This is a genomic window from Methylobacterium haplocladii (genome assembly GCF_007992175.1).
In the GTDB taxonomy this organism is placed as follows: domain Bacteria; phylum Pseudomonadota; class Alphaproteobacteria; order Rhizobiales; family Beijerinckiaceae; genus Methylobacterium; species Methylobacterium haplocladii.
On sequence record NZ_BJZT01000006.1, the window covers coordinates 1 to 55,299 of the forward strand.

A 55,299-nucleotide genomic window follows, 5' to 3' on the forward strand; every position below is an offset into this window, starting at 1 on the left:
GCCGAGCCGAGCGGGATCGTCAGGCTCTTGCCGCGCACAGCACCGGCGACGGCGTTGAGCGCGTAGTCGGAGGCGTTGCGCACGAGCCGCTCGACGAGCGTCGTCGTCACGAGGAACCGCAGCGGACCGGCCATCCGCGCCGCGGCGGCGGCGGCCGCGGTGACGGCAAGCGGGATCAGCACGGTGCTGAGCGTCTGCGCCCCGGCGACGACGGCGTCGCCCCATTGCACCACGACGTCGCTGGCGGCGGCCTGGACGGGGATGCAGGCCGTGACGAACACCGCGGGCAGGACCGCGGCGATGAGGCTGAGGGAGCGGAACGAGTTCGTTGCGGACATGACATTCTCCTCAAGAAAGGGTGTTCGGCCTTGAAGGCTCAAGCGCGTAGGCCATCGCTGATGCGCTGCCAGAGCCGGGCGAGCGTGCCGGGCCGGTCGGGCAGCGCCGGATGCGCGCTGTCCGGTGGTTTCGGCACGGCGACGGGGCGCCCGTCGCCGCGGCGGGCACGCGGCGGGGCGACGGCGTAGGGCGTGCGGAACTGGTCGTATTCGGCGAGGCGGCGCGAAACGATTTCGGGCGGCTTGCGCCATGCCAGGATCGCCTCCGCGGCCCCTGCCCGGTCGCCGGCATTGAGCCGCCGCAGGAAGCCGGACCGCCGGAAGGCGCCGACACCGATGTTGAAGGCGATCGAGATCAGCGCGTCGCGCTCGTGTTCGGCCACCGGCACCGTGAGGGAGGACAAGATCGGCAGGGCGTGACGCGCCAGATCCTCCAGGAACAGAGCGTCCGCCTGCCCTTGCGTGATCCGCTGCCCGAGCCGGACGCCCTTGGTGTGGCCGTAGCCGATCGTCGGTACGCCGACGCTGTCGCAATAGGCCGTCAGCCGCACGCCCTCGCGCGCCTTCAATGCCGCGATGCCGAGCGGCGTCATGATCGCGGATGCGGTCATGGTGGTCTCCATGCTGTCGGGCGTCGGGAGCGGACGGCCGTAACCTGCGGAAAAGGGTCGGAAATCTTCGGGCAACACGGCCGCGCTAGTCAGGCAGCCCGATCGGGAGGGCTGCCGATGACGCCGGAAGACAAGCAATGGGACCGGGCGGTCTGGACGCTCGATGCGGCGGCGACCGTGATCGTGGCCAGCCTCGCCCTGATGCTGTGTCTGTTGATGGGCTGGCGCTGGTTCGTGTGATCAGGCCATCTGCCGGCCACCGAACAGGGAATCGCTCGCGGCGACGTAGCCGTCCGCGCCGCTGAAGCGCACGAAGACCTCGACCGTGTCGCCGGCCGCGAGCTTCAGGGCGGTAGAAAGGTCGATCGCTGTGACCCCGTCGACGAGGATGCCAGTCGCGGAGGCGCGACCGCGTCCAGCCGGAGCGCCGTTCCTGTAGAACTGTACTTCAAGAGCAGTCGGCGCATTGCTGCCGTTCTTCTTGAAGACCAAGGCGGTATCGAAACCGTAGAGGCTGGCTTCCGGCGCGACGAAGCGGTTGCTCGCAGCGATGAAGGCACCCTGGTCGTTGCTGTCGGCGGTGTTGAACTGCACCTTCGTCCAAGTCGCAGCCGCAACGTAGTTGTCGAAGCTCGTGCTGCTGGCGAACTTGGCGAAGTTGCTGATCCGCGCCCAGGCGGTACCGGTATGCCACTTGAGGGCCGCGGCTGTGCTGTTGGCGTAGAGCTGCCCCTGTCCAACGCCGACTGTCGGGTCGGAGGCCATCGGCAGCAGTCGGATGGAGCCGTTGGATTCGGCCGAGAAGACTTCCACGATGCCGGCTGCGCCGGTGGGGGTCGTGCGAAACACCACGCGCGCACCTTGCGCAGAATCGGTCCAGGCTTCCGTCGCGACGAAGGCCACCTGCGCCCGCGCCGCGCCGCCATAGGCGGTCGCACCGTAGCCGAAGGCCGAGAATTGGCCGATCGTCGCTCCGGTCTGGAGTGCCGTAGGCATTGCGGCCGTGCCGGCCGCCGCACGGAAGATGAAGTTGCCGGGAGTGTTGCTGCCGAAGCCGTCGAAGACCAGCCGCGCCTGCAGCCCGTCGGCGCCCGACACCCGCAAAACCGTTTGTGAGAGGCTGTCGGGCAGCGCGCCGGCATTGGCGCTGATCTCCAGCGGGCCGGCGATCCGCCCGAGCGTGAGACGTCCGGTAGCGGCCGAGGCAGTCAGCGGCGTGAAGAAGGCGGCCCCGTCCGGGCTGACCTTCAGGGCAAAATCGTCGGAGCCGAGCGTGCCGAACAACGCCCGGGTCGAGAACCCGGTCTGGACGGTCAGGGCGGCATCCCGGGCCGAAGCCTGCTTGTTCAGCGTCACGCGCAGGTTGCCGGAGCCCGGCGTGACGTCGTCCCAGGAGAGAAGGGCGGCGTCGGATTTCAGGGCGAAACGGTTGGTGGCGTCGGCCGCGGTGCCGATGCCGAGGCGGGTGAGATTCTGGAGTGCCGTCAGGCTCCCGCGGAAACTCGCCCAGGCCGTGCCGGTGAACACATAGAGGTCGGCCTCGTCGATGACGTAGGCGAACCAGCCGGGCCGGGGCACGGCGCCGACCCAGACCCCGTCGGCGAAGCGCACCACCTGCCCCGACAAGCCGGCCCAGGCGCCGGTGGGGCTCGGGACCGTGACGAGATAGCGGTCGCCGTCCATCGGGTTCACCGGCGGAGCGGCGAGATCCTTGTCGAGGCAGGCGAGCTGCACCAGCGCGTCGAGGGCGGCCAGCGCCTCGTTGTGGGTGACGTGCTTCTGCGCCTGGGCCGCCGCGAGCAGCGGCAGACCGAGGTTGCGCGTGGTGTCCGCCATGGGGATCTCCGTGGTGTCGGTCAGGCCCTGCGGACCGGCAGGCGCGCCCGGGTCGCGGGTGAGCGGCCGGCGAGCGTGCCGACCTGGGCAACCGCCGCCTCGATCGCGGTCTGAGGGCCGCCGAAATCGGCCGTCTCGTCGGCGGCCGCGTAGAGCGCGCTCGGCTGCGTCGCGTTCAGGGAGCGGGCGAGGCTGCCGTCGTTCCGAAGGATGTCGAGGACGTAGACCTCCGACGTCTCGTCGAAGGGGATCTCGGCGGCCTCCCAGGCGTCGGCGTCGCGCCGTGCCCGGCGGACCCAGCTGAAGCGCACGCCGCCGCTCTCCCGCCGCGCCCGCAGATGGACCGGGCGAAGCGGCATGAATGCGCCGAGCCCGGCGCTCGCCGTGAAGCCGATGGCCGTCGGGTCGGCCGGATCGCGGTCGGCCGGACCGACACGGTAGGCGAAGGCGCGGCCGGCGTCGTCGAGGCGCTCGACCAGGGGCACCACGGCGCCGTCGTCGAGGCGCACGATCGGCGCTCCGGCCGGAACCGTTCGCGATGCCGCCGCCTCGCTGCCGGCGAGCCCGCGCAGGAGGTTCCGGAGACGATAGGTGCCCTCGCCGATCAGCTCCGCGCCGGCAGCCGACAGGATCTCGACGACGCCACCTGCGCCGACGATTGCGAAGAGGTTCGCGCCGGCCAAGGCCGTCGTCTCCTCCACCGAGGCGAGACCCTCGGCATGGCGCAGGGTGACGTCGAGCGTCGCGGCCCGGTCGAAGCGCCAGACCGGGCCAGGGGGCAGCAGCGACAGCGTGCGTCCGAGGCAGGCCGGATGGTCGACGATGCGCTGCACGGCCAGCGCCGTGCCCGCACCGGCCGAGCGCCATACGGCCACCGCGCCCGGCCAGGGATCGGCCGCCACGGCAAGGTATTGCAGCGGCACCGGATCGCCGCGGGTCACCGGCAGGTCGAGGGCCAGCGCGAAGACCGGGCCCGGAAGCGCCGGGGGGCTGCGGTACCGCCGCGCGTCGGACGCCGCCGGACCCGCGCCCTCATCCGTCACGACCGGCACGCCGCCGGTCTCGATCCGCCGCCCGGCCGGCCCGTCGCCGATGCGCAGGATCCGGTGGAGGCTGCCGTCGGGCAGGATCACCCGGTCGCCCGGCTCCAGGTCGATGCGGCGGGGACTGATCGCGAAGCTACCTGTGTCGCGGGCGGCAAGCGCCACATCGAGAGCGGCTTCCGCAAGCCCTTGCGCGTATCCGCGCCGTGTGACGACAGCGGTCTCGATCCGGCTCTCGCGCCGCCGTGCGCCGGCCGGCCGCAGGGCGGCGGCGGTGGCACGGCGATACGCCTCGCTCTCGCCGTCGCTGAAGCCGATTTCCAACGTGCGAGGCAGAGCACTCTCTTCGGCGCGCACGAGGCTGAGCGGGACCGATCCATCGCGCGGGACGACGAGATCGGCCTCGGCCAAGGCGACGGGCGCGGCCTTCTGCGGGCCGCTGATCCGCAGGCGTCCTGCCGTCGCGGAGACGTCGAGGCCGAAGAGCTGACACAGCGGTTCGAGCACGCCGCGCGCCGCGAGCGGCCGGTCGATGACGAAGCCGTCGAGGACTCCGTCCGCCTCGATGGCGAGGGGTGCCGCGATGCCGAAATCCGACAGGATCGCAGCGAGCAGCCGGTCGAGTTCCTGGCCCTCGACCCGTCCTGTGATCCAGTGACCGAGCGCCCAGTTGCCGGCGTCGGACCAGACCGTGCCGAAATCCGGAAAGGCCGGGAACGGCCGCGCGTCCCAGCACCAAATGAATACGCTGGCCGGATCGACCATGCGCAGGCCCGTGCCCGGCCAGACCGGATTGTGAGCCGGCTCGAAACCGGCAAGGGCAGGATCGAATCGCGCAAGGATCGCTTCGAGGCCACGGGCCTGGATCAGCTCGTCCCGGCCGCCGCGGGAGAAGGGCGGCAACGCGTTCTCCGCGGATTTCGGGTCGGGAAACACGTTGGGGCCGTTGGTGGCGCGGTCGCTCGCCGGGATGCCGATCTCGGTGAGCCAGATCGGCTTCGAGCCCGGCGCCCAGGCGGTGGCTACCGTCTCGATCCCGCCGTCGCGCTCGACATGCCGGTTCGACCACCAGGCGACCAGATCTTTTGGCCGGTAGATCCAGGGCTTGTCGTAGGCGCCATCGGTGATGGGCATGCGGACCTGCGCGGCGCGGTCGGCCTCGTTCGCATAGTACCAGTCGAAGGCCTCGCCCGCGCCGAGGCAGCTCTTCAGGTAGGCGCGGTCGTGGATCGTGGGGCTGAACGCGGCATCGGCATGCGTGTCGCCGTCGCGCCAGTCGGAGAGCGGCGGATAGTAGTCGATGCCCACGGCGTCGATCGCCGCGTCGGCGAACAGCGCGTCGAGGGGGAAGCGGATGGTCGCGCCGCCGTCGCGGACATGGGCGCCGTACTCGGTCCAGTCGGCCGCGTAGACGAGCTTTTCGCCATTTGCGAGGACCGCGCGAACCTCGTGTGCAAGGCTGCGCAGGGCCTCGACCGCCGGATAGGTGCCCCCGGCCCCGCGCACCCGGGTGAGTCCCAAAAACTCGCTGCCGAGGACGAAGCCCGCGAGCTCCTTGCCGGCCAGCAGGCTGGCGTAGTGCAGCACGAACCGGCGAAGGCCCTCCTCGCGCGTAAAGAGCGACGCGACTTGGCTCGCGGCTGCGGCCGTCCCGTCGGGGCTTCCGACGACGCCCGGAGCCGGGTCGCAGGTGATGCGCCCGCGCCAGGGATAAGCCGGCTGGGTCTGCCCGGGGCGGCGTGGATCGGGCAGGGCGTTGCCCGCAGGCACGTCCATCATCAGGAACGGGTAGAGCACCACGCCGAGTCCGCGCCGCCTCAGCTCCGCGACGAGCCGCAGCAGGCCGGCATCGGAGGGCGTGCCGCCATAGGCCGGGCTGCCGTCGCGCATGGAAACCACGCCCGCATTCGCGCGAGTGAGGCCGGCGACGCTCCAGACGTCGCCGGTGGTCACTTTCGCCGCGTTGTCGACGCGCGGGGCGACGGTGCATTGACCGGCGCGCAGATCGCTCCCGAACCAGGCCACCACCACCGAGACCTTCGCGAGGTTCGGGCAGAGCGCCTGCAGCGCGTCGAGGGAGGCCAGCACGTCGCCGGCGCCTTGCAGCTGGAAACGGTTGGCCGGCCGCGTCGTGCCGAGACCGGCATCCTCGCTAACCGGCACCGGATCGAGACCGAACTCGGTGGAGCCGGGGATCAAGCAGACCGCCCGGATCTTCGAGGCGATGCCGCCGACCGGGCGGATCACCTCGAAGGCGAATTGCGGGATGCGGTTGCCGAACTCCGCCAGCGCCAGCCGCTCGAACACCACGTAGGCGAGCCCGCGATAGGCCGGCGCGTTGCCCGTGGCTTCCTTGGCGACGATGAGCGGGTCGGGCTCCTGATCCGCGCGTCCGGTATGGACGCGCAGGGTCAGCTTGGTCAGGTCGATCTCGGCGCCGTCCGCCCAGATCCGGCGCACGAAGGCGATCTCTCCGGCGCAGAGCCCGACCGCGAGGTTGGCATAGTAGCTATAGGCCGTGCGGACGGTTTTCTGGCCGCCGCCGCCCTTGGAGCCCGAGGACGAGCGCTCCACCATGGTGTTGGCCACTTCCAGCGGCCGCGTCGCCCAGATCAGGGTGCCCCCGATGCGGGCGCGGCCGTAGACGCGTGGGATCGGCTCGCCCTCCGTCGAGGTCAGCCCGGCGACGTCGGTCAGCCGCGGCCCCTCGACGAAGCGCGGGCTCGTACCGCCGAACAACGCACCGTCGAGCGCCGAGCCGCCGGCCGCGCCAAGCGCCCGGCCTACCACCGATCCGATCGGACCGCCGACGGCCGACCCGACCGCACCGCCCACCGTCTCCAGTATCAGGGTCGCCATGGAGCATCCTCCGGAAACCTGAACACGTGCGCGAGGTGCCGCCGCCACCACGACGTGACAACCACCTCGGTGACGACAGCGCCGTCATGGGCGTGGACCATCGTGCCCGCGCCCGTGGCGATGGCGCAGTGCTTCGCAGGGAGATGCGCACGGAAGGCGAAGAGCAGGACGTCGCCGGGCTGCGGCCGTGTTTCGAGGCCGGCGGGGCGGAGATGCCGCCGTGCAGCCTCGACCAGCGGATCCACGCCATCCGCCGCCTCGGCCCAGCCGGCCGCATAGGGCGGAGGCGTCTCCGGCTCGTCTCCGACGACCTCGCGCCAGACACCGCGCAACAGCCCGAGACAATCGCAGCCGACACCCTTCAGGGAGGCCTGGTGACGGTAGGGCGTGCCGATCCAGGTACGGGCCTCACTGACGATGGCTTGGGTGAGATCGAGCGGCACGGGGAACAGCATGCTCACACCTCGAAGGAACGGCGCGAAAACCCTCTCCCCTCTGCGGGAGAGGGCGGCCCCTGCGTGAGCAGGGGTCGGGAGAGGGGAGCGGGTTTGAGCGCCTCACCGAAACAGGCTCCCGCCATCGAGCGCGGTGCTCGATCCGGGCGCGGGGCGCACCACGAAGTCGTTACCCGGCATGTGCGGAAAACCCTGAAAGTTCAGGCTGTTCGCGAACTTTCCGCGGCAGGTCGAGAAACGCTTGTCGCAGCCGGCCGTGAGGATGAAAGCGTCGCCCGGCGCGACGTTGCGCGCCGGCGGCTGCCAGAGGTCGAGGGCCACGGTCGCGTCGGTGCGCGTCTGACTGCGGATGTCCGCGTCGAGGCCGGCATTGGCGCCGCCCGTCCAGCGCAGGCGCCCGCCCGTGAACCAGCCGGTCGCGAAGGAGCCCGCGAGCGCGACGGCGAGGCGGGCCGGTCCGGGTGCGGCGAACACCGTCCCGCTGCTGCGCCAGCGCATGTCCGAGAGGTCGATGCCGCAGCGGGGCTCGCCGAGCTCGGCGTCGCAGGTGGCGCGGTAGAGGCGACCCTGCTCGACGTCGAGGCGGTGCATCAGGCCGCGCAGTTCGGCAACGAAGGCGGTGCCCGCGCGGCGGATCTCACCGATGGTGGCCACGTCGAGGAGCAGCCGCGCCTCGGGCGCGCTCCAATCGACCAGCCAGGTCTCGACGCTCGCGCCATCGAACAAGCCCGCGGACACGTCGTCCGGTGCGATTCCCGCCGAGGTCAGCGCCCCGGCGACGTCACCGCCCCCGACCGCGAAGCCGAGCTCGGCGCTCGCCTCGGCCGCCTCGAGCCCGGTGCGGGCGGCGTAGGTCAGGCGGTCGAGGGTCAGGTCGCGATCGTGGTCGGTGAAGCCGAAGGCCAGCCCGTCCGGCCGCGTCAGCGACCAGCAATGGCACAAGGTCGTCGCCCCGCCGGACAGGCGCGCGGCGAGGGCGGCGGGGATGGCGCGCATGGGAAATCCTCGGTCTCCGGCGCTACGGCACGATTTCGATCAGCGGCACCTTCGGGATCTCACCGGCGGTGAAGGCGGCGAGGTCGATCACGAGGTCGTCGGTATCGAAGCGCACAGGCACGTCGAACTCATAGCCGGCGGTGACGCGCGCACCCGCCGCCGGCACCGCGTTGGCCACGAAGGTGACGAGCCCGGTCGTCGCGTCGCAGGCGAATTTCGCGGCCGGCACCTCGATGCCGTTCACGGCGAGCCGCACGCTGCCGGCGACCGGTTTCTGGATTGCGCGGCGGTAGGGCGCCGGCCCGCTGCCGTAGGTCTTTGCGAGCGCGAAGACGGCGTTGCCGCCCGTGCCGGTGCCGAGCGGCTGGTCGGTCGGGGCGGGCACGGCGCTTGGTGGGCCGGAGCGGTGGTCGACCCGGTCGCGGTAGCGAAACCCGTAGAGGCGCCCGCGCCGCTCCTCGAAGAAGCCGAGCACCGCGTGCAGCGCGTCGAGGGTACGGATGCCGAAGCCGGCATCGTAGCGCCGCCGCGAATCCGCCCACCGGCTGTTGCGGTGCTCACGCCCCGAGGCCAGCGTGACGATCTCCGTCAGCCGGCTTGGGCCCCCGCTGCCGCGTAGAGCCACGTCGAGGGGGAAGCGGACTTCGTGGAAGTCGGTGGGCATGACCTCTCCTCCGAGCGGTGGCGCTGATCGGTCCCGGTGCTCACAAAGCCCGCCGTCCCCGCGCAACCGCCCGCGCAAGGCTCGCCGCCACCTGCGCCTCGGATCTGCGAAAACTCTCGGCATCCGGAGTGGCGATGGTGATGCTGACGCTCACCGGGCGCTCAGTGGCCGAGGCGACGCCGAGGCGGCCGTCGCTGCCGCGTTTCAGCGGGAGAATCGCCTCCGGGCCGGCCTCGCCCATCAGGCCGGTACCGCCCTGCATCGGGAAGTATGTCGGCGCGGCCACGATGCCGCCGCTGGCGAACGGCCGGACCCGGCCGGCGGCGATGACGCCGCCGCGGGCGAAGGCGCTGGTTTCGGCGCTGTCCGAAGCGCCGAGCAGGCTCTTGACGAGACTCGTGATTCCCTTGCGCACCGGGCCCAGAGCTGCCTTCAGCGCCAGGCCCGACAGCTTGGTGGCGAGCGTGCCGAGCACTCCATCGAGCTGGCGCCCGGCATTGAGGTTGGCGGTGAGCGCGCTCGACAGGCTCTGCCCGAATTTCTTGGCGAGCAGGTCGAGGGTTTCGAGCTGTTTGGCGCGGTCGGCGATCGTACGGTCGGGATCGGTCGTCGCCATAGGGGCCTCACAAATCCGGGAATGCGGCGAGCAGGCGGTCGAGATCGCTGCGACCGGCGGCGGGAGCGGCTCTCAGCCCGGCCGCAGCGGCGAGTTCGCGCGGTGTCGCGGCCCAGAAGGTGGCGGGCGTCCAGCGGAGCGCATGAAGCCCCAGGGCCAGCGCATCGTCCCACGGAAAGGCGAAGGTCTTGGCCTCCGCGCTCAAGCCCTCCGTGGCACCCGAGGGTCCGGTGGCGGTTCCGCCTCGCCGAAGGCCGCGACGAGGGCCTCGCCCACGGCCGCGGCCACGGCAGCGAAATCGCCGGCCAGCGGCAGGCGCGCCACCGCCGCGTCGTCGAGATCGTGACCGCCGCCGCGCAGCGCCGCACCGAGCAGCACGATGACGTCGCGGGCCGACGGCCGACCGCCCGAAAACCGCTCGGCGAGGCCGACGACGTCGCCGGCCCTCAGCGTGTCCTCGAGTTCGGCCAGCGCACCGAGGGTAAGGCAGAGCGTATAGTGCTCGCCCCCGAAGCTGAGCGGCACCTCGCCGCGTCTGCGGTTGGCCATGGTGTCGGGTCTCCGGATGGGAGGTCAGGGTACAGTCGCCGAGATCAGAGCGCCGTGAAGCCGAGCGGACCGGCGGAATCCAGCGCCATGTCGTAGGTGACCTCGCCGGCATGGTCGCCGCGGTATTCGAGGCTCGTGATCTGAAACAGGCCTTCGATGATGCCGAAGGACGGCACCACGATTTGGTAGCTGTCGATCACCCCGTCGAAGAAGCTTTGGCGCAATCGCGCGTCGGAGGCCTCGTCGCGGAAAACCCCGGCCCCGGAGACCGAGGCGCGCCGCACGCCGGCTCCGGCCAGCAGCTCGCGCCAGCGCCCGGCGGAATCGGCGTTGGTGACGTCCACCGCCTCCGCATTGAAGGCGATCTGCCGGGCGCGGAGCCCGGCCACCGCCGTGAATCCGCCGGCACCGTTGCCGGCCCGGACGAGCAAGTCCTTGCCTTTCTGGGCGGTCATGATGAAGGCTCCAGGATCTCATAGTATGGATCGGCAGATATATTGACGTTTTACGTTTCTTCATTGCGGTCTCAGCGAGACAACCCAGTAAAATATCCAGACTATACCCTGGTTTGCTTCGCTGCGCTCGCAATGACGGAGGTGGGCTCAGCCCCCGACGACTTCGGTAACCGCCTTCAACGTGAGCGTCGCCTGCGTCTCGCCGCTGCGCGCGTCGCGATGCGCGGCGATCGACTCGACGCGCAGCGTGATCAGGGCGTGGCCGCTGAGCGTCAGGGCGGCATCGTCGAGGAGGGCGGCGATCCGCTCCGTGGCGTCGAGGGCGCTGCGGGTCGAGCGGGGTCTTCCGAAGATGACGAGCGCGAGCGTGTGGAGATGACGCCGCGCGCCGTCGACGGAATCGTCGCGGGCCTCGCCGTTGCCAAAGACGGCGTAGACCGGGACAGCGGTAGCCGGCGGTTCGTCGTAGAGCCGCACGGCGCCGCCCATCGATGCGGCGAGGCCGGCATCGCCACGGAGCCGGCCGAGGATGGCGGCGCGCATCGCCAGGAGGGGGCTCATGCGACATCCTCCGACAGGAGTTCCTCGACCGCGCAGACGAGCTCGCGGCAGCGTCCGTCAGGGTCGCCGGCCGAGCGGATCGCGAAGCGGCGCGGGCCGGCCGACAGAAGCATCTCGGACGTGACACCCGGTCGCCAGCGCAGACTGACGCGGTGCGTGGCGATCGCCTCACTCCGGCCGTTCCGCACGCGCTCGGCGGTGCCGGCGCGCGCCATCACCCCCCAGACCACGGGCCCGGCGACGTAGCGGCGGAGTTGCCCGCCGAAGCCGTCGGGCTCGTCTACCGGTGTTTCGAGCACGAAGCGGCGCCGCCGCGCGCCGATGGGCGCATGGGTCATCGCAGGTCTCCGATTTTTCAAGAGTTGGGCGTTCAGAGCCGCATCAGGCGATGTGGCGCGAGCAGACCGGCTACGGCGGGCGGCGACGCGAGGAGACCAGCCGGCACGCCGTCGCCCCGGTTCTCGAACCAGTCGGCCACGATCATGCGGATCGCCTGGGCGAGCGGGGCCGGCACCGGCGGGCCGTCGCCGCCGCAACCGGTCGTGACCTCGATCAGCGCGGCCTTGCGCATCAGCAGCGGCACGCCCGGATCGACCAGCAGGCAGGGCGCCTCCCACGGGTCGGGGCCGGGCCGCAGCAAGGCGGTGTCGATCTCCGCCACGATCCCGTCGGCACCGACGAGGCCCACCCGCGTCACCGCGACGAGGGGGCTCAGCGGCAGCGGCACGACACCATCCGACGGCCAAGCCGTGAGCATCAGCCGGAAGCGGGCCGGTCTCACGAAACGGCGCGTCGCCGCCTCGACGCTCGCGCGGGCCGCCGCGACGAGCCCTTCGATCAGGGCATCCTCCCCGTGCTCGTCCCCGTCGAGCCGCAGGTAGCCGCGCATCTCCGAGAGGCTCACCGGCTCGACGCCGAGATCCGCGACGCGTATCGGGGTCATGCTTCACCTCTCGCTCGGGTTTTTCGGATGTTGCGCAGGCCGCGGGACGGCGCTTCGACCCTCTCGCGCCCTCATCCTGAGGTCCCGGAGCGCAGCGGAGGCCTCGAAGGAGGGCTCCAGGGTTCGCGCGGCCGGCTGGAGACTTCCGTCGAGGCTCCGCTTCGCCGCGCACTTCGAGACGAAGCCGTGGGTCGGCGGCTCCGGCTCGGCGGCCTCGCCCTGTGTGCTGTCGTCGCGTCAGCCGTCCCCGCCTCGGCCATCGTCGGCGGCCGTGAGGCACCCGACTCCGCCGAGGCACGCTCGGCCGTGATGGTTCTGACCTCGAAGGGCGGGGCCTGCTCGGGCGTCGTGGTGGCGCGCGATGTCGTGCTCACCGCCGGACATTGCGTGGCGGGCGTTCCGGAGAACCGCATCCATTTCCAAGACGAGACCGGCAAGCTCGTTCTGATGGAGGTCGCGGCCCGGGCGGTGCATCCCGGGTACGAGGCCGATGCGATCCGGGCGCGCACCCGCTCCATCGACCTCGCCCTGCTGCGCTCCGCCGAGCCGCTGCCGTCCCGGTTCGAGATCGCCACGCTGAGCGAGGCCATGCCGGGCGCCGGTACGGCTCTGACGCTCGGCGGCTACGGCGCGGCACGGAGCAACGACTACCGCTCGGCCGGCCGCTTCCGGATCGCGAGCCTGCCGGTGGTCGAACCCCACGGCCCCAGCCGCATCCTGGTCTGGCTGCAGGCGGCCAAGGCCGGCGGCTGCAACGGCGATTCCGGCGGACCGATTTCGGACGACACCGGCGTGCTGGCCCTCGCCGCCTGGGTGAAGAGCGTCTGCGGCGGCCTCACCCAGGGCATCCTGCTCGGACCCCAGCGCAGCTGGATCGACAGGACACTCGGCGGCTGGGGCACCGCCGCACGCTGGACCCGCTGAACCGCGACGCCCCGCTGGCTATGGAACCACAGCTTGGCCGGGGCATTGGCATCAGTTAGCTTGGGGCTCGACAGATTCGAGGCGCACCGGGCGCTGGAGACATGACCATGGTCGCAGGTCCCGTCCGTGCCGCGCTGGCTGGCGCCCTTTTCGGATTCGTTCCCCTCTCAGCCCAAGCTGTCGTGCAGGGGCAGGTCAGCCGTGATCCCGATGGCCTGCGCGCCTCGGTGGTGCGCATCGAGAGCACCTCCGGCGAGATCTGCTCCGGGACCCTGATCGCCCAGGACCTGGTGCTCACCGCCGCCCACTGCGTCCAGCACAATGCCGGCTACAGCGTCGTGGTGGTCGATCCCTCGTTCCGGCAGCGGCGGATCTCGGCGGTGGCGGCCTCGACCCATCCCGATTTCGTGCCCGGCACCTCGCCGGAAGACCAGCCCGGCATCGACTTGGCGATGCTCAAGCTCGCCCAGCCCGTCGGCCCGGGCTTCCGTCCGCTGAACCCGAGTGGCGGTGGCAGCATCGACACCGGCGAGGGCGTCGACATCGCCGGCTTCGGCGTGGTGGCCGAGAACAGGCGCACCACCGCACGGACCCTGCGCACGGCACGGCTCGTCTCGATCGGTTCCCTGCAGGTCGCCAACCGCGTCACCGTGGTCACCGACGCGCAGCGTCTGGCCGAAACCGCCGGCGCCGGCGCCTGCCTCGGCGATTCCGGCGGCCCGATCCTGCGCAACGGCCAAATGGTCGGCGTGGTGAGCTGGTCGAGCGGGGCCATGCGCCAGGACAAGCGCGCCCGCACCGCCTGCGGCGGCTTTACGGCCGTGACGCCCACGGGGGAGCACGCGAGCTGGATCACCTCGCGCGCCTCCCAGCTCGAGGCGATGAGCGCCGGTCAGGCGATGAGCCAGACCGGCGCCCGTCCGGTCGAGTGGGTGGCCAAGCCCGGCCGCCGCCGCACGCGCTGACCCGTCTTGGGTCAGGCGAACTTCAACAGCTTGATCGCGTCGAAGTCCTGCACGCCGCCGCCGACGCGCTTGGTGGTGTAGAACAGCACGTAGGGTTTGGCGGAATAGGGGTCGCGCAGCGTGCGCAGCCCCATGCGGTCGACCACGAGATAGCCGCGCTTGAAGTCGCCGAAGGCGATGGAGAGGCTGCCCGAGCCGATATCGGGCATCGCCTCCGCCTCGGCGACCGGAAATCCCATCAACGTTGCGGCGCCACCGGCGCTGGCGGGCGGCTGCCAGAGGTAATTGCCGTCGGCGTCCTTGAACTTGCGGATCGTGCTCTGCACGCGCCGGTTCATGACGAAGGTCGCATTCTGGCGATAGCCGGCACGCAGCCCGTAGATCAGGTCGAACAGAATGTCGGCCGGGTTGCTGACCGGAAAGGCCGAGGCCGTGCCGGTGGCCACGATCCCGATCTTGCCGGGCGCCCAGGCCGAGTTGGCCACCGTGTCGTAGGCCAGAAACCCCTTGGGCCGGCCGATACCGTTGCCGGTGACGAAGGCGACGCTCTCCTGCTCGGCAAAGACGTCCTCGACCTCCGCCGAAAGCCAGGCGTCGATGTCGACCACCGCATCGTCGAGCAGCGTCTGCGTCGCCGCCGGCATGGCGTAGAGCTCCATCGCCGGAAAGCTCAGTTCGAGCAGTGCCGGCGCATCGGTCTGCGGCCGCGCCGCGGTCTCGGCGACCCAGCCCGAGGCGGGCCCCGTAGGCGAGAACGCCCGCTTGTACAGCCCCCCGGAGATCGCCTGGACGGTCGCCAGCGCGCGGATCGGCGAGATCTGGGCGAGGCGGCGCAGCACCTCCCGCTCGATGTTCGTCGGTACGAGATAGCCACCATCCGGCCCGGATCCGGCCGACAGCGCCTTTTCCTCCAGCCGTTTCAGGCCGGCGCTCTCGCCGGCGCGAACGTAGAGATTGAACGCCGCCTTGTGCTCGGCGCCGACACCATCACGCGGACCGCTCTCGAAGCCGGCCATCGGCGGACGGGCACGGTCGAGGCTGATCCGGTCTAGCCGGGTGCGCGCCTGATCGAGCGCCGCGTCGATGCGCGCCAGCTTCTCCTCCGTCACCACGTCTGTGGTGAGCCGGCTCTCGATCTGCCCGAGCCGTGTGTCGTTGGTCTCCTTGAAGGCCTCGAAGGCCCGCGAAAAATCGTCGAGTGCCGCATCGACCGCGCCGCTGGCGGCCTTGTTCTCGGTGACGGGGAAGGCGGATTTGGTCTCGATGGCGGTGTGTGCGGTCATGGCTGTCCTCGGGTGTTGAAGGAAAAGATCGACGAAGGCGCGCATCCCCTCGCCCTGCTTGCGGGGAAAGGGGATCGCATCGCGGGGCACCGCATCCGCCGCGCCTGGGCGTGGAGGTTCGCGGCGAGGCTCGCCGATGCCCGGGCCAGCACCCGCGCGCCGGGCTGCAGCGGAAAGGTCACCAGCGAGACCTCCCAGAGGTCGACGGCGACGAGCCGGCGGCCACCGCGTGCCGGCACGGCCTTGACCACGCGAAACCCGATGGAGAGTCCGTCGAGCCCTCCCTCGCGCATCAGCGCCTCGACCTCGCGGGCCCGTTGCACCGCGAGGTTCAGCCGCCCCTCGACACGCAAGCCACGAGAATCCTCGGCAAGCGCGTGCCAGCGCCCGATCGGCTCGGCCGGATCGTGCTGCCACAGCATCCGCACGCCCCCTGCGCCGCGACGGGCGAGGCTGGCCGCGAAGGCACCCGGCAGAACCGTGTCGCGCCCGAGATCGGGCACGCCGAAGACGCTGGCGTAGCCGGCAAAATGGCCATCCATTCGGACACCTCTGATGAAGGAATTGCGGGCTCCGCCCCGCATCCGCGATGCGCCCTCGCGCAGCCTCAGGCCCCCGGCACCTCCGCCGGATAACCGACCGCCTCGCGCTTCTCGGACACCGCCAGAAACTCCGCAGCCTGGACCCGGCGCCACAGCGACTCGCGCTCCAGGGCCAGCGCTTCGATGGCGTCGAGATCCGGCTCCAGCCGGGCCGGGCCGAAGACTGGTTCCAGCCAGGCGGCGAGGGAGTCGGCGGTGCGGCGCACCAGCGGCACGATGGTCTGGCGGTAGAAGGCGCGGTTGGCCTCGGCGTAGTTGGCGTGGGTGTTGTCGCCCGGCAGCCCCAGCAGCAGCGGGGGCACCCCGAAGGCCAGGGCGATCTCGCGGGCGGCGGACGCCTTGGCCTCCACGAAATCCATTTCCTTCGGCGAAAGCGCGAGGGGCCGCCAGTCGAGGCCGCCGTCGAGCACGAGCGGCCGGCCGGCATTGCCCGCGCCTTGGTAGTTCGTCTCCAGTTCGCTCTTGAGGCGGGCAAACTGCGCGTCGCTCAAGGCGGCGCCCGTCGATGGCGCGAAAACCAGCGCGCCGGAGGGGCGGGCGGCGTTGTCGAGCAGCGCCTTGTGCCAGGCGCCGGCGGCGTTGTGGATGTCGAGGGAGATGGCAGCCGCCTCCATCGGCGAGAGGCCGTAATGGTCGTCGACCGGATTGAACTGGGCGAGGTGCAGGATCGGGGGCACCGTCCCCGTCTGCTCGTAGCGGATCGTACGGCCGCCGGCGGTGTAGTCGTAGGCGCCGACCCAGCCATCCGGGCCGGCCACGGCCCGCATCCGGTCGGGACGCAGGCAGAACAGCTCGCGAGGCATGCCGTCGAGGCTGACCGCTTCGACGTAGGCATTCCCCGAGACCATCAGGTGCCCGTAGACCCCTTCGAGAAACCGCGTGCCGCCCTCGCGCAGGTTCGGCCGGGTGAGCAAAGCGATCAGCGGATGGTCGTCGTCGGCCCCGGCCAGCGTCAACGGCAGCGCGGCCGCCGCCTCGGCGACGAGGCGCACGCTGCGGTGGGCGACGGCGTTGCGGGCATAGCCCTCGCGGGCGAAGGCCACGGGTTCCCGCGCCGACCAGACCGGCCGGCCCTCGCCGTAAAAGGTCACCGTTGTGGGCGCGGCCTTCGTCGCCGGGGCATAGCCGGCGGCGCGGGCGAGGCGGGTGATGAGGTTGGGCATGGGGGCTCCGATAGGTTCCCTCCTCCCCGCTTGCGGGGAGAGGGCCGCGACGAGCTCGTCGGCGGCGCGGCGAGGCGGGGGAAGGCCTGCGTCACAGCACCCGCACCCGCGGCTCCGCCCGGGGCGTCAGCAGCAGGTGCGTCAGGGCCCAGACGAGGGCATCGAGGCGGTCCGGCGAGGCTCCCGTCGAGAGCCCCCCGGGGCCGAAATCGCAGAGTTCGTCTTCCAGCGCCGGCAGGGCGCCGACATGGTGGACACGGCCCTGCGCGTAGAGCAGCGAGACCGGCTCGGCCCTGAGATATTTTCCGCGCGTGGCCCTGACGGACGTCACGGGCACCGACGAATCCATCTCGGCGAGAACCGTCGAGACCATCTCGCCACCCTGGTTCACCTCGACGACGAGGGCGTCGGCGCGGAGCTGGTGGTAGAGCGTGAGCGCGATGCGGGCCCAGCGCTCCGGGGGCGCCTGTTCCACCGTCGCGTCGGCGACGACGTAGGCGGCCCCGTCGCTACCGATCCCGGCAGCGACGATCCCGCAGGCATCGGCGCCGGCGCGGGAGGAAACCGGCGGGTCGACCGCCACCACCACGCGCATCAGGATCGGTGCCGCCGTGACGCGGGCCGCTTCGATGACGTCGCGGGTCCAGAGGGCGTCGGGCCGATCCTCGATCAGCTCACCGTCGAGTTCCTGCCGGCCAAGCCGGGTGCCGGCGTAGCGCCCGACGACGGTGTCGAGAAAATCCGGCGCCAGATTTGGCGCGTTGTCCGCGGTGCGCGCCCGCGTCACGACGGTCCGCGGATCCGAGAACAGCCGGCGCAGCAGCGGGATCGGCCGCGGCGTCGTGGTGACGAGGCCACGGGGGCGGGTGCCGAGGCGAAGGCCGAACTGGATCATGTCGAAGGCCGCATCGGCATGGCGCCACTTCGCCACCTCGTCGGACCACGCCGCTCCGAACTGGGGCCCGCGCAGGGAATCCGGCTCCTCGGCCGAGAAGGCCAGCGCCACCGCGCCGTTGGCGAATTCGAGCCGCCGCCGCGAGGGCTGCCAGAGCGGGCGCGCACCACCGAGAATCGGCAATGCGAGGAGGCCGGACGGCCCTTCGATCATCACGTCGCGGACATCCGCATAGGTCTCGCCAATCAGCGCGATGCGCCCGACCGGTCCATGAGCGAGGGCGAGGTCGCCGTGGGCCAGCGCCCGCACCCATTCCGCACCGGCGCGGGTCTTGCCCGCACCGCGCCCGCCGACGAAGGCCCAGGTCGTCCAGTCGCCCGGCGGCGGCAACTGGTCGTCGCGAGCGAGCGTCAGCCAGTCGTGCTCCAGCAGGCGCAGGAGGTCAGGATCCAGGGTTTCCAGCAGCGGGCGTGTCCGGCTGCTCGACGACAAACGCCTCAATCCGTCGCGCAAGGCGAGCGCGGAGGGCGGCGAGATCCTGTGGGGAGCCGCCATCCGCATCTCCGTCGGTATCCGGTTGGCGTGCGGCGGGCGCGAGATCGTCGAGGAGACGCTTGAGGCCGCCGAGATCGCGCAGGATCTTTGCGGTATCGATATCGGCCGTGGTGTCGGCGGCACGCAGCCTGTCGTCGAAGACGGCGATCTGGCGGGCGATGTGGACGCGGAGCGCGGCGTCGAGCGTGGCGAGATCCGGCACGTCGCCGCTTGGTCCGAGGCCGCTGCCATCCTTGACCGCCGCGAATCCGTAGGCCGACATCAGCCGCGAGACGCCACGCGACGGCCGACTTGCCTTGGCCGGTCGTCGCTTCACGCCCTCTGGTATCGCAGGTTTCTCTCGGACGGCCGCGGGGTGTCGTTCTGCGATCTGCTTGGCGCCCCGCGAACTGGGCCGGATGCAAGCCTTCCGGTTCCAGTCCCATACCGTCCCGTATGGGATGCCGTTGCGCGCTGCGATCAGGCGAAGGCTCAACCCGGTGTCGCGCAGCATTCCTTCGACGGCCGTGCGGGTCTCCGGCGGATAAGGGCTGGAAAAAGCCATTCCCGCCTCCGCCGTCTCGTCACACCTCTGGAACGTTCATGTTTTGTACCGGAGGAGCGTGCCGGTGTCAATCCTTAATTTCCTAGGACAGGCCGATCACGCGATGGAAGTCGACACCGATGCGCATGCGAGCACAGGAACTGATGCGGCACTGCAACCACGGCCTCAGTTCCCCGTTGGCTGTTCACGATTCCAGAACTAGCCTCACGACCGAACAGCGACAGAGCGGCGCGAAGCCGTCCCAAGGGTCTCGAACAAGCTCAGGAGTGAACCGTGGCGAGCGAGACGACGAATCCGGGAGACGACGATCGCCCCGTGATCCTCCTGGTGGAGGACGAGGCGCTGACGATCATGGATCTGGGCGATGTCCTCGAAGACGGCGGCTACGACACCCTGCAATGCGCCTCGGCCGAGCGAGCGCTGAGCATCCTTCAAGCGCGCCCCGACATCTGCGGGCTCGTCACCGACGTGGAATTGTCGGGCAAGGCCAACGGTTTCGATCTCGCCAACTCGGCCTCGCAGGCACGTCCCGAACTGCCGATCCTGATCGTCTCGGGCCGCGCCGCGCCCGATCCGGACCGGATGCCGGAGGGTGCGCAGTTCATCGCCCGCCCCTGTGCCGGCGAGGACATCTTGGCCCGGCTCAAGGGGCTGATGCCGACATGCTAGACCGTGTCTCAAAGGAACGAAGAGCCGGATAACCGTTACGTCATCGCACCGTCACGGTTGGACTGGCAGAAGCCCTCGAATCGAGCAGCGTCGGCAGGCGTGACCGCTCGCATGTCTGTCGGGGGGAGCATCTGTCATGTCGGCGAGGCAGGTTGAGCCGGCGGACGCGTCTGTGACCGGTCCGTCCGGCGAGACGCGCGGCGGTGAGTCTCTCGAAAAGGACAAGCGCGGCGTGAGCAAGGGCGGCACCGGCAAGGACGGCAAGCAGGCCAAGCCGATGCGGGCCCCCGCCTCGAAGAGCGTCGGTTGGGCCCTCGTTCAGGCGGCCCGCCTTCACCGCGCCCGCGTCGGCGACCGGTTGGCCGCCCTCGACCTCTTCGCCGGGCAGGAGCAGGTGGTTCAGGCCCTGGCCGTGGCCGGGTCGATGACCATGGGCGATCTCGCCGCGACCTTGCGCGTGCGCCCACCCACCGCATCGAAGACGATCTCGCGGCTGGCTGCTTTGGGCTTCGTCGAGCGCCGGGCGGAAGCGGGCGATGGCCGCATCGTGCGCGTGCGTCTCACAGAGACCGGCCTCGCCAAGGCGGCGGCGATCGAGCGGATCTGGGACGAGGTTGAAGCCGAGTTGCTCGACGATTTCGAGGGCAAGGAGAAGCGCCGCCTGCGCAAGCTCCTGCGCAAGGCCGCCGGCAACCTCGCCGAGGCGGCGGGCGTTACCGGCCACGAGGCCGATCCGGAAACCGACGGCGACCCGGATCCAGACGATGAGACCGAGACGCTGATCGGTCCCGTCGCTTCGGACGCGGTGGCGCGTCCGGTATAGTCTTCGTCAAAGCCTGTCTTGCCGCGACACCTCTGGCGACACGAACGATCCTCATGCCGAGATGCCCGCGCCAGCGGGCCTCATCCCCGATGCCGCCGCCTGTCGCGGCGACGGCGCCTCATGAAACGATCAGTCGCGTCCGTCCGACGCACGCGCGAGGCGAAGCGCCCGCAGACGCTCGGTGCGATCGTCCACCGCCCGCCGGTCGGCTTCGATCTCGCCCCAGATCACGGCCGCTTTCGCCTGCTGCTCAGCCGCCTTGGCTGCTTTGGTCTCGGCGCGGTCGATATTGTGGCTCTGGTCGCGGGACATTCCAGCTCCTGTATTGTGTCTCAAGCTTAGATAGGGTCGGTTCCTGTCCGGGACGAGCCTCCCGACGGCCAAGCTGCGGTGTCGGACGAGACTTTCGACGTTTGGCGTGGCGTCCGGCAGCCGATTCCGCCAGATACCGGGTCGATGACCCTGCCTGCTCCAAGCGTCCCGACCCCGGACACCCGCGCTCGGCGGGACCGGCTCGTCGGCATCGGACTGATGTGCCTGGCCCCGATCTTCTTCGCCGGCCTCGACGCGTCGGGAAAGATCCTGGCCCGCGAGGGCGTCGATCCGCTGCTGACGACCTTCATGCGCTATGCGGTGAACGTCGCGCTCGTCACCGCAATGCTCAATCCGGTGACCCGGCCCGGCGTCGCCCGCACCCGCCGCCTGCCCCTGCAGGTGGCGCGCTCGCTGCTGCTGTTCGGTTCGACGGCCTGCAATTTTCTGGCTCTGCGCTCGCTTCAACTCGCCGAGACGGTGTCGATCCAGTTCGCGGCGCCCCTTGCCGTGGCTCTGCTCGCCGGTCCGCTCCTTGGGGAATGGTCGTCCCGCCGGCGGCTCGTCGCCATCGCCGTCGGCTTCCTCGGGGTCATCGTCATCGTGCGGCCGGGGCTCGGCACGATGCAGCCGGCGCTGCTCTTCTGCTTCGGCAACATGAGCTGCTACGCGCTCTACATCGTCGCGACCCGCAAGCTCGCCGCCTACGATTCCAGCGCGACCACGATCTTCTATTCCGGGCTCGCCGGACTTCTGCTGATGAGCCCGCTGCTGCCCTGGATCTGGACGGCGCCGGCTTCACCCCTCGCCTGGACGATGCTGGTCGGCGTCGGCCTGTTCGGCACCGCAGGACACTGGCTGCTGGTGCTGGCGCATGCCCGTGTGCCGGCCAACGTGCTGGCGCCGTTCATCTATACGCAGATCCTGTGGTCGGTCCTGCTCGGCTTCCTGGTCTTCGGCGACGTGCCGAGCGGCTGGACGCTGCTCGGATCGGCGATCATCGTCGGATCGGGCCTCGCGCTCCTCGCACAGGATGCCGCGCACCGGCGTCGCACGGTCTGAAAGCGGCCGGACGGCGCGCCCGGCCGCTCCCGACCACTCAGCGATGACGGCGGTGATAATGGCCGCGATGCGAGCGCATCCGGGTGCGGTAGGCGCGGCGGCCCGGATCGATGCCGAGAACGCCGTTGACGCCACCGACGGCTCCGCCGACCGCGCCACCCACGATTCCACCGACCGGACCGGCGACGCGGTTACCCTCGTCGGCGCCGCGACGCATGCCGCCGGGAACGCCCTGGGCGTCGGCTGCGCTCGACAGGGTCAGGGCGGACAGGGCCACCGTGGCGGCGATGAGCAGATGTTTCATGCGGGACTCTCTTCGTGTTGCGATTGGGTGCTCCGCTTCTCGGATCGGCGCAGAAATCGTCGAATTTGATGGGCACGGATCCCGAAGTCGTGGGTGCTCAACGGCCAAGTTCGAAAAAGGTCCCCGCGATTCCGCACCAATCGTGATCGCATGGTGAACCGGCGACGCGCCGTTCGTTCCTGCGATCCGACGGTGCGGGGGACGGGTCGCCGCGACGGCATGCCGTTCTCCGGAAACCGAATTCCACTTTCCAGCATGATGTTCTAGAAGCGCACCATGCTCGACGCATGCGATCCTGCCGACGCGCCGCCGCGTCTTCGAATTACCGGCCCGGCCTCCGCCTGAGCACCGCACATGACGCGCGGCCGGGCGTGAGATGCCGGATCGGCCAGCAGGTGCGCACGAGCGTCCCGACGGCCCGCCTCCTGTCGAAGCGCCGACCAAGACGAGCAAGACCTCTCCGATGACCGAATCCGCTCCCGACGCCGCGCTGCCGGATGCCGACGCATCTCCGGCGCCGCGCGACTATGCGAAGACGCTGTTTCTGCCGAAGACCGAGTTCCCCATGCGCGCCGGCCTGCCGACGCGCGAGCCCCTGTTGCTGCAGCGCTGGGAGCGGAACGACCTCTACGGCCAAATCCGCGCGGAATCGGCCGGACGGCCGAAATTCGTGCTCCATGACGGCCCCCCCTACGCCAACGGGGCCATCCATATCGGGCACGCGCTCAACAAGATCCTCAAGGACGTGATCGTGCGCTCCCAGGGCGCCCTCGGGTTCGACGCCAATTACGTCCCCGGCTGGGACTGCCACGGCCTGCCGATCGAGTGGAAGATCGAGGAATCCTATCGCGCCAAGGGCCGGAACAAGGACGAGGTCCCGGTCCTCGAATTCCGCCAGGAGTGCCGGACCTTCGCGGCCCACTGGCTTGGCGAGCAGCGCAAGGAATTCCAGCGGCTCGGCGTGACCGGTGACTGGGCGCACCCCTATTCGACCATGGCCTACCCGGCCGAGGCCCGGATCGCCTCCGAGCTGATGACGTTCGCGGTCACCGGCCAGCTCTATCGCGGCTCGAAGCCGGTGATGTGGTCGGTGGTCGAGAAGACCGCGTTGGCCGAGGCCGAGATTGAATACGAGGAGCATGTCAGCGACACGATTTTCGTCGCGTTCCCATGTAAAATGGTGGCTCGAAACGGTTCAACGTTAGTTCCTGGACAAACTGAATGGAACAATTATGGAAAGTTGGAGCCGGTCCAGGACAAGCTCTTGCCGACATACATTGTTATTTGGACAACTACTCCTTGGACGATTCCTGGAAATCGAGCAATCGCCTTTTCGCGTAAAATATCTTACGGCCTATATCGCATCACGAATGCATCGATTGAAAATTGGGCAAAAACAGGCGCGCAGTACATAATCGCCGACAATCTTGCTGAGGCTGTTTTCAAAGCTGCTCGCGTTGAAACATACGAGCGTGTGGCGGATGTAGATACTAAGGCTCTCGCCGTTGGTGAATGCGCTCATCCGCTTGCAGCAATCGACAGCAGATATGAATTTCGAATCCCGCTCCTCGACGGCGACCACGTCACCGACGAAGCCGGCACCGGATTCGTGCACACAGCGCCGAGCCATGGTCGCGAGGACTTTGAAGTCTGGATGGCCAATGGCCGTCAGCTCACGCAGCGCGGCATCGAGACCCGCATCCCTTACACGGTCGACGCCGACGGCGCCCTCACGGAGGAGGCGCCCGGCTTCACCGGCAAGCGTGTGCTGAACGACAAGGGCGAGAAGGGCGACGCTAACAAGGCGGTCATCGCGGCGCTCGCCGAGGCCGGGGTCCTCATCGCCCGCGGCGTGCTGCGCCACCAGTATCCGCATTCCTGGCGCTCGAAGAAACCGGTGATCTTTCGCAATACGCCGCAATGGTTCATCGCGATGGACAAGCCCGTCGATGCCCTCGGCAACCGCACCCTGCGCGAAGTCGCCTTCGAAGCGATCGAAGCGACGCAATGGGTGCCGCCGCAGGGCAAAAACCGCATCAACGGCATGGTCGGCAACAAGCCGGATTGGGTCGTCTCACGCCAGCGCGCCTGGGGCGTGCCGATCACGGTGTTCGTGAAGACGGGCACCAGCGAGGTTCTTCGCGATGAGGCGGTGAACGCCCGCATAGCCGAGGCTTTTGCCGCGGAAGGTGCCGACGCCTGGTTCTCGGACGCCGACGGCGCACGCTTCCTCGCGCCCGACTATGACCCGGCCGACTACGAGAAGGTGACCGACGTCCTCGACGTCTGGTTCGATTCCGGCTCGACCCACGCCTTTGTGCTCGATGACGCCGAGGCCTTTCCGGGCTTGTCCGGCGTGAAGCGCGTGCGCGACGGCGGGCAGGACCGGGTGATGTATCTCGAAGGCTCGGACCAGCATCGCGGCTGGTTCCAGTCCTCGCTGCTCGAGTCCTGCGGCACGCGGGGCCATGCGCCCTACGACGTGGTGCTCACCCACGGCTTCGTCCTCGACCCCAAGGGGGAGAAGATGTCGAAGTCGAAGGGCAACGTCGTCGCGCCGCAGACCGTCATCAAGGAATCTGGCGCGGACATCCTTCGGCTCTGGGTCTCGGCTTCCGACTATTCGGACGACCTCCGCATCGGTCCGGAAATCGTGAAGACGTTCGCCGAGACCTACCGAAAGCTGCGCAACTCGCTCCGCTGGATGCTCGGCTCCCTCGCCCACCGCGTGCCGGGCGACGACGTGGAATACGAAAGAATGCCGGAGCTGGAGCGGTTCATCCTGCACCGGTTGGCGCAGCTCGATGGCGAGATCCGCGAGGCTTATGCGGCCTTCGACACCAAGCGGATCGTGGCCCTGCTCAACGGCTTCCTGACCGGCGATCTCTCCGCCTTCTATTTCGACGTGCGCAAGGACGCGCTCTACTGCGACCCGATCTCTTCGCAGGTGCGCCGCGCCGCGTTGCAGGTGATCGACGAGGCGTTTCGCCGTGTCGTGATCTGGCTGGCGCCGGTGCTAGCCTTCACGGCCGAGGAGGCCTGGCTCGATCGCTTCCCGTCGGAGGACGGTTCGGTGCATCTCCAGACCCTGCCGGAGACGCCCGCGGCATGGCGCGACGAGGCCCTCGCCGCGCGCTGGCAGAAAATCCGAAAGGTGCGCCGTGTCGTGACCGGGGCGCTCGAGATCGAACGCGCCGGCAAGCGTATCGGCGCGAGCCTGGAAGCCGCGCCGACGGTCTTCGTCGCCGATCCCGACCTGCTCGCCGCCCTCGCCGGCCTCGATTTTTCCGAGGTCTGCATCACCTCGGGCGTCTCGATCGAGGCCGGCGAGGGTCCCTCCGATGCCTTCCGCCTCGACGAGGTCAAGGGCGTCGCCGTGGTGCCCGCCCTTGCCGAGGGCCGGAAATGTGCTCGCTCCTGGCGGGTCTCGCCGGAGGTCGGCTCGGATCCCGCCTATCCCGACGTGACCCCGCGCGATGCGCAGGCGCTGCGCGAATGGGATGCGGTCCATCCGGGTGTGGCGGCATGAGAGACGCCAGCACCAACCCCTCTCCCCTCTGCGGGAGAGGGTGGCCCTCGCGTCAGCGAGGGTCGGGAGAGGGGAGCGCCCTCTCCGGAACTGTCGCTCCCCTCTCCCGGCCCGCTTCGCGGGCCACCCTCTCCCGCAGAGGGGAGAGGGGTCCGTGCGTGGAGAATCGGCTGTGACCCCCTTCCGCCTCGGCCTGCTCGCAGCCTTCCTGACGCTCGCCATCGACCAAGCCTCGAAACTCTGGCTGTATCTCCGCACCGACCTCGTGCTGACGCAGCCCTGGGCCGTCGCGCCGTTCACTGACTTCGTGGTCGTGTGGAATCGCGGCGTGTCCTACGGGATGTTCCAGCAGGAGGGCGATCTCGGCCGCTGGCTGCTTGTCGGCCTCTCCATCGTCGCGGCGCTGGTGCTCGGGTTCTGGATGAGCCGATCCGGCACGCGGTTGCTGGCCGTCGCCCTCGGGCTGATCGTCGGGGGCGCGATCGGCAACGCCATCGACCGAGCGGTGTTCGGCGCCGTGTTCGACTTCATCCACCTGCATGCCGGCGACTGGTCGTGGTACGTCTTCAACATCGCCGATGCCGCGATCGTGGCGGGTGTGGTCGGGCTGATTCTCGACAGCCTGATGCCGGAGCGGAAGGCCGATCGGCAACACGATCTGCCGGGCGCTTCCAATCCCCGGTCCTGAGCCTTTCGGCGCAAGAAACCGCCTTACCTTCGCCCGAAAACCGGCTCACGCCGGAATCGTCGGCGACCGTGCATTCAAAACGATTCTGAGCGGCCGCAACCTGAGGGCAGCATGATCGCGCAGCGCGGGATTCTTTCGGTCGTCACGGGCACTTTTGCGCTCGGCCTCTTCGCCGTTGCTCCAGCGCGCGCAGCCGAAGGCGAGTTCATGCGCGACGCCATGAGCAGCATCGGCCTGATCGAACCCGAGCGCCCTCCGATCACCTATCGCGAGCGCGCACCGCTGGTGATGCCGCCGGCTCTCGGCAAGAAGGCCGCGGTGAAGAAGCCGGCGAAGGGCAAGGGCGCCGAGGCCCCGCCGGTCGATTACGCCACGATGCCGCTGCCCCTGCCGCAGACGCGGCAGGACGATCCGCAATGGCCGAAGGATCCCGAGATCAGCCGGCGCGAGCGCGCGGCCATCGATGCCAAGAAGCCCATCGTCCGCGGCGCGCAGGGCCGGATGAACGACAACAACGAGACCCTGTCGGCCTTCGAGATGCAGAACGGGCGCAAGGCCGGCGCCGGTCTGTCGAGCGAACCCGCGCCCAGTCCCGGCGAAGCCCGCGAATCCACCTGGATGAACCCGCTCAAGCTGTTCTCCGGCCGCAAGGACGACGACGAACCCTCCGCGATCGAGCCCGACCGCGACGGGCTCACCGACCCGCCGAACGGCTACCGCAAGCCTCCGATCAAGGCCGCGAAGGCACAGGGGGGGCCCGTCGGCAACTCGATCAGCGGCAACGAGGAAGCCGATCCGCGGGCCTTTACCCGGGCTCAGAGCGCGCGCTGAGCCTCTTCGCGCCGGCCGGTCCGGGGCAGCGACACGACGACCCGAACGCCGCGATTCCGCACGGGTCGGGTGGCCAAGAGGTCACACACTACGGTACGGGTCTTGCCCCGGCTATCGATCCTCGCGACAGTCCGGGCCGCGATATACGTCGAGAACGGCCGCACGAAGGACGCCAGGATGCATCTCTACCGGAAGGCCAATGTCCTGCTCGGGCCGCAGCGCGGTTTCGCGCATGCCGGCCGCGTGGAGGCCGCGCCGTTCGGACGCTCGGAGGCCGGCGGCCCCGAGGTGACGTCCTTCGTGCTCGATAACGGCCTCGACGTGGTCGTCGTGCCCGATCACCGCGCGCCGGTGGCGACGCACATGATCTGGTACCGCAACGGCTCGGCCGACGATCCGCTCGGCCAGTCGGGCATCGCCCACTTCCTCGAGCACCTGATGTTCAAGGGTACCGAGCATCAGCCGGCCGGCGCCTTCTCGAAGGCGGTCTCGTCGCTCGGCGGCCAGGAGAACGCCTTCACCAGCTACGACTACACCGCCTATTTCCAGCGCGTCGCCCGCGATCACCTCTCCACCATGATGGCGTTCGAGGCCGACCGCATGGGCGGTCTCGTGCTCACCGACGACGTCGTGGCGCCCGAGCGCGACGTGGTGCTGGAAGAGCGCCGCATGCGGGTCGAGACCGACCCGAACGCCCAGCTCTCCGAGGCCATGGCCGCCTCGCTCTTCGTGCACCATCCCTACGGCATCCCCATCATCGGCTGGATGCACGAGATCGAGGAGCTGAACCGCCACCACGCCATCGACTACTACAAGCGCTTCTACACGCCGGAGAACGCCATCTTGGTGGTCGCCGGGGACGTGACGCCCGACGAGGTCCGGCGGCTCGCCGACGACACCTACGGCCGGGTCACCCCGCACGGCTCGCGGCCGCAGCGCCGGCGGGCGCGCGAGCCGGAGCCCAAGGCGCTCCGCCGCATCGCGGTGGCCGATCCGAAGGTCGAGCAGCCGACCCTGCAGCGACTCTACCTGACGCCGTCCTGCATGACGGCCCGCGACGGCGAATGCCACGCGCTCGAACTGCTGGCCGAAGTGCTCGGCGGCGGCGCCACCTCCTATCTCTACCGCAAGCTCGTGCTGGAGACCGGCGTCGCCGTGAATGCCGGAGCCTGGTACATGGGCTCGGCGATCGACGATACGCGCTTCTCGGTCTACGCGGTGCCGGCCGAAGGCGTCAGCCTCGAACAGCTCGAAGAGCATGTCGACAAGGCCCTGCGCGGTGCCGGCGAGGCCCTGTCGCCGGAAGCGATCGAGCGCGCCAAGACCCGGCTCGTCGCCGAGACGATCTACTCCGCCGACAGCCAGTCCTCGCTCGCCCGTATCTACGGTTCGGCGCTGGCCATCGGCGAGACCGTCGACGAGGTGCGCCGGTGGCCGATCGATATCGAGGCGGTGAGCAAGGAGCGGTTGGCGGCGGTGGCCGAGCGCTACCTCACCCCAGCCCGCTCCGTAACCGGCTACCTGATGAAGGCGAAGGAGCTCGACGCTCCCGTGGTCGCAGCCGCAGCCTGATTGTTTTTCGACGCCGGCGACTCTCGAGCCGCCGCGTCACTGCCCGAGACGCCGAAGGACCCGTTGGATGAACCTCGCCGAGACTGGCACCCGCACCGCGTCGTCGCCCACCCAGGCGATGCCGGTGGCGGCCGCCCGCGGCATCGAGGCCTGGCACGTTCCCTCGCCCGTGGTCCCGATGATCGCCATCGCCTTCACCTTCGAGGGCGGCGCGGCACAGGACCCCGAGGGCAAGGCCGGCACCGCCCAGATGCTGGCCCGGCTCCTCGACGAGGGCGCCGGCGATCTGAGCTCCGACGCCTTCCAGGAAGCGCTGGCCGCCCGCGCCATCGAGCTGCACTTCCATGCCGGCCCCGATTCCGTCGGCGGCTCGCTGAAGATGCTGGTGAAGCATGCCGACGAGGCCATCCGCCTGATGGCGCTGGCCCTCAACGCGCCGCGCCTCGACCCCATCGCCATCGAGCGCGTGCGCTCGCAGATGACCGCAAGCCTGCGCTACCAGCAGAACGATCCCGGCGTGATGGCCTCGCGCCGCTATTTCCGGGAGGCGTTTCCGGGCCATCCCTATAGCCGCCCGTCCTCCGGCACGACGGAGAGCCTCGCGGCGATCACCCGCGACGACCTCGTCGCCATGCACAAGACCCTGATCGGCCGCGGCTGCCTGAAGGTCGCCGTCGTCGGCGCGGTCGAGGCCGACGGGGTCGCCGCGATGCTGGAAAAAGCCTTCGGCACTCTGCCGGAGAAGGCCGCGCTCACGCCGGTCCCTGCCACGCATATCCACGATCTCGGCCGCCGCATCGTCGTCGATCTCGACGTGCCGCAATCGGTGATCCGCTTCGGCCTCGGCGGTGTCGCGTGGCGCGACCCGGACTTCATCCCGGCCTATGTGCTGAACCACATCCTGGGCGGGGGCGCCTTCACCTCGCGGCTCTTCCAGGAAGTGCGTGAGAAGCGCGGCCTCGCCTATTCGGTCGGCACCTCGCTGACCTCGCATCGCGCCGTTGCCATGACCTGGGGCTATACCGCCACCAAGAACGAGCGCGTGGTCGAGGCCCTCGACGTGATCGGCGACGAGATCGCCCGCCTGATCGCGGACGGTCCCTCGGACGACGAGTTGCAGAAGGCCAAGGACTACCTCACCGGCTCCTATGCCCTGAGCTTCGACACTTCGACCAAGATCGCCAACCAGCTCGTGCAGATCGCCTTCGAGGGCCTCGGCATGGACTATATCGCCCGGCGCAACGACATGGTCGCAAGCGTGACGCAGGACGACATCCGCCGGGCTACGGGACGCACCTTCGCGGATGGGAAAATGCTGGTGGTGGCGGCTGGGCGGCCCGTGGGGCTCTGAGCCCGACTTAACGTATTGTCGCGCCTTCGTTCTACACCTGCTGTCATCCCGGGGTGCCGAAGGCGAACCCGGATGACGACGTCATGACCTGGCAGCACTGGAACGGGCCTATTGTGGCCCCTGCTTCGCGAACTCCGCAAACACCCCGCGCAGCACCTTGAGCCGCGTCTCGTAGACCTGACGCAGGCAGGCCGTGTCGGCCGCGCAGGTGCCGCGCTCCTTCAGCCAAGATTCCTGGTCGTCCTGAAGCTGCGCGCGGTTTCCCATCGCCAGGACGCTCTTCAGGATCTCGAAGCGCACGGCCAGTTCGACGTCGAGGTCGTTGATGGCGAGCGAGGCGCAGATCGCCTTCTCATCGGGCGTCGCGGCCTTCTCGCAGGGAAAGCTGGCGGCCTGGGCACCGACGGTGCCGACCATCAGCCCAAGCATCACGATCGGCAGGCGGAAGACACGGGTCACGACAGGCCTCGACGTCGAGAGCAAAAAAGAATCAGCCGCCCGGCTTCACCACCGCCAGGATGACGATGAGGATCATCAACAGCGTCGGCACTTCGTTGATGATGCGGTAGAACTTGGTGCTGCGCCTGTTGCGGTCGGCGGCGAAGTCCTTGACCATCTTCGAGAGCCAGCCGTGGATGCCGGTCATGGCGAAGACCAGGACGAACTTCATCTGCAGCCAGTAGGAGGTGTAGTAGCCGCTCTTGATCGCCAGCGTGATGCCGAAGATCCAGGTCAGGATCATGGCCGGCGTCATGATCGCCTTGAGCAGCCGCCGCTCCATGATCTTGAAGGTCGCCGATTGCAGCTCGGAGCCCGACGGCAGGCCGGCATGGTAGACGAACAGCCGCGGCAGATAGAGCATCGCCGCCATCCAAGCGATCAGCGCGACGACGTGGCCGGCCTTGATCCAGAGGTAGAGGTTGTCCACGGGCTCGAAGGCTTCCGGCTGAGAGGGGCTTTTTGCGGAGAAGGCCGGCCGAGATGCCGTCCGTCCGGGGCATCAGCCTGGAGCGGTTCCAATAGCCCGGCTCACTTCGCGCAGTCGAGGCCCGCTTTTCGGATCAGGCGCCTTCTCTGAGCCGGGCGAGCATCCGCTCGACATGGGCGACCGGCGTCTGCGGCGTGATGCCGTGGCCGAGGTTGAAGATGTGCGGCAGGCCCTTGGTGGCTGCCAGGATCCCGTCGACCTCCGCATCGAGGGCAGCGCCACCCGCGATCAGGGTTTCCGGATGCAGGTTGCCCTGCGTGACGGTGGTCGTGGGGACGCGCGCGCGCAGAGCCTTGAGATCGACACCCCAGTCGACGCCGACGGCGCTAGCGCCCGTCTCCGGCACCACGCGGGCATGTCCGTCGAGACCGGAGCCGCGGCAGAACACGATGATCTTTGCGTCCGGCACCTCGGCCCGCACGCCCGCGATCATTTTGGCGATGGGCTGCAGCGACCAGCGCGATAGCGCATCCTCGCCCTCCGGCAGGACGCCGGCATGGGATTCGAAGATCTGAACGGCGTCGGCGCCGGCGCGGAACTGCCGGATGAGATATTCGGTCTGGACCCGCACGAGCCGGTCGATCAGCGCCTCGACGAGCTCGACATCGCTGGCGGCCAGTGCCCGTGCCGGTGCGAGATCCGGCGTACCACGCCCGCCGATCATGTAGCTCGCCACAGTCCAGGGCGCTCCGCAGAAACCGAGCAGCGTGGTCTCCTGGGGAAGTGCCGCCCGGATGCTCGTGACCGCCTCGAGGACGGGCGCCAGATGCGAAAAGATCGCGGCGTCGCCGACATCGCGCAGGCGGTCGAATTCCGGCCGACCCTCAAGCGCATCGAGGCGAGGGCCTTCGCCTTCGACGAAGCGCACGCCCTGGCCGAGCGCGTGCGGGATCACCAGGATGTCGGAAAACAGGATCGACGCCTCGAAACCGAAGCGGCGGATCGGCTGCAGGGTCACTTCGGTGGCGAAGGCCGGGTTGTAGCAGAGGTCGAGGAAGGAGCCGGCTTCCGCCCGCGTCGCCCGGTACTCCGGCAGGTAGCGCCCGGCCTGACGCATCATCCAGGCCGGCGGCGGCGAGATCGCCTCACCGGACAGCACCCGCAGGACCTTGCGGTCCTGTGCCCTCACCTCACCCATCGCGTTTCCGATCCCCGTCGTCTCGTTCCCACAAGCATACAGCCAAGCGTCTCTTCGAAAACCCTCCTTGCGCGTCCTTCGGCCGATCGCGACGTCGCAATCACCCCACAGGCCCTTTCCTGAAGAGAAGAGAGACTCTTAGACTCTGTTTCTTCTCCTGGAGGCATGAGTCATGGGCTCGCAAAGCCATCCACAGGCTCTCCCCAGCGTCACGGCGTTAAGGGGGCTTTAACGGATCCGGTCTAGTCTTCTGCAATCGCGAGCCTCGCCAGCAGCTTGCCTGAAGCTGCCCGTCCGACGACGTGGCACGGTCCCGGATTCTCCCAATCGTCCGCTCACACGAGTCGGACTCGACGGGCTGTTGACGCAGGAGTCGACAAGACGGGTCTTCCGCCGCTGGACCCTTCTCAGAAGCCGGCTTATCCCCATCCGTCGACTCCCTTGGCCTGAGCCTGGGGACAAGCTGCCGTTTCGCCGGTCCGCGAGCGCGCAGGGGAAAAGCGAATTCGCGATGAGCCGCAGCTACTTCCACCTCCATCTGGTCTCGGATTCGACCGGGGAGACGCTGATCAACGTCGGCCGGGCGGCGGCGGCCCAGTACGAGGGCGTCTCGGCGATCGAGCACGTCTACCCGCTGGTGCGATCCCGGGCGCAGCTCGAACGGGTGATCTCCGAGATCCAGGCGGCCCCTGGCCTCGTGCTCTACACCCTCGTCGATCAGGAACTGATTGCCCGGCTCGACGAGGCCTGCCGCGAGACCGGTTCGCCGACGCTCAACGTGCTGCAGCCGGTCCACGCCCTGCTCCGCTCCTATCTCGGCGCGGATTCAACGGCCCGGCCGGGGGCACAGCACATGCTGAACGCCGAGTACTTCAAGCGCATCGACGCGATGAACTTCACCCTGGCGCATGACGACGGCAACCTCCCGCCGGATCTCGACGAGGCCGACGTGGTCCTCGTCGGCGTCAGCCGCACCTCGAAGACGCCGACCTCGATCTATCTCGCCAATCGTGGGCTCAAGACCGCGAATTTCCCGCTGGTCCCGTCGATGCCGTTGCCGGCCTCGCTGGCCAACACCCGGAAGGCGCTCATTGTCGGGCTGATCGCCTCGCCGGAGCGGATCGTCCACATCCGCCAGAACCGTTTGCTGAGCCTGAAAGCCGACGACAACTCGATGTATGTCGACCGCAGCGCCGTCGCCGACGAAGTTGCCGCATCGCGAAAACTCTGCGCGAAATACCGCTGGCCGACCATCGACGTGACCCGTCGTTCGATCGAGGAAACCGCGGCGGCGATCCTCGATCTCTATCGCGAGCATCGCCTGAAGTTCATCGCGACGTGAGCGACAACGCACACCGTCTCTGGCTCGGGGCGAGGCCGCTGATCCTCGCATCTGCCAGCCGCACGCGGGCGGCGCTTCTAGTTGGCGCCGGTCTCGTACCGGAATCGATCAGGCCCGATGTCGAGGAGCGCCGTATCGAGGCCGATGCAGGCGATCTCGCACCGATCGACCTCGCTATCCGCTTGGCAGAGGCCAAGGCTGAGGATGTCGCCGGGCGGCATCCGGATCGCGTCACGGTCGGCGCCGACCAGGTGCTGGAGATCGACGGAACGGTGCTCCACAAGCCGGCCGACCTGCGGGAGGCGGCAGACCATCTCGCCCGTCTTCAAGGCAGGACGCATGCGCTCCATTCGGCAGTCGCTCTCGTCGCCGGAGGGACGACCGAGACGTTTTGCGAAACGGCCCGGCTGACGATGCGGCCGCTCGACCATGGAGCGATTGCAGCCTATCTCGCCCTGGCCGGCACGGAACGGGTGACGTCGAGTGTCGGCGGCTATCAGCTCGAAGGCCTTGGCATCCACCTTTTTTCGCGGATCGACGGCGACCATGCAACGGTGCTTGGCCTGCCGCTGATTCCGCTCCTCGCGAGACTACGCGGCAGGGGGCTTCTGGCGATCCGATGACGGAGACGAGTCCCAGGATGCCGGATCACGATCACCGGCACGCTCACCACGACCATGCGCATCACGGTCACGGCCATGCCGGACACAGCCATGCGCCGAAGGATTTCGGGCGCGCCTTTGCCATCGGGATCGCCCTGAATGTCGGTTTCGTCATCATTGAAGCCGGCTATGGATTGGTCGGCAACTCGATGGCGCTCGTTGCCGATGCCGGCCACAACCTGTCCGATGTACTCGGTCTCGCCGCGGCCTGGATCGCCTCGGTGCTGGTAAGACGACGGCCGAGTACCCGCTTCACGTACGGCCTTCGCGGCTCTTCGATCCTCGCGGCTCTGTTCAATGCGGTGTTCCTGCTGATCGCCACCGGGGCGATCATGCTGGAGGCGGTGCAGCGGTTCTTCGATCCGGCACCGGTTGCCGGTGTCACCGTGATGGTGGTGGCCGGGATCGGGATCGCGATCAACGGGTTCACCGCCTGGCTCTTCGCCTCCGGCGGACGCACCGACATCAACATCCGCGGCGCTTACCTGCACATGCTGGCCGATGCGGTGGTGTCGGCCGGGGTCGTCCTTGCGGGCCTCGTCATCCTCGCCACCGGTTTCGACTGGATCGATCCGGTGGTCAGCCTGGTCATCGCCGGGTTGATCGTCTGGGCGACCTGGGGGCTGCTCCGCGACAGCCTCGGCATGGCGCTGTCGGCCGTACCGCCGGGCATCGATCCGATCGCGGTGCGTGCAAGCCTGGAAGCCCGGCCCGGCGTGAGCGCGCTGCACGACCTCCACATCTGGCCGATGAGCACGACGGAGGTCGCCCTGACCGCACATCTCGTCATGGCCGACGGCGCCCTGCCCGATCGTTTCCTGCGGGATACGGCGGACACGCTTCGACATGACTTCGGCATCGCCCACGCCACCCTGCAGATCGAGCGCATCGGCAGCGCCGATTGCACCCTCCCCGCGCAATGCGAGGCATGATGCGCAAAGCCTTCGTCGCCGGACACCCGATCGGTCATTCCCGCTCGCCGTTGATCCACGGGTACTGGCTGGCGCAGCACGGCATCGCCGGGTCCTACGAGCGCATCGACGTCCCGCCGGACGGTTTTTCAGACTTCCTGCGCGACGCAGCCCAGGCGGGTTTCATCGGTGGCAACGTCACCATTCCGCACAAGGAGGCGGCCTTCCGGCTGGCCGACACCCTTACGCCGCGGGCAAAGAAGATCGGGGCGGTGAACACGATTGTCATCGGTGACGATGGCCGCAATCACGGCGACAACACCGATGCGCCGGGCTTCATCGCCCATCTCGAACAATCGTTCGGTATCGATGGGATCGAGCGTCTAGGCGGAATGGCGGTCGTCCTCGGTGCGGGTGGCGCGGCCCGTGCCGTCGTCGTGGGTCTCGCAGAGCGGGGTTTCTCGCGGATCCGCGTCGCCAACCGCACGCCGGAGCGGGCCCGGGCGCTGGTCGAGCTCGATCCCGAGCGGATCGAAATCCTGGATTGGGCCGTGTTGCCGGAGGCGCTGTCCGAGGCGCGGCTTCTGGTGAACACCACGGTGCTCGGCATGACGGGCCACCCGAGCCTCGACATCGACCTCGCGCCGCTACCGGACACGGCGGCGGTGGCGGATATCGTCTATGCGCCCCTGGAAACATCGCTCCTCGCCGCGGCCCGTACACGGGGTCTCGCTGCGGTGGATGGCCTCGGCATGCTGCTGCATCAGGCCGTACCGGGCTTTTCGGCTTGGTTCGGCGTTCGGCCCGCGGTGACTCCGGAGCTTCGCGCCCTCGTCGTGGCGGACCTCGCGCGGTGAGCGACGCGCAGCCGAGGGGCCGAAAACCCAGAAAAATCCTCGGACTCACCGGCTCGATCGGCATGGGCAAGTCGGCGACGGCCGCGCTCTTCGCCAAGCGCGGCGTGCCGGTCCACGACTCGGATGCGGCCGTGCATCGCCTCTACGAACCCGGCGGCGGCGCGGCCGAGGCGATCGGCGCGGCGTTTCCCGGAACCCTGGAACCGAACGGCGGCGTCGACCGGAGCGCGCTGCGCGAGGCCGTCCTCGGAAACCCGGAGGCGCTGCAGCGGCTGGAAGCGCTGGTCCATCCGCTCGTCGGAGCGGAAAGCCGTGCCTTCCTCGAGCGGCATGCGAATGCGCCCCTCGTCGTGCTCGACATCCCGCTGCTGTTCGAGACCGGTGCCGAGACGCGGTGCGATGCCGTCGTGGTCGTCAGCGCCCCGGCCGAGGTGCAGCGTGCCCGCGTCCTCGCCCGGCCCGGCATGACCGAGGCGGCCTTCGCGGGAATTCTCGCCAAGCAGATGCCGGATGCCGAGAAGCGCCGGCGCGCCGACGTCGTGATCGATACGAGCCACGGTTTCGAGCGGGCCGAGGCCGAGGTGACGGCGCTCATCGCGCGGTTAACGGATTCGCGGTAGGCTCGGCCAGGCTCCAACGCGAATTCCGGAAAGACATGCTGCGCGAGATCGTCCTCGATACCGAGACCACCGGCACGGATGCGAAGGGCGGCGACCGGCTGATCGAGATCGGCTGCGTCGAGTTGATCAACCACATCCGGACCGGCGAATACTTCCACCGTTTCGTGAATCCGCAGCGGGCGGTCTCCGAGGGAGCCTTCGGCGTCCACGGCATTTCCGATGCGTTCCTCGCCGACAAGCCGCTGTTCGGCGATATCGTCGATGCGTTGCTGGCCTTCTGCGGCGACGCGCGGCTGGTGATCCACAACGCCGCCTTCGACGTCGGCTTCCTCAACATGGAATTCGCCCGGCTGAAGGTCTCGGCCCCGCCGCCGATCGCGCTCGGCGACGTGGTCGACACCCTGGCGCTCGCCCGCCGCCGGCATCCCGGCGCCGCCAACAGCCTCGACGCACTGTGCAACCGCTACGGCATCGACACCAGCAAGCGGACCAAGCACGGAGCGCTCCTCGACGCCGAGATCCTGGCCGAGGTGTATATCGAGCTGCTCGGCGGCAAGCAGACCAGCCTCGGCCTCGCGGCGGTCGCGCCGGACGGCATGCGCCACACCGACGCTGCCATCGCTCGCGGGTCGGAAGATCCGGCGAGCCTTGCGCGTCGACCCATGCGCAACCGCCTGACCGACGACGAACGCAACCGCCATACCGCCTTCGTGGCGACGCTCGGAGGAAGCGCGATCTGGAAGGAATATCTCGGCGAGGAATCGCCGTAAGCCGACCTCAGCTCTTCCAACCCTTCAGCGCCGCGAACGGACTGTCCGATTCCTTCGGCTGCGGCGGGCACAGGATGGGTTCGATCTGGGCTGCCGCGTCGGAGAGTGAGAACGCGCCGCCGTTCGGCAGCTTGCCTCCGGCGGAATCGGCGTGGCCGCCACCCCTGAATTTGCGCGCTGCCTCCAGGGCCGATCCGTTGCGGGAGCGGAACGACATGCCGCCGCCGCGCGAGGCGTTGATCACGCGCTCGGCGTCGCCGCGCTCCATGATGTGATCCGACACCGCCTGGAAGACGCCGCCGTCGAGGCCGAAGGAGAGCTTGGTGCCGTCCGGCAGCGTGCGGAACAGCGCTGGCGAGCGGGACAAAGCCGCGTGCAACCGCGCCCGCGTCGTGAGGGCGGCGTCGTCGCTGGGTTCGTCGGACAGCAATGCATCGGCGACGCCCTTGCGCAGGCTCGCCACCTTCAACTCGATCTCGGCCGGCGGCACGTTCGCGGCGAGTTCGGCCGCGATCGCCATCAGTAGCTTGTCGAGGAACAGGTCGTGCCAGGGATGGCCGGCCGGAACGTAGGCTGCGCTGCTCTCCCAGAGTACCTCGTTGCAGAGGATGCCCTGCCGGAAGGCAGGATCAGCCTTGCGCCAGAGGTCGAAGGCATCGATGGCGGCGACGAGGGCGGCGAGTTGCGTTTCCTGCCCGGGATCGAGGTCGCGGTCGGAGATCAGGGCGCGGTTCTCGAACATCATGCGGGTCGCGCAGCGGTCCGTATCGATCGCGACATGCACCAGGGGGTCGCCGGCGTCGAACAGGGCCGGCCCGCCGGTCGCCTCGGCGGGGAATGGCGCCAGGCCCTGCGCCGCGAGATGTTCCACGGAGGAGGCATGGTGGTCGAGCACCACGAGGCGGTGGCGGCGCTCCTCCGACCGCTTCAGGTTCGCCGCGACGAAACCCTTGATGAAGCGGACGGCGTCGGCCTCGAGGCTGAGGTCGGTGACGAGCAGCGTCTCGGAGCCCGCCGCCTTCGCCAGCCGCTCGCCTTCGGCCTGCAGCACGCCGCCGACGTCGGAGTAGCGCGGCACGTGGACCACCCGCGCGACGTCCGCGACATGACCCGCGACGATGCAGGCTCCGTAGCCGTCGAGGTCGTGATGGCTGATCTGCGTGATGGTCACGGATGCGTTCCTGGCCGTTGCTGCGCCCGCAGATGCTCCGGGTTCGGGCCGGGCACAAGCGGCGCTTTCGTATCCTCTCCCCTATCCCACCCACGACTTTAACCCTCAGGCGCCCGCGTCAGCGGGCCTCGAAGGGTCCTCCAGCAGTCTCCGAGTTCTCTGGAGAACCCTCGAGGTCTCCGCTGCGGGCAGCACCTCAGGATGAGGTCGAGCTTGGGAGGCCGCTTGGCTGAGGATTCTCCTATGCCGCGAGATCCTCGCGGCGGCGCACGTCCGAAAAGGTACGGCCGTCTTCGAAGCGATACGCGACGTTCTCGGAGAGGCGGCCGTTGGCGCGGACCTGGATCGCGACCGGGCGGCTCAGTTCCTCACGGCGTTCGAGCGCCTCGGCCACCGTCATCGGGGCGGGACGGGTACCGCCGAGGCCGCGCCACCATTGCACCGCCTTCTCCCGCTCGTAACCGGAGGCTTCGAGGGCGAGTTCGACCCGGTAGCCCCCGTCCCGGCAGCGGAACTCGGCTTCCAGACGATCCTCCAGAAGTCCTGCGCCGCGGCCCAGGCGCCAGGCCTCCACGGGCACCCAGCCGGTGACGGCGGCCGACAGGATCGTGAGTTCGTCGTCGGCCTCCGCGTCGTGTATGGCGTCGCCGTCCTCCATGTCCGGCTCGATCCAGCAGCCCTCGCAGGTGCTGGCGTTGAGGGCGATCAGGGCGCCGCAGCCCGGGCAGGCTTTTGCGCGCGTCTCGCCGGGCGTCTTGAGTCCGAGGGCCACGCTGCGGGCGCTGACGACGTCGACGGGGCCGTGGGCGCGCACCAGCCCGGCATAGTCGAGGATCAGCGCGTCGGTCTTGCCCGGCGCCCGGCGGAGCGCCCGGCCGACCTGCTGCACATAGAGCCCGGCGCTCTGGGTCGGGCGCAGCAGCGCGATCAGGTCGACCTCCGGCACGTTGAAGCCGGTCGACAGCACGCCCACCGAGGTCAGGCAGCGGATCTCCTGCGCGCGGAAGGCCCTGACGATCCGGTCGCGCTCGCGCTTGGGCGTCTCGCCGGACAGGGTCTCGCAACGGATCCCTTCCGCCCGCACCGCGTCGCGTACGGCGGTGGCGTGGGCGATTCCGGCGCAGAAGGCGAGCCAGGAGCGCCGGTCGCGGCCGTAGCCCACCATCTCCTCCACGGCGGCGCGGGTGATCCAGTCGCGGTTGACCGCCGCCTCCAGCGCCGCCGGGATATAGTCGCCGCCGCGCTTTCCCACCCCCGAAACGTCGAGTGCCGTCACCGTCGCCTTCGAGATCAACGGCGCGAGCCAGCCCTGGTGGATCAGGTCGCCGACATTGGCCTCGTAGACGATGCGCTCGAAGATCCGGCCCGCCCCCTCGTCGAGCCGGCCGGAATCGAGGCGGTAGGGCGTCGCCGTCAGGCCGACGATCCGCAGTTCGGGATTTCGCGCGCGTGCGCCGGCCAGGAAGCGGCCGTAGCTTGTCTCGGCCGAGCGCGGAATCAGGTGGGCCTCGTCGACGATCACGAGGTCGAACGGCGCCAGTGCCTCGACGCGGTCGCGCACCGACTGGATGCCGCAGAACAGAATCGGCGCCTCCGCGTCGCGTCGGCCGACCCCGGCGGAGAAGATGCCGGCCGGCGCCTCGGGCCAGTAGCCCATGAGTTCGCGGTGGTTCTGGACGATCAGCTCGCGCACATGCGTGACGATCGCGATGCGCGTGCCGGCCGCGCGCCGCATCGTCTCGCGCACGAGGGCGGCGATCACCAGCGCCTTGCCCGCCCCCGTCGGCAGCACGATCAGCCCGCCGCCGCCGCCGTCGCGCCAATGGGCGTCGAGCGCGTCGAGGGCCGCGCGCTGGTAGGGGCGAAGCTGGAGCATGGCGGCTGTCTACAGAGCCGTGGCCGATGAGAACAGAGGGGGATCGTATCGTGTGTCCTCGGCCCCGTCATACCTTTCCTGGTTGTTCGAAGCGGGCTCCGCGCATCCCCTCGCCCCGCCTGCGGGGAGAGGAGATGCGCACGACCGAACCAGTCATCCGGAGGCGGTATCAGGCGCCGTCGAGCGTCGTTTCCACTCGTGCGCAACCCGCCCCTTGGACTTGCCTCGACCGAAAAAACCGGGCTTCCCAGTCGTGTCGACACATGGGGAGCCGGATGCGCACCAGGGCAATCATCGGTCTTCTGATCCTCGGGGTCCTGGTCTTCCTGCTCTATTCGCTGCGCGAGGTGATGCTGCCCTTCGTGGCGGGGCTGGCGCTGGCCTATCTGCTCGACCCGCTCGCCGACCGGCTGGAGCGGCTCGGCGTCGGAAGGCTCGCGGCGACGCTGATCATCCTGGCGGGTTTCGTCGTCGGGCTGATCATGCTGCTGATCATCGTCGTGCCCCTGGCCGCCGGGCAGATCGCCTCGCTGGTCAACGCGCTGCCGGGCATGGTCTCGAAGCTCCAGGGCATCATCGTCGAGCGGGTCGGCCCGGTGCTGCAAAAGATCGGCGGCACCGACGTCGTCGGCGAGCTGCAGAGCTCGGTGGGCTCCCTGGTGGGCCAGGGCGGAACCTGGTTCCTCGCCTTCCTCGGCTCGATCTGGTCGGGCAGCCAGGCGCTGGTCTCGATCGCCTCGCTCCTCGTCATCACGCCTGTGGTGGCGTTCTACCTGCTGCACGATTGGGACCGCATGGTCGCCGGCCTCGACAGCTGGGTGCCGCCGCGCCATCGCGACACCGTGCGCAGGCTGGCCGGCGAGATCGATCAGGCCGTTACCGGCTTCGTACGCGGGCAGTCGCTGGTCTGCCTGATCCTCGGCACCTTCTACGCGGTCGGCCTGTTTGCCGTCGGGTTGAACTTCGGCGTGCTGATCGGGCTGATCTCCGGCTTCCTGACCTTCATCCCCTTCGTCGGCAGCCTCACCGGCTTCCTGCTCTCGCTGGGCGTCGCGCTGGTGCAATGGTGGCCCACCGGCGATTGGCTGCATATCGGCCTGACGGTCGGCGTCTTCCTCGTCGGACAGTTTCTGGAAGGCAACGTGATCTCGCCGAAACTCGTCGGCGATTCCGTCGGCCTGCACCCGGTCTGGCTGATGTTCGCGCTGCTGGCCTTCGGCACGCTGTTCGGTTTCGTCGGGCTGCTGCTCGCGGTGCCGGTGGCGGCCTCGATCGGCGTTGTCGTGCGCTTCGGGGTGGAGCGGTACCTGCAGAGCCGGCTCTACACGTCGGAGGAGCCGGTGCTGCTGGCCGAGCCGGAGGAGTAGCCTCTGCGCGGCGGCTGTTTCAGGCTTTGCCGTCATTGCGAGGCAAAGCCGAAGCAATCCAGGGCCAATGCGCCGGCGTCCAAGATCTGGCCCTGGATTGCTTCGCTACGCTCGCAATGACGGAGGAGGATCCCGAGGCGATCGCCCGGAGACGGTCTGAACGCCTACGGGGTCGGCAGCGGCCCGCCATCCGGTCCCGGCGTCCCGAAGGTCGAGACGGCGTCGATCGATTTGCGCTGCAGCACCTGCCAGCGGGCGAGTTGCGTGCAGAGCGAGGGCGTCTCCTGGGGCGCAGCCGCTCCCGGTTGCCGGGCCGCGCAACGGAGCGAGACGAAGTTCTGCAGGCTCATCGAGAGCTGCAGGGACGAATCCGACGAATAGAGCTGGGTGTCGCTGAAGACCACGCCCGAGACCACGTTCGCCTGATACATCATCCGCAGGCTCTGCTCGGTCTGCGGCTGGCGCTCGGCGTCGAGGCCGAGCAGCGTGCCGTTGGCGGAAAATTCCGGCAGGATCGCCACGTTCGGGAAGCCGGCGGTCTGGTGGCATCCCATGCAGGAGGCCTTGGCGTTGTCGACGGGCCCGGCGAGGCGCCCGCCATAGCCGAGATGGTTGAAGTTGAGCGGTGCGGTCGTCAGCTCCTTCAAGGCCTGCGGGTTGATCCACTGCTCGGTGAGCTTCGACTGGTCGCAGGGTCCGTTCGGCCCGGTACAGGTCTCGGCAAACGTGGCCTTCGGCGAGTTGCCCCACTGGAGGCCGAGCGGCACCATCCGCTTCCAGGGCGTGTCGCCCTTCGCGTTGCCGTCGTAGCCGAAGGTGCCGAGCAGCCAGCCCGTGGTGCTGCGCGCGTCGCGCACCGACACGTCGATCTGGATCATGCGGATCGTGCCGACCGCGCGCTTGAACCGCTCCAGCGGCCCGGCATTGCGCCAGCGCGGATCGTCGTTGACGAAGACGTCGGCCTTCCATTCGAGCGCGTTCTTCACGGTCGGAAGCTGGTCCTCCGTCACCGTCGAAAATAGCAGCTTGATGATGAAGGCGCCGTCCGGAAAGGTGTTGAGCGCGGTCGGGTCGGGGTTCAGCGCACCCGGTTTCGGGTCGTCGGGATTGCAATAGACCTGACCGATGCCGAAGGCGGCGCGGTCGTTGAAATAGGCGCCCGACCAGGTGTCGACGAAATCGCGCTGCAGGGTGCTGAGCGTATTGCCGGACGAGTCGAATTCGTGGGTGAAGCCGTGGACGAATTCACGGCCGTCCGTGCCAGGCCAGTCCGAGGCGACCTCGGTGTTCCAGTCCATCCACGGCATGCCGTACCATTTGCGGACCTTGTTGTCCTCGACATAGAAGTCGACGTCGACATTGCCTTCGAGGCCGTAATCGAGAAGTGCCTGAAGGTAGGCCCTCGGATCGACCGGAGCACCGTCCTTGAAGTCGATCGCCTGCCACGGAAGTTGTTCCGCCGGCGGCAGCTGGTCGGGATAGTTCTGGCTGAGCTTGAACACCCGGCCGCGATACTCCGGCGCGGGATCCCCACCCTTGCCCTCGCGATAGTAGTTCGCGAACTTTCCGCGGACGCAGTCCTTGCGGGCGAGCTTGTTACGGACCTCGTCGGTCGTCGCCGCGGCCTGTGTGGCGCCAAAGCCGATGCTCGTCGCGAGCATCACGATCGTCTGTGCGGCCAGCAGGAAACCGTGCCGTGATCGCGTCATGTCGCCTCTCCCGAAAATCAGTCTCTGATCTGGGATCGGAGTCGTTAAGACTTGGCTCTGGCCCGATTCGGTCCGCTGGAGCATTTTGAAATTCTAATTTTACGCAATTTCCGCTGTATCGCGTGCAGTCCTGGCCCGACGATTACGCGAAGCGGCCGCGGATCACGGGCCGGCGCCGAACACGAAATTCGCAAGGGATCGGGTGTATAAGCCCGCCATGCGCGACAAAGCTCCGCCGAAGCAGCTCACCTTCGACCTGCCCCTCGACCCGCGCTACGGCCGCGAGGACTTCCTCGTCGGCCCGGCCAACGAGGCGGCCTATGGCCTGGTCGAGGCCTGGCCGGACTGGCCGGACACCGTGCTGTTGCTGCAAGGGCCGCCCGGTAGCGGCAAGAGCCACCTCGCGTCGATCTGGGCGACCCGTGCCCATGCCTGGACCGTCTCCGCCGGCGCGCTGCAGGCCGATCAGGTCACGCATCTCGTCTCGAACGGCGCCCTGGTGATCGAGGATGTCGACCGCCCGGCCGGGCGCGACGAGTCATCCCTGTTCCACCTGCTCAACCTCGCCCGCGAGCGGAAATGCCCAGTGATGATCACCGGCGCCGGTCCGGTCGACGGCTTCGGCCTCAAGGTGGCGGATCTGCGCTCGCGGCTGCGGCTCGCCCCACGCGTCGAGATCCTGCCGCCGGACGACGCGCTGCTGCGCGCGGTCATCGTCAAGCTCTTCGTCGACCGGCAGATCGTGGTCGACCTCGCCGTGGTCGAGGCGGTCGCCCTGCGTATCGACCGCTCGCTGGCCCGTGCCCGCGACGTCGTGGCCGAACTCGACCGCGATGCCCTCGGACGCGGGCGGCGGATCACCAAGCCGCTGGCGCTGGCGGTGCTGGACCGGCTCGGCATGGCCGAGGCAGGGGACGAGAACGATCCGGCAGACGAGGAGGCTTGATGAGACGAGCGCCTAGCCTTGGAGCGCTTGGGCTCCTGGCCATCCTTCCCGCCAGCGCGGAAGAGCCCGCAAAACCTCTCGACAACTGGCGGGACCTGCGCACGGCCTTCGTGCGCTGCTGGACCGTTCCGAAGGGCACCGAGGGTTCGGTGGTGGCCTTCCGCTTCCTGTTCGCACCGAACGGGGGCTTGCGAGGACCGCCGATGGTCATGGCGAAGATCCTGAAGGGCGACGACGACGCGAAGAAGCGCTACGAGGCGGCCGCCTACCGCACCCTGGACCGCTGCCTGCCGATCACGGTGACGCCGGGCTTCAAGGCGGTGATGGGTGAGTCGCTGCTCCTGCTGAGCCTCATGAACACGCCGCGCAGGCCTGCGCCGAATCTCGGGCCGAACATGACGATTTTCGCCGAGGAGACGAAGGCCGAAGGGGAGTAGGCTCCCGACCGGCGGGGCGCGACGGCATCGACCGCTCTGTCACGAAAGCGTCACATGCCATAGGCCGGCCCGTGCTAGGGCACCGCCCCGCGCGCAACTGAGGAGCCTGACCTTTGCCGGAGATGGAATCGGACGTCACGGTGCAGGACGGCGAGGCGATCGAGTCCGAGGAGACGACGCTTGCCACCGAGCGCGGCGTCCGCAGCGAGACCGCTCGTGCCCGCACGGCCCGCGCCGCCCGCATCCTCGCTGCCGAGAAAGCCGCCGAGCCCGAGATCGGGTCGAGCGGCCAGAAGGCCGCCAAGGCGGCCGACGAGGCCGCCCGCGAACCGGTCCTGGAAGCCGGCCGCCACCTGCGGCACTCGCCCGAGCGCTTCGTGAACCGCGAGCTGTCCTGGCTACAGTTCAACAGGCGCGTCCTCGAAGAGGCGTCGAACAAGAACCATCCGCTGCTGGAGCAGCTGCGCTTCCTCTCGATCTCGGCCGCCAACCTCGACGAGTTCTTCATGGTTCGCGTGGCGGGCCTGTATGATCAGGTCCGCGCCGGCATCACCACGCCCTCGCAGGACGGGCTCTCGCCCTCCGAGCAGCTGGTGCGGGTCGGCGCCGAGGTCTCGCGGCTGGCCCTCGACCAGCAGGAACGCTGGCACGCGCTCCGCGGCGAGTTGCTGGAGGTCGGCATCGAGCTCGTCGAGCCGGCGGGCCTCTCCGAGCCGCACGTCACCTGGCTCGACGACTACTTCCTGCAGCACATCCTGCCGGTGCTGACGCCGCTCGCCATCGACCCGGCCCATCCGTTCCCGTTCATCCCGAATCTCGGCTCGACCATCGCCCTGATGCTGGTGCGTCCGCGCGACGGGCGGACCCTGCGCGCCCTGATCCGCCTGCCCTCCATGCTCGACCGCTTCGTGCGGCTGCCGGACGCGGCAGGGGACGCCACGGCGCGCTTCATCGCCATCGAGCAGGTCATCGTGAAATTCACGAACCGGCTGTTTCCCGGCTACACCGTCAAGGGCCAGGGTGCCTTCCGCGTGGTGCGCGATTCCGATCTCGAGATCGAGGAGGAGGCCGAGGATCTCGTCCTGCATTTCGAGAGTGCGCTGAAGCAGCGCCGCCGCGGCGTGGTGATCCGCCTCGAGATCGAGGAGGGCATGACCGAGGACCTGCGCAGCTTCGTCATGGACGAGCTGGAGATCGCGCAGGACGGAGTGTTCCTCGTCGAGGGCACGCTGGCGCTCAACGAGCTCTCGCAGATCGTCGGGATCGACCGGCCGGACCTCAAGTTCAAGCCCTACAACGCCCGCTTCCCCGAGCGCATCCGCGAGAGCGGCGGCGACGTCTTCGCGGCGATCCGGCAGAAGGACTTCATCGTCCACCACCCCTACGAGACCTTCGACTCGGTGGTGCAGTTCCTGGCCCAGGCCGCCCGCGATCCGAACGTCGTCGCGATCAAGCAGACGCTCTACCGGACCTCCTCGAACTCGCCGATCGTCGCGGCGCTGGCCGAGGCGGCGGAAGCCGGCAAGTCGGTGACCGCACTCGTCGAGTTGAAGGCCCGCTTCGACGAGGAGGCCAACATCCGCTGGGCCAAGAACCTCGAAAAGGCCGGCGCGCAGGTGGTGTTCGGCTTCATCGAGCTGAAGACCCACGCCAAGCTGTCGATGGTGGTGCGGCGCGAGGGCGAGCGGCTCGTGACCTACTGCCATGTCGGCACCGGCAACTACCACCCGATCACCGCGCGCATCTACACCGACCTGTCCTTCTTCACGGCGGACCCGGCCATCGCGCGCGACGTCAGCCGCATCTTCAACTACATCACCGGCTATGCCGAGCCGGCGGAGCTCGAGCGCATGGCGGTTTCGCCGATGACGCTGAAGCCGCGCCTGCTGGAGCACATCGAGCAGGAGATCGCCCACGCCAAGGCCGGGCGCCCCGCCGCGATCTGGATCAAGTGCAACTCGCTCGTCGACCAGCAGATCATCGACGCGCTCTACGACGCCTCGGCCGAGGGTGTGCAGATCGATTGCGTGGTGCGCGGGATCTGCTGCCTGCGCCCCGGCGTGCCGGGCCTGTCCGAAACCATCCGCGTAAAATCGATCGTCGGGCGCTTTCTGGAGCACGGGCGCATCTACGCCTTCGGCAACGGCGCCGGCCTGCCGCACCCCAAGGCGATCGTCTACATCTCGTCCGCCGACCTGATGCAGCGCAACCTCGACCGCCGCGTCGAGGCGCTGCTGCCGATCACCAATCCGACGGTGCATCAGCAGGTGCTCGACCAGATCATGCTCGCGAACCTCCTCGACAACCGCCAGAGCTGGCGTGTACTGGCATCGGGCGCGAGCGAGCGGATCCAGCCCGCCGAGGGCGAAGAACCGTTCAACGCGCACAAGTATTTCATGACGAATCCGAGCCTGTCCGGGCGCGGCAAGTCGTCGAAGAAATCCAGCCCCCGCTCGTTGAGCCGCCGGGCTCAGCGGGCCTGAAAGGGTGACGCATGGGACCGATTCGTTCGCACCTGACGCTCGCCCATTCCGCCGACATGCCCTTGCCCGACCGGCTCAAGCCCGTTGCGATCATCGACATCGGGTCGAACTCGGTGCGGCTCGTCGCCTATGACGGGCTGACCCGCGCACCGACGCCGCTCTACAACGAAAAGGTCCTGTGCGGCCTCGGCCGGGGCGTGTTCTCGACGCGCCGCCTGAGCGACGAGGCGGTGCGCCGCGCGCTCCACGCACTGGGGCGGTTCCGGGTCCTCTGCGACACGATGAAGATCGGCCGGATCTTCGTGCTCGCCACCGCCGCCGCGCGCGATGCCGAGAACGGCCCCGCCTTCATCAAGGCCGCCGAGGACATCCTCGGCCAGGGCATCGAGCTGCTCTCGGGCCGGCGCGAGGCCGAACTGTCGGCGCTCGGCATCGTCTCGGGCTTCAACGGGCCGGACGGCGTCGTCGGCGATCTCGGCGGCGGCTCGCTCGAACTCGTCGACGTGCGCGGCGCGACGGTCGGCCAGGGCGTGACCATGCCGCTCGGCGGACTCGCTCTGCAGGACCTCTCCGGCGACTCCGCGAAAAAGGCCCGCAAGATCGCCCGCGAGCACCTGAAGAAAGCCGAGCCGCAGCTCGAGATCATGCGCGGCCGCACCTTCTACGCCGTCGGCGGGACCTGGCGGGCGCTGGCGAAGCTGCACATGGCCGCCCGCGGCTACCACCTCCACGTCATGCACGGCTACAGCGTCGGGCCGCAGGACACCCTCGACTTCCTCGACATGGTCGAGAAGAGCGAATCGAGCGCGATTCAGGACGTCGAGCTGGTCTCCGAGGCGCGTCGGCCGCTGCTCGCCTTCGGCGCGGTGGTGCTCGAAGAGATCATCAATGTCGGCCGGCCGCGCGAGGTCGCGATCTCGGCACTCGGCGTGCGCGAGGGCCTGCTGTTCGAGCAGCTCGACCGCGAGACCCGGATGCTCGACCCGCTGATCGCCGGGGCTCAGGTGCTCAACGACCAGCGCGCTCGCTCCCCCGGCCACGGCGAGGAACTGCGCGGCTGGACCGACCGCTTCGTCGCGACCCTCGACGGACCCGAGACCGCCGACGAACGGCGGCTCCGCCACGCTGCCTGCCTCCTGTCGGACATCAACTGGCGCGCGCATCCCGATTACCGGGGCGAGCAGGGCCTCAACGTCATCGCCAACGCCGCCTTCACCGGCATCGACCATCCCGGCCGGGCCTATCTCGCGCTCACCGGCTACTTCCGCCACGAGGGCATCGCGCCGGAGAAGGCGAGCCAGACGCTCCGCGATCTCGCCGGCCCCCGCCTGCTGGAGCGCGCCCGGCTGATCGCTGCTCTACAGCGCGTCGCCTTCCCGATCACCGCGGGCATGGCGGGCGTGCTCGAACGAACCCCGCTCGTCGTGGAGGGCGGCAAGATCGTGCTCAGGCTCCCGGCCGAATGGCGCCCCCTCGACGGCGAGCGCCTGCTCAACCGCGTCCGCGGCCTCGGCCGGGTGATCGGCCTCGACGGCCGGGTCGAGGTGGGCTGATACGCTTTCCGAATGTTTCATTCGGAAAGTGTATCGGTAAGCCCGCGCGGCGTTCGAGCGAAGCCGGCATCCGCATTGCGAAGCAATCGACCGGATGTCGGATGAGACCGTATCTGGTTGTCTCTCCGCTATCCGACGCGCCCGTTTCCGGGCAGATCGACCGGATGCGGGATCAGATGCCGTCGGCACCGAGCTCGGGGACGTCCGCGGAGATCGCGATGGCGTCCACGGTCGCCACAGGGGCGGGCGCCGGCTCGGATCGTGCGACCATCCGTCCGGCATAGACCCGGCGCTTCAGCCATTCCGGCTGGGCGAACATCGCACAGGCATAAGCGCCCGGATCGGTCTCGCAGGGGTCGGCGGGCGGACGGGTCGAGGCGTGCCGGGCCATGGCGATGGCACCGATCGCCAGGACGATCCCGGCGACCACCTTCTCTCGGAATCCGATCGGCAAGCGCGCACCTCGACCGCATGAGTCATGCGTACGCTTAACGCGCAGGTTTTGGTTAAGGGACGGTGCACGCACTGCATTCGTTCAGGCGGGTCTTGCCGCCTGGGCCGCCATCAGCGCGAAGGCGTAGATCAGCCCGACTTCCTCGAGCCGGTCGAAGCGACCGGCCGCGCCGCCGTGGCCGGCTTCCATGTTGATGCGCAGCAGCACGGGACCGCCGCCGGTCATGGTGGCGCGCAGGCGCGCGACCCATTTCGCCGGCTCCCAATAGGTCACGCGCGGGTCGGTCAGGCCGCCGAGCGCCAGAATCGCGGGGTAGGCCTTGGCGGCGACGTTGTCGTAGGGCGAGTAGGACAGGATGGTGGCGCAGGCCGCCTCGCTCTCGGCCGGGTTGCCCCATTCGGGCCATTCGGGCGGGGTCAGCGGCAGGTCGGCGTCGAGCATGGTGTTCAGCACGTCGACGAAGGGCACGTCGGCGACGATGCCGGCAAACAACTCGGGCGCGAGGTTGGCCACCGCCCCCATCAGCATGCCGCCGGCGCTGCCGCCATGCGCGACGATGCGCTTCTCGGAGGTGTAGCCGGCGTCGATCAGCGCCCGGGCCGAGGCGACAAAATCCGAGAACGTGTTGGGCTTCTTCTCGCGCTTGCCGTCGAGGTACCAGCGCCAGCCCTTCTCGGTACCGCCGCGGATATGCGCGATGGCGTAGACGAAGCGGCGATCCACCAGCGAGAGCCGGTTGGTCGAGAAGGCCGCCGGCATCAGCGTGCCGTAGGAGCCGTAGCCGTAGAGCAGCAGCGGCGCGCTGCCGTCGAGCGACAACCCCTTCTTGTGCAGTAGCGAGACCGGAACCTGCTCGCCGTCGGGCGCGGTGGCGAAGATGCGGCGGGTGACGTAGTCGCCGGCAGCGTGGCCGCTCGGCACGACCTGGCGCTTCCTCAGGTGGCGGCCCTTGGTGACGCAGTCGTAGTCGTAGGTCTCGGCCGGCGTCGTCATCGAGGAATAGGTGAAGCGGATGCGCGCCGTCTCGAATTCGTGGCCCGAGGCGAGGGAGAGCGAATAGGCCTCCTCGGGGAAGGACACCGCGTGCTCGTTGCCGGCGAGGTCGCGCACGATGATGCGCGGCAGGGCGTTCTCGAGCTCCAGCCGCACCATGTGGTTTCCGAGCACGTGCAGGTGGCGGATCATCACGCCGGGCCGATAGGGCACGGCGTCCTGCCAGTTTTCACGTCCGGGTGCCGTGAGGGGCGTCGTGACGATCTTGAAGTCCTCGGCGCCGTCGGCGTTGGTGAGGATGACGAGGTAGTCGGCCCAGTTCTCCACCGAGTAGATCAGCCGGTGCTCGCGCGGTGCGACCACGGTGAGCGCCGCATCCGGCACGGTGCGATCGAGGAGGTGGACTTCCGAGGTCTCGTGATCGCTCGCGCTCACCGTGAGGAAGCGGCCGGACTGGGTCTTGCCGATATGGACGAAGACGCCCGCATCGGCCTCCTCGTAGACTAGGACGTCCTCGGCCTGCGGCGTGCCGACGCGGTGGCGCATGACGCGGGCCGGGCGGTGGTTCTCGTCCAGCGCCACGTACCAATAGGCGGTGCCGTCCGCGCTCCAGACGGCCTCGCCGGAGGTGGATTCGACGAGATCCGCGGCGTCCGTGCCCGTGTCGAGGTCGCGCACGCGGATGGTGTGGAGTTCGGAGCCCTTGGTGTCGGCGCCCCAGGCGAGGCGGCGGTGGTCGTCGGAATGCACGGCGGCGGCGATCTCGAAGAAGGGCAGCCCCTCGCCCTCCTTGTCGCCGTCGAGCAGGATCGCCTCGCCCTCCTCGGGGCCACCGTCGGCGGCGGTCTCCGCGCCCTGGCCCGGCAGCACCACGACGGTGCGCGGGCGGCGGCAGACCAGGGGATGCTGGCCGCCCTCGCGGTGGCGCATGTAGTAGGCGAACGGGCCGTCGGGATCCGGCACGCTGGCGTCGTCCTCGCGGATGCGGGCGCGCATCTCGGCCACCAGCGACTTTCGCAGGGCCCCGGCCTCGCCGAGCGCCGCCTCGGCATAGGCATTCTCGGATTCGAGATACGCGCGGATGTCGTCCGGCAACGTAGCCGGATCCTTCAGGACGTCACGCCAGTTCTCGGCCTTCAGCCAAGCATAGTCGTCCGCGATCCTGCGGCCGTGGATCGTGAAGGCGTGCGGCCGGGCCTCCGCCTGCGGCGCCTCGGCGGGAAGCGTGAACGGGCCGGGGAGCGGCGTGTCGGACGTCATGGTGCGTTTCCGATGAGCGTGAGCGGCGGTCGAGCCCGCCCCTGCGCCGCCATGTGCCGCGATGCGGCGTACCCCGCAACCCGAAGCCGCTTGCCGGGCATGGCAGGGCAGCGCTCGCGGCCTCACGGCGCGCGGGCATTCCGTGCGAATTCAACTTCCAGTACCTTGACTGGCTTCAGCATTGAGAAATCTCGGCAAATTGCCAGACCCGATGGGAAAGAAGATTCCCTGCCGGACTGCATATCGCCCGTGTCTTGCGAGAGCTAATCGAATATCATAAGTGACGAACCGCGGTGACTGGGGCACCGCATTGTGTAGAAGACTTGCCGACGAGCGGGGCGACGCGTTGCGTGTTGCCTGCGCATGCAGGGGAAACCGGCTCTGCTCAGCAGAGCGGCTTCGCCACCCGCGCCCGCCGCGCCAGTGACAAGGGAAGAGATCCGATCATGAAAGACGCCGAGACGCCGGTCGATTTCGTCGAACTGGCCGCCGACATCGTGTCGGCCTACGTGAGCAACAACCCCGTGCCCCCCACCGAGCTGCCCCAGCTCCTCGGTCGCGTCCATGGCGCGCTGATTCAGGTCGCCAGCGGCCAGGCGCCCGAGAGCAAGGCCCCCGCCCAGCCGCTGCAGCCGGCCGTGCCGATCAAGAAGTCGGTCACGAACGACTACATCGTCTGCCTCGAGGACGGCCGCACCTTCAAGTCGCTCAAGCGCCACCTCCGCGCGAAGTACGACCTCAGCCCCGAGCAGTATCGCGCCAAGTGGGGCCTGGCGGCCGACTATCCGATGGTCGCCCCGAGCTACGCCAAGGCCCGCTCCGATCTCGCCAAGGCGATCGGCCTCGGTCAGACCCGCGACGGCAACTACCACGAGGCGGCCTGATCGCGCCGGGCTCCGAAGGACACGGTCCCTCCCCCGGAGCCCGATCCGGCCTGCCGGGCCGTGCGGATTGCTGTTCATCAACAACAAAGCCGCGGGAACGCAGCGCCTTCGGAGACATTGATCTTCCGATGGCCGACGAAGACACCTCTCCCGCCGACAAGATCTCCGAGATCAATACGCTGCTGGCCGAGTGGACCGCCCGTTCGGCCGGTGACAGCGACATGCTGATCGCGCGCCTCGAAGGCATGGGCTACGCCGTCGCCGGCAAGTCCGAGGACGAAATCGCGGAGATCCTCAAGAAGCCGCCGACGAAATCCGGCCCAGCCTGACCGGCCGGAGAGCGTGACGCTGCCGTGGCCGTCGCGCAGGGCAGGCGCGGTCAAGTCTTGCATTAGGATATTTTTCTTCTAGCGTCGGCTTCCTCCTCGGCTGTACGAGGTGTTCTGGCGTTGGAACATATCATGAACATACCCCGTCGTTCACGCATCGCCGCACGGTCGCGGCTGGTTCCGGTCGCGGCCGGACTCTCGCGCGAGGCCGAACGGCTCCTCGATCAACTCGCCGCCGAGGGTGCCTACGCCCTCTCCGATGCGGTCGAGCCGGAGATGCTGATCCTGCGCGGTGGCGGAGGCGGCGTCTCGCTCGGGCGCGGGCGCTTCGCTGCGGTCTCCGGGGAGGCACTGGTGCGGGCGGGCCTCGCCGAACACGCAGGCGGCCGGGGGCAGCGGCTGGTGGTGAGCGATGCCGGGCGGGCGCGGCTGCGGCGCAAGGACTGGCCCGGCGAGACGGCTTGCCTCGCGCAGCATCTCGATCTGGTGGTCGATACGAGCGGCGCCGCGCCGGTGCTGCGCGACGCCTCCGAGAGCCCGCTCGCCTGGATGGCGCGGCGACGCGGCCGCGACGGCGCCCCGCTGATCGATGCCGCTGCGTTCGAGGCCGGCGAGCGGCTGCGGCGCGACCTCACGCTCGCGGCGATGCTGCCGCGCACAGGTGCCGACTGGGCCACGCCGAAGGTGGATGGCGGCGGCCCGCGCGATCCGGCCGCCGCCTCCGACCGCCGCATCGCCGCCAAGGACCGGGTCGACCGGGCGCTGGCGGCCGTCGGCCTGGATCTGTCGGGGCTGCTGATCGACCTCTGCGGCTTTCTCAAGGGCCTGGAGCGGATCGAATCCGAGCGCAGCTGGCCGGCCCGCTCGGCCAAGGTCGTCGCACGCATCGCCCTCGGCCGCCTCGCCGAGCATTACGGGCTCGGGCGAGAGGCGACCGGGCCGGAGCGCAGCCGGATGCGGTTGTGGCGGGCGGGAACCTGACGGAGCGGCTGGGGCGTGCTGCCTTTCTCACGGAACGGCAGCACGCGCTAAGGTCCGGACCCGATCAACCCGAAGGCGATGACGGCGGCCCCAAACATCGGCTCTTCGAGCGATCGGTCGCTGGCAGGCGCGGGGGCGCCTACGCGGCGGTGACCGGGAAATCCGACACCCAGGCCGTATCCCGAGTGGGCTCACACCCTAGCAGGGCACGTAAACCGGACCGCCGTAGCACGACTTCGGTCGAGCGGGATCGACGTTCAACCCGCTGCCGAGACCCGAGCTCGGACCACGCGCATTCGGCGACACGCAGCCGGACGCGACGCAGGCAAGGATCAAGGTTGCAATGAGGTTCTTGCGCATCGTTCCCCCTCTTTCCGCGCCGAGTATCACGCCTGCAGCGGCGCGGGTCTACTGCGAGCGCAACACACATCCGAACGTTGTGGCGTGAGCCGATCCGCCTTCGAAAGGCACGACAGGGCCGTCCTCGCCGCATCGATGGTGCAAGAGCAGCTCGTAGCGCGCCTTCGATGCGCCGGACCGCCTGCGGATCGCCCGCGACGCGGTAGAACGCGATCTCGACCGGTCCGCTCCCAGCGTATAGCGTAAGCCGGAGCGTCAGGTGCGGGCATCTCGAAAGGCGCGAGCGACGATGTCGCTGGCGCTGCCGTCGGCGGACCCGCCCTATGCCGCCTGGGTCGCTCTCTCGATCACCGCGCCCCGATATCCGGGCTCGATGTCGAGCGGCTTGCCGGTTTCTGCGAGCCTCAGGATGGTGTGTGCGAGGCTGGCTTGCCCGACGGCCGGTACCTCCCGCACGGTCTCGACAGCCCTTCCCAGCCGGTCGGTCATGGGCTCGGCGCCGCTCTCGTTCTCGGAAGTTCGGCGTCTGGAGACGGCGGGCGCGGGCACGAATGCCGCGCAGACGCCGGACTCACCGCGTCTCGGCCCCATGCGCTTCGACATCGAAATCGTCCGTCGGCAGCCGGGCCAGGAACCGCTCGGCCATCTCGACCATCAGGATGTCGGGCCGGACGCGTTCGACATAGGCCCAGTCGATGCTCGACGACCAGATGAAGTGCATCTCGGCGAAACTCTCGGCCAGGAAGCCGGTGAGGAGGATGCGGGTGTAGTGCGCGCAGGAATCGCCGAACAGCACCAGGGTGCGCGGGTCGGCATGGGGCGAGGCGTTGCGGTAGACGACATGGGCGCCGGTATGCAGGTCGCCGGCGCGGCCGGCCGCCTCGTAGGCCTCGACGCGGGGGCTCGCCCAGACGCGTTCGGCGTCGCGGTCGATCAGCCAGTGGGTGACGGTCTCGCGAGGGCGGTCGGGCAGCTTCTCCCCGAGGTCCCAGACGCCTTCGTGCGTGAAGCGTGGGCGGTCGCCGATATCGGGTGGAGGAATCGCACCGCAGGCCCGCATCAGGGCGCGGTAGGCGATGTAGCAGCCGTCATAGGTCCAGTGGGAATCCGTGCGGCGGTAGAGCGGCGCCTCCGCGCGCGCCGCGCGCATCGGCGCGACGAGGTCGACATAGCCGGACAGGCCTGCCAGCCGCCGGCCGAGCCGGCGGGC

Annotated in this window: 55 protein-coding genes and 1 pseudogene (1 of these 56 only partly in view); 25 read left to right on the plus strand and 31 right to left on the minus strand. The window is 69.1% G+C overall.

The genetic code is table 11. The features are described from left to right. Nucleotides 1-338: pseudogene (locus MHA02_RS03500) on the minus strand (hypothetical protein); the annotation flags it as partial. A 38-nt stretch (nucleotides 339-376) separates the two neighbouring features. Next, nucleotides 377-949 carry a lysozyme gene (locus tag MHA02_RS03505; protein WP_147076597.1) on the minus strand — a complete coding sequence of 191 codons (573 nt, stop codon included), beginning with the start codon at nucleotides 947-949 and terminating at the stop codon, nucleotides 377-379. A gap of 117 nt (nucleotides 950-1,066) precedes the next feature. On the opposite strand from MHA02_RS03505, the gene MHA02_RS22815 reads away from it, so the two are divergent. Further along, nucleotides 1,067-1,189, plus strand: a complete 123-nt coding sequence (locus tag MHA02_RS22815) for a hypothetical protein (protein ID WP_280177954.1) — start codon at nucleotides 1,067-1,069, stop codon at nucleotides 1,187-1,189. Here the strand turns inward: MHA02_RS22815 and MHA02_RS03510 are convergent, their stop codons facing one another. The 12 genes from MHA02_RS03510 to MHA02_RS03565 all read right to left on the minus strand — a co-directional run bounded on the left by MHA02_RS03510 (nucleotide 1,190) and on the right by MHA02_RS03565 (nucleotide 11,926). Continuing rightward, nucleotides 1,190-2,785, minus strand: a complete 1,596-nt coding sequence (locus MHA02_RS03510; RefSeq protein WP_147076598.1) for a DUF2793 domain-containing protein — start codon at nucleotides 2,783-2,785, stop codon at nucleotides 1,190-1,192. Nucleotides 2,786-2,805: 20 nt separating this feature from the next. Beyond that, entirely contained in the window at nucleotides 2,806-6,687 is a 3,882-nt protein-coding gene (locus MHA02_RS03515; protein WP_147076599.1) for a baseplate multidomain protein megatron, read from the minus strand. After that, nucleotides 6,675-7,142: an NlpC/P60 family protein gene (locus tag MHA02_RS03520; RefSeq protein WP_147076600.1), complete on the minus strand. Its 468-nt coding sequence runs from the start codon at nucleotides 7,140-7,142 to the stop codon at nucleotides 6,675-6,677. The genes MHA02_RS03515 and MHA02_RS03520 overlap by 13 nt, the downstream gene beginning before the upstream one ends. 102 nt (nucleotides 7,143-7,244) lie before the next feature. Continuing rightward, nucleotides 7,245-8,138 (minus strand): phage/gene transfer agent baseplate hub protein, encoded by an 894-nt coding sequence (locus tag MHA02_RS03525; protein WP_147076601.1) that lies wholly within the window; start codon nucleotides 8,136-8,138, stop codon nucleotides 7,245-7,247. 22 nt (nucleotides 8,139-8,160) lie between these two features. Next, nucleotides 8,161-8,802, minus strand: coding sequence for a DUF2460 domain-containing protein (locus tag MHA02_RS03530; protein ID WP_147076602.1), 642 nt, complete (start codon nucleotides 8,800-8,802; stop codon nucleotides 8,161-8,163). A 40-nt stretch (nucleotides 8,803-8,842) separates the two neighbouring features. Next, nucleotides 8,843-9,418, minus strand: coding sequence for a phage tail tape measure protein (locus MHA02_RS03535; RefSeq protein ID WP_147076603.1), 576 nt, complete (start codon nucleotides 9,416-9,418; stop codon nucleotides 8,843-8,845). 7 nt (nucleotides 9,419-9,425) lie between these two features. Then, complete coding sequence (locus tag MHA02_RS03540; RefSeq protein WP_147076604.1) at nucleotides 9,426-9,623, minus strand: phage tail assembly chaperone; 198 nt, start codon at nucleotides 9,621-9,623, stop codon at nucleotides 9,426-9,428. Continuing rightward, nucleotides 9,620-9,967, minus strand: coding sequence for a gene transfer agent family protein (locus MHA02_RS03545; RefSeq protein WP_147076605.1), 348 nt, complete (start codon nucleotides 9,965-9,967; stop codon nucleotides 9,620-9,622). Before MHA02_RS03545 ends, MHA02_RS03540 begins: the two co-directional genes overlap by 4 nt. Before the next feature lie 44 nt (nucleotides 9,968-10,011). Then, entirely contained in the window at nucleotides 10,012-10,422 is a 411-nt protein-coding gene (locus tag MHA02_RS03550) for a phage major tail protein, TP901-1 family (protein ID WP_147076606.1), read from the minus strand. Between the two features lie 147 nt (nucleotides 10,423-10,569). Then, a complete protein-coding gene (locus tag MHA02_RS03555) occupies nucleotides 10,570-10,983 on the minus strand; it encodes a DUF3168 domain-containing protein (protein WP_147076607.1) in 414 nt (137 codons plus the stop codon). After that, nucleotides 10,980-11,321: a head-tail adaptor protein gene (locus MHA02_RS03560; protein ID WP_147076608.1), complete on the minus strand. Its 342-nt coding sequence runs from the start codon at nucleotides 11,319-11,321 to the stop codon at nucleotides 10,980-10,982. The genes MHA02_RS03555 and MHA02_RS03560 overlap by 4 nt, the downstream gene beginning before the upstream one ends. A 32-nt stretch (nucleotides 11,322-11,353) precedes the next feature. After that, a complete protein-coding gene (locus tag MHA02_RS03565) occupies nucleotides 11,354-11,926 on the minus strand; it encodes a head-tail connector protein (RefSeq protein WP_147076609.1) in 573 nt (190 codons plus the stop codon). Between the two features lie 186 nt (nucleotides 11,927-12,112). On the opposite strand from MHA02_RS03565, the gene MHA02_RS03570 reads away from it, so the two are divergent. Together MHA02_RS03570 and MHA02_RS03575 are read left to right on the plus strand one after the other, a co-directional pair. Beyond that, nucleotides 12,113-12,850, plus strand: a complete 738-nt coding sequence (locus tag MHA02_RS03570; RefSeq protein WP_147076610.1) for a S1 family peptidase — start codon at nucleotides 12,113-12,115, stop codon at nucleotides 12,848-12,850. A 107-nt stretch (nucleotides 12,851-12,957) separates the two neighbouring features. Further along, on the plus strand, nucleotides 12,958-13,815 hold the full coding sequence (locus MHA02_RS03575) for a S1 family peptidase (protein WP_147076611.1): 858 nt from the start codon (nucleotides 12,958-12,960) through the stop codon (nucleotides 13,813-13,815). An 11-nt stretch (nucleotides 13,816-13,826) separates the two neighbouring features. Here the strand turns inward: MHA02_RS03575 and MHA02_RS03580 are convergent, their stop codons facing one another. The 5 genes from MHA02_RS03580 to MHA02_RS03600 form a co-directional block, all read right to left on the minus strand. After that, nucleotides 13,827-15,098 (minus strand): phage major capsid protein, encoded by a 1,272-nt coding sequence (locus MHA02_RS03580; protein ID WP_147076612.1) that lies wholly within the window; start codon nucleotides 15,096-15,098, stop codon nucleotides 13,827-13,829. Beyond that, nucleotides 15,095-15,640 carry an HK97 family phage prohead protease gene (locus MHA02_RS03585; RefSeq protein ID WP_147076613.1) on the minus strand — a complete coding sequence of 182 codons (546 nt, stop codon included), beginning with the start codon at nucleotides 15,638-15,640 and terminating at the stop codon, nucleotides 15,095-15,097. Before MHA02_RS03585 ends, MHA02_RS03580 begins: the two co-directional genes overlap by 4 nt. Nucleotides 15,641-15,705: 65 nt before the next feature. After that, the gene (locus MHA02_RS03590; RefSeq protein ID WP_147076614.1) at nucleotides 15,706-16,863 is read right to left on the minus strand and encodes a phage portal protein; all 1,158 of its coding nucleotides are present in this window, start codon (nucleotides 16,861-16,863) and stop codon (nucleotides 15,706-15,708) included. Nucleotides 16,864-16,954: 91 nt separating this feature from the next. Further along, entirely contained in the window at nucleotides 16,955-18,220 is a 1,266-nt protein-coding gene (locus MHA02_RS03595) for a DNA-packaging protein (protein WP_238180211.1), read from the minus strand. Beyond that, a complete protein-coding gene (locus MHA02_RS03600) occupies nucleotides 18,201-18,629 on the minus strand; it encodes a hypothetical protein (RefSeq protein ID WP_170249000.1) in 429 nt (142 codons plus the stop codon). Before MHA02_RS03600 ends, MHA02_RS03595 begins: the two co-directional genes overlap by 20 nt. A 501-nt stretch (nucleotides 18,630-19,130) precedes the next feature. Between MHA02_RS03600 and MHA02_RS03605 the strand changes: the two genes are divergently transcribed. Beyond that, nucleotides 19,131-19,526 (plus strand): response regulator, encoded by a 396-nt coding sequence (locus MHA02_RS03605; RefSeq protein ID WP_147076618.1) that lies wholly within the window; start codon nucleotides 19,131-19,133, stop codon nucleotides 19,524-19,526. A 136-nt stretch (nucleotides 19,527-19,662) separates the two neighbouring features. After that, on the plus strand, nucleotides 19,663-20,349 hold the full coding sequence (locus MHA02_RS03610) for a MarR family winged helix-turn-helix transcriptional regulator (RefSeq protein WP_174804644.1): 687 nt from the start codon (nucleotides 19,663-19,665) through the stop codon (nucleotides 20,347-20,349). 129 nt (nucleotides 20,350-20,478) lie between these two features. On the opposite strand, the gene MHA02_RS03615 is transcribed toward MHA02_RS03610, so the two are convergent. Next, nucleotides 20,479-20,661: a hypothetical protein gene (locus MHA02_RS03615; protein WP_147076620.1), complete on the minus strand. Its 183-nt coding sequence runs from the start codon at nucleotides 20,659-20,661 to the stop codon at nucleotides 20,479-20,481. Nucleotides 20,662-20,805: 144 nt separating this feature from the next. Here MHA02_RS03615 and MHA02_RS03620 point away from each other — a divergent pair, with 144 nt between their 5' ends. After that, nucleotides 20,806-21,723, plus strand: coding sequence for a DMT family transporter (locus tag MHA02_RS03620; protein ID WP_147076622.1), 918 nt, complete (start codon nucleotides 20,806-20,808; stop codon nucleotides 21,721-21,723). Between the two features lie 37 nt (nucleotides 21,724-21,760). On the opposite strand, the gene MHA02_RS03625 is transcribed toward MHA02_RS03620, so the two are convergent. Continuing rightward, entirely contained in the window at nucleotides 21,761-22,027 is a 267-nt protein-coding gene (locus MHA02_RS03625; protein WP_147076624.1) for a hypothetical protein, read from the minus strand. A 463-nt stretch (nucleotides 22,028-22,490) separates the two neighbouring features. On the opposite strand from MHA02_RS03625, the gene ileS reads away from it, so the two are divergent. The 5 genes from ileS (at nucleotide 22,491) to MHA02_RS03655 (ending at nucleotide 29,998) form a co-directional block, all read left to right on the plus strand. After that, nucleotides 22,491-25,556 (plus strand): isoleucine--tRNA ligase, encoded by a 3,066-nt coding sequence (gene ileS / locus MHA02_RS03630; protein ID WP_147076626.1) that lies wholly within the window; start codon nucleotides 22,491-22,493, stop codon nucleotides 25,554-25,556. 172 nt (nucleotides 25,557-25,728) lie between these two features. Next, nucleotides 25,729-26,244 carry a signal peptidase II gene (gene lspA, locus MHA02_RS03640; RefSeq protein WP_147076628.1) on the plus strand — a complete coding sequence of 172 codons (516 nt, stop codon included), beginning with the start codon at nucleotides 25,729-25,731 and terminating at the stop codon, nucleotides 26,242-26,244. 111 nt (nucleotides 26,245-26,355) lie between these two features. Next, nucleotides 26,356-27,075 carry a hypothetical protein gene (locus tag MHA02_RS03645; protein WP_238180206.1) on the plus strand — a complete coding sequence of 240 codons (720 nt, stop codon included), beginning with the start codon at nucleotides 26,356-26,358 and terminating at the stop codon, nucleotides 27,073-27,075. 177 nt (nucleotides 27,076-27,252) lie between these two features. Further along, the gene (locus MHA02_RS03650) at nucleotides 27,253-28,647 is read left to right on the plus strand and encodes a M16 family metallopeptidase (protein WP_147076630.1); all 1,395 of its coding nucleotides are present in this window, start codon (nucleotides 27,253-27,255) and stop codon (nucleotides 28,645-28,647) included. Nucleotides 28,648-28,714: 67 nt separating this feature from the next. Beyond that, the gene (locus MHA02_RS03655; protein WP_147076632.1) at nucleotides 28,715-29,998 is read left to right on the plus strand and encodes a M16 family metallopeptidase; all 1,284 of its coding nucleotides are present in this window, start codon (nucleotides 28,715-28,717) and stop codon (nucleotides 29,996-29,998) included. A gap of 108 nt (nucleotides 29,999-30,106) precedes the next feature. Here MHA02_RS03655 and MHA02_RS03660 read toward each other — a convergent pair whose 3' ends face one another. The 3 genes from MHA02_RS03660 to hemE all read right to left on the minus strand — a co-directional run bounded on the left by MHA02_RS03660 (nucleotide 30,107) and on the right by hemE (nucleotide 32,124). Beyond that, entirely contained in the window at nucleotides 30,107-30,427 is a 321-nt protein-coding gene (locus tag MHA02_RS03660; protein ID WP_147076817.1) for a lysozyme inhibitor LprI family protein, read from the minus strand. Nucleotides 30,428-30,488: 61 nt separating this feature from the next. Continuing rightward, on the minus strand, nucleotides 30,489-30,926 hold the full coding sequence (hemJ, locus tag MHA02_RS03665) for a protoporphyrinogen oxidase HemJ (protein ID WP_147076634.1): 438 nt from the start codon (nucleotides 30,924-30,926) through the stop codon (nucleotides 30,489-30,491). 133 nt (nucleotides 30,927-31,059) lie between these two features. Then, entirely contained in the window at nucleotides 31,060-32,124 is a 1,065-nt protein-coding gene (gene hemE / locus MHA02_RS03670; RefSeq protein WP_147076636.1) for a uroporphyrinogen decarboxylase, read from the minus strand. A 511-nt stretch (nucleotides 32,125-32,635) separates the two neighbouring features. On the opposite strand from hemE, the gene MHA02_RS03675 reads away from it, so the two are divergent. From MHA02_RS03675 to dnaQ, 6 genes are read left to right on the plus strand one after another with little or no spacing between them, the layout of a single operon-like run. After that, nucleotides 32,636-33,466 (plus strand): pyruvate, water dikinase regulatory protein, encoded by an 831-nt coding sequence (locus MHA02_RS03675; RefSeq protein ID WP_147076638.1) that lies wholly within the window; start codon nucleotides 32,636-32,638, stop codon nucleotides 33,464-33,466. Further along, on the plus strand, nucleotides 33,463-34,089 hold the full coding sequence (locus tag MHA02_RS03680) for a Maf family protein (RefSeq protein WP_147076640.1): 627 nt from the start codon (nucleotides 33,463-33,465) through the stop codon (nucleotides 34,087-34,089). Before MHA02_RS03675 ends, MHA02_RS03680 begins: the two co-directional genes overlap by 4 nt. A 17-nt stretch (nucleotides 34,090-34,106) precedes the next feature. Then, a complete protein-coding gene (locus MHA02_RS03685) occupies nucleotides 34,107-35,060 on the plus strand; it encodes a cation diffusion facilitator family transporter (protein WP_147076642.1) in 954 nt (317 codons plus the stop codon). Next, a complete protein-coding gene (locus MHA02_RS03690; RefSeq protein WP_147076644.1) occupies nucleotides 35,057-35,896 on the plus strand; it encodes a shikimate dehydrogenase in 840 nt (279 codons plus the stop codon). The genes MHA02_RS03685 and MHA02_RS03690 overlap by 4 nt, the downstream gene beginning before the upstream one ends. Next, complete coding sequence (coaE, locus tag MHA02_RS03695) at nucleotides 35,893-36,516, plus strand: dephospho-CoA kinase (protein ID WP_280177955.1); 624 nt, start codon at nucleotides 35,893-35,895, stop codon at nucleotides 36,514-36,516. The genes MHA02_RS03690 and coaE overlap by 4 nt, the downstream gene beginning before the upstream one ends. Before the next feature lie 35 nt (nucleotides 36,517-36,551). Then, a complete protein-coding gene (dnaQ, locus tag MHA02_RS03700) occupies nucleotides 36,552-37,286 on the plus strand; it encodes a DNA polymerase III subunit epsilon (protein ID WP_147076646.1) in 735 nt (244 codons plus the stop codon). A 7-nt stretch (nucleotides 37,287-37,293) separates the two neighbouring features. Here dnaQ and MHA02_RS03705 read toward each other — a convergent pair whose 3' ends face one another. Beyond that, complete coding sequence (locus MHA02_RS03705) at nucleotides 37,294-38,457, minus strand: dimethylmenaquinone methyltransferase (protein ID WP_147076648.1); 1,164 nt, start codon at nucleotides 38,455-38,457, stop codon at nucleotides 37,294-37,296. 241 nt (nucleotides 38,458-38,698) lie between these two features. After that, nucleotides 38,699-40,333 carry a DEAD/DEAH box helicase gene (locus MHA02_RS03710; RefSeq protein WP_147076650.1) on the minus strand — a complete coding sequence of 545 codons (1,635 nt, stop codon included), beginning with the start codon at nucleotides 40,331-40,333 and terminating at the stop codon, nucleotides 38,699-38,701. A 275-nt stretch (nucleotides 40,334-40,608) separates the two neighbouring features. Between MHA02_RS03710 and MHA02_RS03715 the strand changes: the two genes are divergently transcribed. After that, a complete protein-coding gene (locus tag MHA02_RS03715; protein WP_147076652.1) occupies nucleotides 40,609-41,700 on the plus strand; it encodes an AI-2E family transporter in 1,092 nt (363 codons plus the stop codon). Nucleotides 41,701-41,864: 164 nt separating this feature from the next. Here MHA02_RS03715 and MHA02_RS03720 read toward each other — a convergent pair whose 3' ends face one another. Then, complete coding sequence (locus MHA02_RS03720; RefSeq protein ID WP_238180207.1) at nucleotides 41,865-43,409, minus strand: hypothetical protein; 1,545 nt, start codon at nucleotides 43,407-43,409, stop codon at nucleotides 41,865-41,867. Nucleotides 43,410-43,626: 217 nt separating this feature from the next. Here MHA02_RS03720 and MHA02_RS03725 point away from each other — a divergent pair, with 217 nt between their 5' ends. The 4 genes from MHA02_RS03725 to ppx all read left to right on the plus strand — a co-directional run bounded on the left by MHA02_RS03725 (nucleotide 43,627) and on the right by ppx (nucleotide 48,828). Continuing rightward, complete coding sequence (locus MHA02_RS03725) at nucleotides 43,627-44,355, plus strand: P-loop NTPase family protein (RefSeq protein WP_147076653.1); 729 nt, start codon at nucleotides 43,627-43,629, stop codon at nucleotides 44,353-44,355. Beyond that, nucleotides 44,355-44,792 (plus strand): UCP034077 family protein, encoded by a 438-nt coding sequence (locus tag MHA02_RS03730; protein ID WP_238180208.1) that lies wholly within the window; start codon nucleotides 44,355-44,357, stop codon nucleotides 44,790-44,792. Before MHA02_RS03725 ends, MHA02_RS03730 begins: the two co-directional genes overlap by 1 nt. 113 nt (nucleotides 44,793-44,905) lie before the next feature. Further along, nucleotides 44,906-47,275, plus strand: coding sequence for an RNA degradosome polyphosphate kinase (locus MHA02_RS03735; RefSeq protein ID WP_147076655.1), 2,370 nt, complete (start codon nucleotides 44,906-44,908; stop codon nucleotides 47,273-47,275). 11 nt (nucleotides 47,276-47,286) lie between these two features. Then, nucleotides 47,287-48,828 carry an exopolyphosphatase gene (ppx, locus tag MHA02_RS03740; RefSeq protein WP_147076657.1) on the plus strand — a complete coding sequence of 514 codons (1,542 nt, stop codon included), beginning with the start codon at nucleotides 47,287-47,289 and terminating at the stop codon, nucleotides 48,826-48,828. A 172-nt stretch (nucleotides 48,829-49,000) separates the two neighbouring features. Here the strand turns inward: ppx and MHA02_RS03745 are convergent, their stop codons facing one another. Then, nucleotides 49,001-49,282: a hypothetical protein gene (locus tag MHA02_RS03745; protein WP_147076659.1), complete on the minus strand. Its 282-nt coding sequence runs from the start codon at nucleotides 49,280-49,282 to the stop codon at nucleotides 49,001-49,003. Between the two features lie 81 nt (nucleotides 49,283-49,363). Further along, on the minus strand, nucleotides 49,364-51,535 hold the full coding sequence (locus MHA02_RS03750; RefSeq protein ID WP_147076661.1) for a S9 family peptidase: 2,172 nt from the start codon (nucleotides 51,533-51,535) through the stop codon (nucleotides 49,364-49,366). Between the two features lie 446 nt (nucleotides 51,536-51,981). Here MHA02_RS03750 and MHA02_RS03755 point away from each other — a divergent pair, with 446 nt between their 5' ends. From MHA02_RS03755 to MHA02_RS03765, 3 genes are all read left to right on the plus strand, one after another. Then, nucleotides 51,982-52,419, plus strand: a complete 438-nt coding sequence (locus MHA02_RS03755) for a Ros/MucR family transcriptional regulator (RefSeq protein ID WP_147076663.1) — start codon at nucleotides 51,982-51,984, stop codon at nucleotides 52,417-52,419. Between the two features lie 128 nt (nucleotides 52,420-52,547). Beyond that, nucleotides 52,548-52,748 carry a hypothetical protein gene (locus MHA02_RS03760; protein ID WP_147076665.1) on the plus strand — a complete coding sequence of 67 codons (201 nt, stop codon included), beginning with the start codon at nucleotides 52,548-52,550 and terminating at the stop codon, nucleotides 52,746-52,748. Between the two features lie 132 nt (nucleotides 52,749-52,880). Next, nucleotides 52,881-53,729 (plus strand): DUF6456 domain-containing protein, encoded by an 849-nt coding sequence (locus tag MHA02_RS03765; RefSeq protein WP_147076667.1) that lies wholly within the window; start codon nucleotides 52,881-52,883, stop codon nucleotides 53,727-53,729. A 681-nt stretch (nucleotides 53,730-54,410) separates the two neighbouring features. On the opposite strand, the gene MHA02_RS21990 is transcribed toward MHA02_RS03765, so the two are convergent. Both MHA02_RS21990 and MHA02_RS03775 read right to left on the minus strand, forming a co-directional pair. Then, nucleotides 54,411-54,578, minus strand: a complete 168-nt coding sequence (locus MHA02_RS21990) for a hypothetical protein (protein WP_170249002.1) — start codon at nucleotides 54,576-54,578, stop codon at nucleotides 54,411-54,413. Between the two features lie 82 nt (nucleotides 54,579-54,660). After that, on the minus strand, nucleotides 54,661-55,299 hold the 3' portion of the coding sequence (locus MHA02_RS03775) for an alginate O-acetyltransferase AlgX-related protein (RefSeq protein WP_147076671.1). It continues 267 nt past the right edge of the window; the window shows 639 of its 906 coding nt (coding positions 268-906); its start codon lies beyond the right edge, outside the window; it ends in the stop codon at nucleotides 54,661-54,663.

Excerpts from the sequence above, each read along its gene's own strand:
- MHA02_RS03505 (WP_147076597.1), bottom strand. The coding sequence starts at position 949 with ATGACCGCATCCGCGATCATGACGCCGCTCGGCATCGCGGCATTGAAG.
- MHA02_RS22815 (WP_280177954.1), top strand. The coding sequence starts at position 1,067 with ATGACGCCGGAAGACAAGCAATGGGACCGGGCGGTCTGGACGCTCGAT.
- MHA02_RS03510 (WP_147076598.1), bottom strand. The coding sequence starts at position 2,785 with ATGGCGGACACCACGCGCAACCTCGGTCTGCCGCTGCTCGCGGCGGCC.
- MHA02_RS03515 (WP_147076599.1), bottom strand. The coding sequence starts at position 6,687 with ATGGCGACCCTGATACTGGAGACGGTGGGCGGTGCGGTCGGGTCGGCC.
- MHA02_RS03520 (WP_147076600.1), bottom strand. The coding sequence starts at position 7,142 with ATGCTGTTCCCCGTGCCGCTCGATCTCACCCAAGCCATCGTCAGTGAG.
- MHA02_RS03525 (WP_147076601.1), bottom strand. The coding sequence starts at position 8,138 with ATGCGCGCCATCCCCGCCGCCCTCGCCGCGCGCCTGTCCGGCGGGGCG.
- MHA02_RS03530 (WP_147076602.1), bottom strand. The coding sequence starts at position 8,802 with ATGCCCACCGACTTCCACGAAGTCCGCTTCCCCCTCGACGTGGCTCTA.
- MHA02_RS03535 (WP_147076603.1), bottom strand. The coding sequence starts at position 9,418 with ATGGCGACGACCGATCCCGACCGTACGATCGCCGACCGCGCCAAACAG.
- MHA02_RS03545 (WP_147076605.1), bottom strand. The coding sequence starts at position 9,967 with ATGGCCAACCGCAGACGCGGCGAGGTGCCGCTCAGCTTCGGGGGCGAG.
- MHA02_RS03550 (WP_147076606.1), bottom strand. The coding sequence starts at position 10,422 with ATGACCGCCCAGAAAGGCAAGGACTTGCTCGTCCGGGCCGGCAACGGT.
- MHA02_RS03555 (WP_147076607.1), bottom strand. The coding sequence starts at position 10,983 with ATGAGCCCCCTCCTGGCGATGCGCGCCGCCATCCTCGGCCGGCTCCGT.
- MHA02_RS03560 (WP_147076608.1), bottom strand. The coding sequence starts at position 11,321 with ATGACCCATGCGCCCATCGGCGCGCGGCGGCGCCGCTTCGTGCTCGAA.
- MHA02_RS03565 (WP_147076609.1), bottom strand. The coding sequence starts at position 11,926 with ATGACCCCGATACGCGTCGCGGATCTCGGCGTCGAGCCGGTGAGCCTC.
- MHA02_RS03575 (WP_147076611.1), top strand. The coding sequence starts at position 12,958 with ATGGTCGCAGGTCCCGTCCGTGCCGCGCTGGCTGGCGCCCTTTTCGGA.
- MHA02_RS03580 (WP_147076612.1), bottom strand. The coding sequence starts at position 15,098 with ATGACCGCACACACCGCCATCGAGACCAAATCCGCCTTCCCCGTCACC.
- MHA02_RS03585 (WP_147076613.1), bottom strand. The coding sequence starts at position 15,640 with ATGGATGGCCATTTTGCCGGCTACGCCAGCGTCTTCGGCGTGCCCGAT.
- MHA02_RS03590 (WP_147076614.1), bottom strand. The coding sequence starts at position 16,863 with ATGCCCAACCTCATCACCCGCCTCGCCCGCGCCGCCGGCTATGCCCCG.
- MHA02_RS03610 (WP_174804644.1), top strand. The coding sequence starts at position 19,663 with ATGTCGGCGAGGCAGGTTGAGCCGGCGGACGCGTCTGTGACCGGTCCG.
- MHA02_RS03615 (WP_147076620.1), bottom strand. The coding sequence starts at position 20,661 with ATGTCCCGCGACCAGAGCCACAATATCGACCGCGCCGAGACCAAAGCA.
- MHA02_RS03620 (WP_147076622.1), top strand. The coding sequence starts at position 20,806 with ATGACCCTGCCTGCTCCAAGCGTCCCGACCCCGGACACCCGCGCTCGG.
- MHA02_RS03625 (WP_147076624.1), bottom strand. The coding sequence starts at position 22,027 with ATGAAACATCTGCTCATCGCCGCCACGGTGGCCCTGTCCGCCCTGACC.
- ileS (WP_147076626.1), top strand. The coding sequence starts at position 22,491 with ATGACCGAATCCGCTCCCGACGCCGCGCTGCCGGATGCCGACGCATCT.
- MHA02_RS03645 (WP_238180206.1), top strand. The coding sequence starts at position 26,356 with ATGATCGCGCAGCGCGGGATTCTTTCGGTCGTCACGGGCACTTTTGCG.
- MHA02_RS03650 (WP_147076630.1), top strand. The coding sequence starts at position 27,253 with ATGCATCTCTACCGGAAGGCCAATGTCCTGCTCGGGCCGCAGCGCGGT.
- MHA02_RS03655 (WP_147076632.1), top strand. The coding sequence starts at position 28,715 with ATGAACCTCGCCGAGACTGGCACCCGCACCGCGTCGTCGCCCACCCAG.
- MHA02_RS03660 (WP_147076817.1), bottom strand. The coding sequence starts at position 30,427 with ATGCTTGGGCTGATGGTCGGCACCGTCGGTGCCCAGGCCGCCAGCTTT.
- hemE (WP_147076636.1), bottom strand. The coding sequence starts at position 32,124 with ATGGGTGAGGTGAGGGCACAGGACCGCAAGGTCCTGCGGGTGCTGTCC.
- MHA02_RS03675 (WP_147076638.1), top strand. The coding sequence starts at position 32,636 with ATGAGCCGCAGCTACTTCCACCTCCATCTGGTCTCGGATTCGACCGGG.
- MHA02_RS03685 (WP_147076642.1), top strand. The coding sequence starts at position 34,107 with ATGCCGGATCACGATCACCGGCACGCTCACCACGACCATGCGCATCAC.
- MHA02_RS03690 (WP_147076644.1), top strand. The coding sequence starts at position 35,057 with ATGATGCGCAAAGCCTTCGTCGCCGGACACCCGATCGGTCATTCCCGC.
- dnaQ (WP_147076646.1), top strand. The coding sequence starts at position 36,552 with ATGCTGCGCGAGATCGTCCTCGATACCGAGACCACCGGCACGGATGCG.
- MHA02_RS03710 (WP_147076650.1), bottom strand. The coding sequence starts at position 40,333 with ATGCTCCAGCTTCGCCCCTACCAGCGCGCGGCCCTCGACGCGCTCGAC.
- MHA02_RS03715 (WP_147076652.1), top strand. The coding sequence starts at position 40,609 with ATGCGCACCAGGGCAATCATCGGTCTTCTGATCCTCGGGGTCCTGGTC.
- MHA02_RS03720 (WP_238180207.1), bottom strand. The coding sequence starts at position 43,409 with ATGACGCGATCACGGCACGGTTTCCTGCTGGCCGCACAGACGATCGTG.
- MHA02_RS03725 (WP_147076653.1), top strand. The coding sequence starts at position 43,627 with ATGCGCGACAAAGCTCCGCCGAAGCAGCTCACCTTCGACCTGCCCCTC.
- MHA02_RS03730 (WP_238180208.1), top strand. The coding sequence starts at position 44,355 with ATGAGACGAGCGCCTAGCCTTGGAGCGCTTGGGCTCCTGGCCATCCTT.
- ppx (WP_147076657.1), top strand. The coding sequence starts at position 47,287 with ATGGGACCGATTCGTTCGCACCTGACGCTCGCCCATTCCGCCGACATG.
- MHA02_RS03750 (WP_147076661.1), bottom strand. The coding sequence starts at position 51,535 with ATGACGTCCGACACGCCGCTCCCCGGCCCGTTCACGCTTCCCGCCGAG.
- MHA02_RS03755 (WP_147076663.1), top strand. The coding sequence starts at position 51,982 with ATGAAAGACGCCGAGACGCCGGTCGATTTCGTCGAACTGGCCGCCGAC.
- MHA02_RS03760 (WP_147076665.1), top strand. The coding sequence starts at position 52,548 with ATGGCCGACGAAGACACCTCTCCCGCCGACAAGATCTCCGAGATCAAT.
- MHA02_RS03765 (WP_147076667.1), top strand. The coding sequence starts at position 52,881 with ATGAACATACCCCGTCGTTCACGCATCGCCGCACGGTCGCGGCTGGTT.
- MHA02_RS21990 (WP_170249002.1), bottom strand. The coding sequence starts at position 54,578 with ATGACCGACCGGCTGGGAAGGGCTGTCGAGACCGTGCGGGAGGTACCG.